A 57,671-nucleotide genomic window follows, 5' to 3' on the forward strand; every position below is an offset into this window, starting at 1 on the left:
GGTTTTTTGATAAAAATACACAAAAACCCCGAATCATGGGGCTTTTTTTAAGTGTCCATGATTCGGGGTACAGTTCAGTTTCAGCAAAATCACTCGTTTTAAATCAACTACAAGATTGGATTATTGAAGGTGTACTGAAGCCCAATGAAAAAATTAATGATGGGGAACTGGCTGAAGCACTAGGAGTAAGCAGAACACCTGTAAGAGAAGCACTTCAAATATTAGAGCTTTCTGGATTAGTGGAAATGGTACCTGGACAAAAAACAAAAATTGCTCCTATTCAGTTAGACGACATTCCGATCATTTATGAGACGATGGCTGGTCTTCACTCTATTATAGGAAAACAAGCACTTCAAAATATTACAGACGCTGATTTGAAACTACTTTCTGAAATAAATGATGATTTTCAGTGCTCTATAGAGAAACAAAACACAAAACAAGCTTTACAACTAGATATACAATTTCACAATACCATTTCTTCTATTGCTAAAAATCAATATATTGAACCCTTTCTAGAAAATATGCAACTTCACGTCTTACGCCTTGAATATTTGTTTTTCCAAAACTTTGTTCCAGCAAGTCAATCTATTGAAGAACATCACTCTATCATTCAAGCATTACAGAAGCAGGATGAAAAACAAATGGAACAAATGATGACTCAAAACTGGCTCCGTCCAATGAAAGAAATACAAAAAATAATTTCTACGAAATAAAGTGAAACTTTAATCAGTGGGGGTTTTGTTGATCCCTCACCTAACTTCTTTCCTTCCGCTGAATTTTGAGGTGGGGGTCTTACTGCCCGGCAAATAGCGGGATAAAAAGAGAGCTGGCTACACAAAATCGTAACCAGCTCTCTTTTTACTAATATATATAGCTATGCCTGAATATCTGCATAATCTTCCATATCTTCGTACTCTTTTTCCAATTCCTCTAAAGACAGCTCGTATAATTGTCGGTCACGAATTTTAAACACACCTGCTCCAATTAACTCATCAATTAAATGCCTCTTACGATTTTCAACAGCAAAACGGAGTTGACTACTCATCTTTTAAAAAACTCCTTTCTACGATCATTGAAAATGATAATCTTTATCAATTACCACTTTTGATTATAAAAGATGACTCTTTATAAGTAAAGTAATTTCATGAAATATTTACCTTACAAAGTATTTGTGGCCACATTATATATATGTATGCCGCGCGAAAAATGTTATGACACTTTTTCTTATCCTTTTTCTTTCATACTTTGCAAGTTGTCCCACTATGATTAAATTCACCATCTATTTCTACTTGAATGGTGACATGTTCTACATGAAATTTCTCTTTTAATACATCCGTAGCCTCTTTTAATACACTTTGTGTTTCATTTCCTTTAATAATTAAGTGGCAAGTTAATACTTGAAAATCCGATGTGACAGACCATATGTGCAAATCATGAACTTCTTTTACAACCAGAATATTTAATAATGTACTTTTTACCTCTTCCACATTTATGTGCTGTGGTGCACCTTCCATTAATATATGGACCGTATCACGTGTTACACGCCATCCACTAATAATGACTAAAATAGACACAAGAATACTAGCAATCGCATCTGCAGCAGTCCATCCAAAAAACTTAATAAGTAACGCAGCAATTATCGCTCCGACTGACCCTAATAGATCTCCTAATACGTGTAAGAAAGCACTTCTTAAATTTAAATTGCCCTTCACATCTCCGCCTCTCATTAATATCCAAGCTGACAAAATATTAATAAGCAGACCAAGTACAGCAATGATGAGCATCCCATTACTAGCAATCTCAACTGGCTCTTTAAAACGGCGAATTGCTTCAATAAAAATGTATATTGAAATGACAATAAGAACGACACCGTTACATAATGCCGCTAACATTTCGACTCGCTTATATCCATATGTTTTCGCAGTTGTTGCTGTTTTTTCTCCGAGCTTAAACGCAAGTAAACTTAAAGCTAAAGATACCGCATCACTTAGCATATGCCCCGCGTCAGATAGTAGTGCTAAACTATTTGTTACAAATCCCCCAATAACTTCAGCAATCATAAAACTTGTCGTTAATACGAAAGCAATTAGTAGTGCCTTTTTATTGTTAGAATGACCGTGATCATGTGAATGTCCCATACTTATACTCCTTTACGTACAATATCTATATGTTAGTATGAAACAAACTCCCCGTCTTTATCCCGCTTCCTCTGTATACACACTTCGCTACATTTCAAACAAGTCCTTTTTCTCAATAAAAAATAAGACTACTTCTTTTTCAGATTCATATTGTTTACTAATGAAAGAATTTTTAAGGAGGTTACGAAAATGAAACGTTTATTTCTCTGTATGGAACGTGAACTTGTTGTAGTGAAAGAACGATACGGTAACTATGAAGCAGCGTATCACTTACAAAATATGCAACCTACCTGTATCGCTGTTGATCCATTTCAAAAGAATCGTGTATATTGCGGCACTTTTGGACGAGGTCTCTGGTTAAGTGACGATAGCGGAGATTCATGGAGACCAATTGGAGATTCTTATCGTTACTTTGATTTCCCAAAAGAAGATGGTATTTTACATTCTTCGATCACTTCCATTACGATAAGCCCGAATGAACAAGTTAACGGCTATGGCGTCGTTTATGTCGGCACAGAACCGAGCGCTTTATTCCGTTCAGAAAATGGTGGTGAAACATGGACGGAACTGAAAAATATGAAATCATTATTATCTTCTTATACGTGGGCTTTCCCGCCTAGACCTTTTACTCATCACGTACGCTGGATTACAGTTGATCCAAACAATCCAAATACAATCCACGTTTCAATTGAAGCTGGTGCTGTTATTCAAAGTAACGATAAAGGCCATACATGGATTGATAAAAAATTCGGTGCTCCTATCGATGCTCATCAATTACTTATGCACCCTGAAGCCCCAAATCGTCTTTATGCATCATGTGGTGACGGATTTATGGGCGGACCTGATCGTGCATACCTTGAAAGTTATAACAGTGGAATCAGCTGGATTTCATGTAGTGACGGACTTGAGCATCATTACTTATATAGCATGGCTATCGATCCAGCTGATTGTAATACAATTCTCGTTTCTGCCGCACCGAGTGCAGATCTCGCTCATCACCGTATTCCTTATGAATCTTATATTTATCGTAAAACGAAAGACACTCCGTTCCAGCAAGTACAGCAAGGACTACCCTCTGCAATTGGTACAGTCATTTCGATGTTTGCGACAAACGAAGCCGAACCACACACATTTTACACTTTAAATAACAATGGCGTGTTTCAATCCAATGATAGCGGCGAATCGTGGGAACAACTAAATATTCCTTGGAAAGAGGAATATAAAACGCAGCATCCGCATGCACTACTTGTCACTAGTTCTTAACGAAAAAAAGACTGCCTAATAGTTTTAGGCAGTCTCTCTTCTATTTCTTTAAATCAATTACGATATCATCTAGAACAATATCTTTGCTCTTCGCTTCTTTTTTTGGTACTTCAATCTTCTTCTCGATTCCATTCACATACTCTACTCCACCATGATTTTCAGATGTATGCACTCGCAAGTGTACACGAGGTGTAACGATAAGCTTTGTTGCATTTTCGTTTAACTTTTGGAATGTGGAACTCCAATGGATATTGTAAGGATCGTTGCCACTTCCCCCATTTCCTTCACCCGAATAAATATTCCCTAAATCATCCTTAACCGTCAATTCAACATCTACACTATCCCATTCTTTCCTCGCGCCCTTAGAAACCTCTTGATTGTAATAAAGAATAAATGAAACTGGCGATATTGCGACCTTTTCCATATTTGCTTTTATACCTTCTTTTTCCGAACTCCCACCAATTGTTCTCTCTTTACTATCCACTGATTTTACAGTTAACGCGAAATTCCAATTACCTTGTATTGATTTTTTCCTATCTGGCATCTCTATTCCCTCTATATTCCATCTAAAGTTTACTTTGTCCTTTTGATTACTATCATGGTGCGTCGTTGTTACCATACCTACATACTTTTTTTCAGTAACTTTAGTCATTTTTCCACTTCCTGAACTACCATGAGCGTCCATTATATCCAATCCGCCTAATATGATAGGATCATCTCCTAAGTCTTGCTCACTTTCCAGTGAATACGTTATAGATAATGTTCTGCCATCAGAAATTACATCATTAATGGTAACCTTAACCCCATTACTCTCTCGCGTCATATTCAGCTCAGTCGAAAACTCTTTATAATTTTCATATACCCCTGTTCTACCATTATCTAAAAATCGGAATATGTCACCTACTATTGGTAATCCCCCGGCATATGTAGGAAAACCGATACCAAGAGTTGCAACTGATAACCCTACTAAAATTGATGCAGCAGCAACGCCTTTTTTCCAACTTTTCATCTTTTTCTTTGTTCGTATCGATTGTTTTACATTACGCTTCACTTTTTCTTTTTCAATTTCAGAAGCCTCAATTTCCTCAAGTTCTTTTTCATCTATATCAATATCATTTAATAGTTCATAAATGTCTTTCATATTACACTACCTCCAAAACTAATATTCGTAGCATTTTGTTGTAGTTTCTTTTTTCCACGATACACACGATTATCTATCGCTGCCCGAGTTAACCCTAACTTGTCTCCTATTTCTTCTGTCTTCATACCAAGAAGATATTTCATAATGAACACCTTTTGATCTAACGGTTCTAATTGATTAATAAGCTTCAATAACTCTTCCCTATCTTCCATAACGATTAATTCATCTTCTGCTGACTTTTCCGTACTAATATGAAACTCATCCGAAATAATCTCTACTTTTTTAGTTGCCTTCCGGTAATAATCAATCGCCTTAAATTTCGCAATTGCCGCAATCCATTTTTTAAAATCATTTGGTTCTCCATGAAATTTATTTGCGTTATTCCATATGGAAAGAAATATATCGTTTACACATTCCTCTATGAGTCCATCATTTTGAACCGGAAGAAGAACTTTGTGGGTTATTCCTTTTATGAGCGGTAAGTATGTATCGACAACAAATTCTAGCGCATCTTCTTTTTGTCGCTGTAATCTTTTTATATAATTTTTCTCATTTGATTTCATGTAGCGATTCCCCTTATTTTTTTGTAAAAGCTTTTACACCCTATATAACGTCTAAAAAAATATTTTCTCTCATCTTTTTATTATTTTTTATATGTAATGGAATACTTTCCCTTAGCCATTGTCTCACATAACTATGCATCCAAAGAAAATTTTCTCAAGTCTGTAATTTGATTCATGTAGTACACTATTTATATAGTCATTCTTTAACTTAGTGTACATTTTATTTCGTTAACCTACTATTTAAAATTAGGAGATGAGATGTGTATGTGTGGAATTACAGGTTGGGTAAATTGGAAAGAAGACCTTTCAAATCAACATGTTATTTTAAAAAAGATGGCAAATAGTATTCAGCATCGCGGTCCGGATGCTGAAGGGTTTTGGTTTTCACCTCGTGCGGCCTTTGCACACCGTCGGTTAATCGTAATTGATCCAGAAGGCGGAACGCAACCGAAGACATTTCGTACTGGTGATTATACGTATGCTCTTACGTATAATGGAGAAATTTATAATTTCCGTGAGCTGAGAGAACAACTAAGGAAATGTGGTCATACATTTGAAACGCATTCAGATACAGAAGTATTACTACATGCTTATTTAGAATGGAAAGAAGACTGCGTGCAACATTTAAACGGCATTTTCGCTTTCGCCTTATGGGATGATCAGAAGCAACAACTGTTTTTAGCACGTGATCATTTAGGCGTAAAACCGCTCTTTTATACAGAAAGAAATGACAGTATTATTTTTGGATCTGAAATAAAAGCATTATTAGCTCATCCATCTGTTCCTGCTGAAATTGATGCGAATGGCATAAATGAAATATTTGGATTAGGGTTGTTTCGAACTCCAGGATGTGGCGTCTTTAAACATATTCAAGAAGTACGTGCCGGACATTCTATAACATTTACACGTGATAAAAAAGTAGTTACGAAGTATTGGAATTTAGAAAGTAAGGTCCATACAGATTCTATAGAAGATACATCATCACATATTTTATCTATTTTACAAGATACAGTAAAAAGACAATTAATTGCCGATGTTCCTCTCGTTTGCATGTTATCAGGAGGATTAGATTCTAGCGGTATTACTGCACTAGCAGGAAAAGAATTTGCTGCTGAAAATAAAACACTTCATACGTATTCCGTTGACTTTGTAAATAGCGCAAAAGATTTCGAGCTGACATTTGCTCGCACTGGTTTAGACGCTCCTTGGGTAAAACGCGTTTCTGAACATGTAGGGACATCTCATCATGATATTATTGTGAATGCTGAAGAATTAGCTAATCACTTATTCGTTCCCCTCCGTGCAAAAGATTTACCGAGTGCTGGCGAAATGGAAACTTCACTATATTTACTATTTTGCGAAATGAAAAAAGATGCGACCGTAGCTTTATCCGGCGAATCTGCTGATGAAGTATTCGGTGGATACCCTTGGTTTCATCAAGAAGAATTACTATATGTCGATAAGTTTCCTTGGCTAACAAATTGGAAGAATACATCTCCTCTTCTACTACATGAAATAAGTAACCAATGTAATCTAGAAAACTATATTGATACACGATTCCAAGAAGCGATACTTGAAGTACCTACTCTTGAAGGTGAAAGTAAAAAATCCGCGAAACAACGTCAAATGTTTTATTTATTTTTAACGAGATTTCTTCCGTTCTTACTTGACCGTAAAGACCGTATGAGTATGGCTGTAGGATTTGAAGTTCGTGTACCGTTTTGCGATTATAGATTAGTTGAATATTTATGGAACGTTCCTTTCAACATAAAAAGCATTGATAATATTGAAAAAGGCATTTTACGTAGAGCACTGAAACCTGCTTTACCTGACGATGTACGTAATAGAAGAAAAAGTGCTTATCCAACTTCACAAGACCCACATTATTTACAAACAATCCGGAATTTAACACTTGAAATGTGTAGTAATAAAAACAACCCTATTTTCTCACTTATTAATCATTCCACATTACTTGCCATTGCCGATGGAAGTAATAAAGAAATTAACAATTTCGAAGCAAGAAGTGCTATGGAATACATGCTACAAGTTAACGAATGGTTAAAAACGTATCACATCCATATTGCTTAACAAAAAGGAGCTCAAGGATAAAAACCTTGAACTCCTTTTATATTAATTGGCACATCGTTTATTTTCAGTGTCAATGGACCATCCAATAATTGTGGCGCAATCTCTACCTTTCCACTGCAGTACATTTGTTAATACTGGTTCAATCTGTAAGCAACTTCCGTCGTGCAATATTTCTACTAAAGATTGATCATCATCAAACCTTCGTTTATCACACTCTAAAATACCGTCCGTTGCCATTACGATGTGATTCATTCCTTTTTCTAATCCTCTTACACCTGACGTAAAACAAGGTGTATTTGCTGCAAAAATATTTTTCCTACCAATATATTCGTAATTCTTCCGTTTATTTAATCGCCCTTTACCATTTTTCGTTTTCTCAGAATGGAATAAATATGCGAAACAATCACCGACTGATAACCAATATAAAAATTCACCTTTTCGCAAACAAATTAAGCATGCAAGTTCCTCATCATCTTGATCACATTTTTCAATAAACAACTCATCTGTAAATAATGCTAATAAGTACATATGTGTATGATGAAAAGCTAAATGTATCGGGTAGGAAAATAACTCCTTTAGTTTCTCTTTTCTTTCTGAAATGGCTTCTATTATATAATCAATATTTTTTGTTTTGTGGTGTGTATCAAAAATCATAACAAATTCAAATTGTAATTCCGGATCCCACCAAGCAAGCACCGCATCTCCTCGTTCATATGCATCACTCTCTTGATTTCCCCCATATACGCCGACTGAAAGAGGACCACATTTTTCAACATGTATTTCATCTACATACATCTGTTCATGACTCATCCATTTGAATGTATTCACAGCTATCATCCTCTCTCTTGCTAAATGTATACCTTTACACATAGATTACCTTATATTTCAATAAAAATAAACTTTTTCAACATTTTTTATCCAAATAAAAGGATTTTATTTCTACACTAACGAATATATCTTAATATACGATATAAAAACAGGAGGATTTATTATTATGAAAGACATCAATCAGCATTGGGAGAACATTTATTATCACTTACGATATGAATATGAAGACAATCTTTCTCACCAAGCTATTCGTATTTTACAAATCGTTTCTCGTGAGAAAGAAATAACAATTGGAAAAGTCGCTACTGAGCTTACTCTCTCTCATAACACAGCATCTGAACACGTAAAGCGCCTTATTCAAAAAGGATTTATCATGAAAGAAAGAAACAAACAAGATGAAAGAGTTGTGAACCTTACTTTAACGAAAGAAGGCATTGAAGTATTAGAAAAGCATACTTTACTAGATAAAGAAAAGATAAAAATATTAGAATCACAGTTATCAAAAGAAGAACAACAATTAATTGAAAAAGCTTTTTCATTATTAGCGAAGGAGGCAAAGTATGCATTTCCTCGTTAAAGTAATCGTTTCTGCACTTATTATCGGCGTTATTACCGAAGTCGCTAAACATTACAGTACAATTGGCGGCTTTATTGCTGCCCTTCCTCTCGTAAGTTTACTGAGCCTATTTTGGATTTCTTTCGAAGGCGGGAATAAACAAGAATTAAGTCAATTTGCTTTAGGTGTATTATATGGATTTCCTGCATCCGCACTACTATTATTTATCGTTTATATCGGTTTAAAAAACTCATTTGCACTTAGTACATCTGTCCTATTCGGTATAGGTGTCTGGTGTATTGTTTTCGCTTGTCAAAAATTACTTCAATCTTAGTTAGGAGGGTTTACTATTTATAAATTTGTAGAGGTATTGGGGCAAACTATAGAAGTATATATGAAAGGAAGTAGTAAACAAACTGTAGTCATTCAAACCGGAATGACTTGCTCATTTTATGATTGGCTTCCTATTATAGAAAAGCTTTCACAGCACTTTACAGTCGTTTCCTACCATCGCCCAGGTTACGGAAAAAGTGAACTAAGGAATCATTCACGTACTACATTACAAACAACAAAAGAACTTCATATGTTACTACAAAAACTAGATATTCACGAACCAATCATTCTAATCGGTCATTCCTATGGAGGTTTATGTGCACAACATTTTGCGATGTTATATGAAAATAAGCTACAATCACTTATTTTAGTTGATTCTACTTCTATGAACTTACACAGATTAGATGAACTTCATTTACCAATTTCTGATCAGACTGATTCGGATGATATGTGGCTTCAAAAATATAATACCTACTCCAAAATGGATGTAGACATGCTTTCTAATGAACTAAAGACTATGCTAGCCGATCAATCAAGACAGCAAATTGAATTTTCTACCTCTCCTACATTATATAAAGCGACAGCTTCTGAACTATCGGAGTGGAAAAATTGTGCTCGCTCAATAAAAGAACTCTATAAAACATTAGAAGTACCTTTAATCGTTATCGGTAGACACCCTCAATATTCTATTACTCAGTTGACTGAGGGCGGCATGCAAAAAGAGGAAGCGACACAACTTGAAGCAATGTGGCAAGAACTGATTCATGAACAATTACAACTCTCAATAAACAGCCAATATATACTTGCTGAACATGCTGGTCACGGAATAGAAAATGACCGACCAGATATTATCATTGAAGCTGTTCACTCCCTAAAAATAAAAAAAGGAAGCAACTAAAGCTGCTTCCTTACTTATCTATTCGTAATCTTCTTCATCATCGATTTCTTCGTAATACGAATTCCCATTACTTACATATATAGGACCATTCGCAACGTCAATACGTAATACCCATGCCCATGGCACAGCTAAACGCTTATGTATTGCTCGCCAAAAGCTCATTGATTTTCTTTCGTACTCCTGGAACTCCTGAAGTAACTCTTTGTAGGAGGAACCGTCTAACTGAATATTTGTTTCTAACAAACGAGAATGGGCATAGTACTGCAGCTCTAGCTCAGCAGCAATTTCCATTTCTTCTTCCGTTGCCATACCTATAATTGTTCCATCTGCTGGTGCAATTTCATATACGTTGTGAACTTCAATAAGCCCTTCTTTCTCTTTCTCAAACATGTAAACAGCCTCCTTTAACATATATTTTTTATGTTACAAAGTCATACTTCTACAATAACATCTCTCTTTCCTCTTTTTTTGATAAACTTTTACAAATTATTTATCTGATGACCCGTATTCTCTATCCTTTCGGAAGAAACTAAATCTTCATTATGAAAATTCAACTTAAATATATCAGGCATACGAATTGTTTTCCAAAATCGAAAATCATATTTTGAATCAAAATAATTCATGAGTAATACCATAATATTCCCATGAGTTCCTATTACAATATTCTTATCTTTATATTTTTTTAATATATTTTGCATACATATTACAGCACGCCTTTGCGCTACATCATTCGATTCTCCGCCTTCGTGTGCAAAATCCCAATCTTCCCACACCTTTTGGACTGCATCATTAAAATCTGTTACTGACTCTGAACTTAATAACCTTTCTCGTAAATCTTCTTCTATTTGTATCGATACATCATATGTATTCGCAATTCCTTGTACAGTTTGAATTGCTCTTTTGTACGGGCTAGAAATCACTACATCAATATGTCTATCTTTTAATAAGTGTGTTACATTCTCTGCATCCAATTGTCCTTTTTCAGATAAAGGTCGCTCCCGTTCTTCTTTTGTATAGGTAGAATGGGCATGGCGAACGAAATATATTGTTGTCATTTATTCATCTCCTTTTTCCGTTTCTACCCAAATTCAATACATTATTATCAAATCCCTTTACCTTTATAATAAGTGCTGTCAATTTTAAATGTTGATTTTCATATTAATAAAAGGGAAACACCCCATATGGTGTTTCCCTCATTTAAAATAGACTACATTCAATTAAATACTTTATCGATTTTATTTCGATCGTAATCTAATATCCAATCATTATATGTATGATACATATCCCTAATTGTATTAGGAGAGGTAGCTAATACATCACAACCTCTATCATCATAAATGTGAAATATAGTATTCTTGTTAACATTTATGAAATACACCATATGAAAAATACGCGGTTTGATTCCCATATCTTGATTACAAATTGCTTTTAGCATAGGAATGTATTTCAAGTCTGAAACTTTACATTTCAAAGTAAATCTATGTGTTTTATACAATCCATCTTCATCATCTTCTGGAAAAACATAAGGGATTGTATTTTTCTGTAACTTAAACAAATCAGACTTCTCTTTTACATACTTAGAAAAGATATTCAATTTGTGTTTGAAAGTTTCACCGTCTGCAAAATCATTTACATCCACTACAATATAAATATCGTCTGTTTTGGAATGTAAAGACTGAAATAAAGTAATGGCTCTATTATAAACGCCTTCTAAATATGGACAGTTTTCATAAATATTAGTGCAATCATAGTTCACACCTAATTTAAAGCGAATACCAATATCCCCATTATAAAATAGAGGTGGTCTAAGTTCTAAATTTGGAAACGTTTCAAGCATATACTCCCTCAACCTCATCTCAACACCTACCTTTAATAGCATCTTGTTTACATAATAAAATTATTCTATTATAATTTTTTTCTAAATTTCTCACTTGTTATAATGTCTCGAATAAAATAATCTATATTATTTCGCAGCTTTTGATATGCAACTTGATCTTCTATATCGTTAAACATAATGACAACTTCTACTTTATTCCCTTTCTTATCTGTAGTATACAAGCTTTTTGTCAATACGAATGCGGTAGAACCACCTTTTTGACCAGCATATTCGAACTTACTATTTTTAACTGTTCCTTGGAAAATGTTCTCGATTTCTTCTTGCATTGATTTTGGAAAATACTTTCTACTATTTATCTTTTCCATTATACTCATATAATCTTTAGCGTTTGCACCCACTAATCGATCTGACCAAATACGTTGGAATTCCATATCTACTTTTAATGGAATATCCCGTTTTTTCCATTCTTCTTCATCTTTCATCCATTCCTGTATTTGTAACACATGTTTATTATATTCATCTTTTGACATGTTACGTAACGTTTTTAATGACTGATTTTCTGGCACATGAAGTTCTTTTTCTACGTATCCTCTCATATATAGTGCAGCCGTATAAGAAGTAAACTTATCATGACTAGTAAGCTCTAACTCTTTTATGCTTTCATTTACACTTTCTATTCCAAGCTTTTCTAACAAATATGTCGTATTTGCATTAGAACTATAATGAATCATACCTTTAGCGACTTCTTCTAAAGCGATTTGTCCATTTTTCACTAACTTTCTAGCTTCAGCGTCTTCTAACCAGTCAGGATGCGCTCCACCATCAGTGTTTTTAACGTAATATTTTTCTAGCTCCTGTAATGAAATTTGTTCATCTCGGCTTATCTTTCCTTCTGACACTTGCTTAGCAAATTCAACTGCTATTACGATTTTTGCCATACTCGCTAATGGTAATTTTACATTTTCATTTATAGATGTTACTACTTCTCCATTTCTTTTAATAAATAATGAACATGTTTCATCTTCTTTATGTTCTTTTATGTACTGTAATACATAATCAGGATCTTCTTTTGACAAATAGTAATTCATAATAACAAAGAAAGCTATAACAGCTACTATAATGACTCCTGCAACAATTCCTATAATTTTTAATATGTTCACAATATACCCCCTCTCATATATTCCCTTCTATATTATAATTATAACGAATCTAATTACAAAATTATACAAAATAGAATAACTCTTCCTAAAAAGAAAGAGTTATTCTATTTCACATGAAGTTATTTGCCCATTTAACGTAACGACTATATTTGAGTCGCCACTTTCTTTAACACCTTTTATTCGATTTAAGTTAGGGGGACCAATTACAACTGACTCCTTAATTGGCGAAAGGTCTTTCCCTATTTTTCCGCACTTACACCGTATGCAGCTTGAAATGCTTCTGGCGGTGTTAATCTAAGTATGTCTGATCCTTCTGCTGTTTCAAACTGATCATTATTGAAGAACAAATGTAATTGTACTTCTTCTGTTACCGCTGTGATCCAATGCCACCATCCCATTGGAATAAAGACAGTTTGCCCCGCTTTCATATGATAATTTTGCAATTGATTCGTTTCCGGATTTAAAATGGATGTAACTGCTTCTCCTGATACTACAACATCTAACTCCCACGCATTCGGATGCCAATGTGGTTCCCGCATATGCCCTTTCGTCATAAATAAATCAACAAACGCTCCTCCTATCATGGCTGGTAACTGCGTTGACGTAACTTCATATGCAACGTTTTTCTCATCCCTTTTAAAAAAGATATTTTTTCTCGAATCAAAGAAAAGGTTTGGAGTTCCTGAGCTCTTCTTTAAATTTTTATTATCTGGAACATAACCTGAACTACTCATTTTATCCCTCTTTTCCACTCCGAACATTTCCATCTTCACACTGTATCGTATGGAAAAAATGTATGAATGTGCCTAATCATTCACATAACAAAAAAACATGCCTTCATAAGGAGAGCATGCTTTGTGATATTTTTCACATTATTTAGCTAAAAATAAACTTTTTACTTACCATGATGTAACATTAAATCACTAAGTTCTTCTTCAATGTGATTTAATTTCGCAACGCCTTCTTTCCATTTGTGAATGTAACGTGAAACCCCAACGAAAAATAAAACGATAATTGTGGAAAGAATAATACCATACACGATTGTTACAGTACTCATAGTTACACTTCCTTATAATTAGTAATGTGGTTATTAGTTATATTTTTATTATAAACCTTTTTCTTTTAAAATACTTCAATTTCAACTTTTTGTAACAAAATTGATTTTTCTAATAATAATATTACATAACATGATAATGCTAGAAGAAATCTCTTTCAGATTTCTTCTAGCGTTATAATTCAAAGAACTAAAACTCTCATTCATAATCCTTTTACTTTACACCGACTGAAACCGTTTCTGGCAATGTACTACCACCATCAATGACAATGTGTGTACCTGTTATGTAGCTTGATTCATCGGATGCTAAAAAACCTGCTAACTGACCTACTTCTTCAATTTTCCCTAAACGTCCTAAAGGAACACCTGAAGCAATTCCATCGATTACATTACTCGGCTCATTTGGATCAGATTCATTTGCTATTTGCTCTGCCATTGGTGTCATAATGTAACCTGGACAAATTGCATTTACGGTAATATGATGTTTTGCAACTTCTCGTGCTAACGCTTTTGTAAATCCCCAAATTGCTGCTTTCGTCGTTGCATATGCAGTTTCACCTTCATCAGCAACCAATGTTCCTGTTACAGAAGACATATTCACAATCTTTCCGTAATTTTTCTCAACCATATATGGCAATACCGCTTTAGAAAAATTCCATACCCCATTAATATTTACTTGAAATTGAAAATCACGCATTTCATCTGACATATCTAAAAAATTTGCAAGTCGAATAACACCGGCGTTATTTACTAACACATCAATCTTTCCGTACTTCTCATATGCATCTTTTGCTACTTCTTTAACAGCATCCATATCAGCTACATCGACTACATAACTTGCAGCATCTAACCCTTTACTTACAATATTTTTGGCTGTCTCATGAACTGTCTCTGAAATATCAACAAGTAATACTTTCGCCCCTAGCTCTGCAAATACATGAGCAATTCCAGCTCCGTTCCCCATCGCAGCTCCTGTAACAAAAGCAACCTTACCATCTAATTTCCCCATTTCATAACCCCCTTATAATATATAGAAAGCTTCTACACTTTTTATCATACCAAATATTCCCTCTCATTCTTTACAAAGCTCCATTTGTTAAAAAACGTTCAAAAACAGGAAAATTTTTCACAAATTATACAAAAGTTCACCATATGTACTATTACCATATGAGTTATATTATTTAATAGGAAAAAGGGGATGATATACTATGACGACTTGGTTTATTGTTATGTTAGTTGTATTTGGGGCATTTAAAATTATCGTTTCGAGCCTTCCTAACACTGTTATTGAATCCATTATTAGCAAGTACGAAACACATCCGCAACTGGAAGAAGAGAATGCGACTGTTACAATCAATGGAAATAACTTAGAAGGCGAACAAAAATCCAAAATTATTCATGATTTTAACGAAGGTTTATTTTTAGATCGCTATTATGCACCGCCACATAATGAGGGTACGCCTTTAATTATTCATGCAAAGCGCGGCAAAAAAGATTTTACATTTTATATTTATAGTCATGAAGAGCATGTTGATGTTGTCAAGCAACATAAAAAGAAAGTAGTTGCTTATAGTTTACGCTCTAAAAATCTTCAAAATAATGATATGTTCGTGTCAGCTGATTTAGCTTAATACTCATATAAAAAAATGAATCCATGGCATATGGATTCATTTTTACTATTTACTGAAAAATAAGCTCTGTCTTCAAACTATCTTTCGGTAACAACCAGCCTTTTTTCTCTAAATTCGCCATTAATAATTCCCTTTGCTTTGTCGCAATACTTTCTTCATTTGTTTTAAATGACATTTCTATTACGAAGTCATCTTCTAATTTTCCGGTATTACTTAATGGCCAAATTTCAATATTTGCTTTTATGTTTTCAAACTCTCCTGTATATCGTTTTATTAATACAGGACCGTAAATACGGGAATTCTTTAACATCTCTTCTCCCCAATTTGTATACAACCATTTGTTCATTTTCCCTGGTAATTTTTCTATTAACATGTTTTGAGCAGCTCGTTCGTTTGGTAAATCAAGTATTCCATATCCTTTAGCACTGTAACTTTTCTTATTTGAAATGCTTAATGTTTTCTTCTCAAATCCCCAATCTATTTCCGCCTCATAACTATCCGTATTACTATCGAATCCTTCTTTTTTAGCTACTTCTAATGCATCTTGAATTACACCATTTGGAATAGGATATCTTTTTTTATATGTTAGTTCAAAATTTTTACTAAATTCTTTCTTTCGAATTCTCGCAAACCAACCTTCACTACTTAAATTTTTATTCGCTGTATCTAAAAATTGCACTTGTATTCTTTCATAATTTGTACCAGCCTGGAAATATTCTAGTACCTCTTCGTTCATCTCTTTGCTATAACCTAATACTTGTTCTGGCTTTAATAATAATTTCACTTCAAAACTAGGTTTCATCGGACTGGCGGCAAAGCCTTCCTTAACGTTATAAAGGAAACAACAACAGAAAATACTTGCGAATACAAATACCTTTTTCATATACCAATCCCCTTTACATTTTAAATAACTTCTATACATTCCATTGCAAGTGAATACACATTTTCATACCCTGCCGTGCTAAGCTTTTCCTGCAATCGATCCGTATCCTCTTTCAAAGCGTGTACTAACACCGTATGTTCTGGTAATAATGTATTTAACATCTCTTTCACATCTCTTATACTTTGGTGAACTTTATATGGAACTCGCTTCACCCTACATTCTTTACCTACACGTTCCTTCAAAACTTTTTCTGCAAAACTCCCTTTCGCAATATGTCCAGTAAAGATAATAGAATTTCGTTCGTCATGCCGAAGTTGTTCATAATATAACTGCGCTCGCTTCGTTTGCATATTCGCATCACTCATTACAACTATTCCATAACTATGTTGCGTACCGCTATCATCATCCATAACTATTATGTTTCTTTTTAAACTCTCCATTAGCTCTTCAAGTTCTTCATTATTTTTGATCCAATCTTTATATGCGAACATCTGTTGAAATCCATCCAAAATTTCTTGATCTACTATAATAGGGAGTTCTTTATATTTTTTATATAAATACAATACGATATCTTGTGCCCTACCAAGGGGTGGCAATGGTAGTAATGTTATCCCTTTATTCCCGGCGGCGCGTTCAATTTCTGTACATAGTTCGTTTATTCGTTCATGTTGCGAAACATCATCAGTATGATAAGCGGCATCTACGATTGCGACTTTTATATCGCCGTGCAACTTCTCAGGTAAATTAGCTCGTAGTATGTTAGACTCTGCTGAGTAATCGCCAGAATAGAATACATATGTATGACTCATATCCAATAAAAACCAAACAGCTCCTAATACATGCCCACTATACCCCCATTGAAAACGCAATGTAGGGGTAATCTGTACCCATTCATTCGGATTGCTAATCTCATCAATATATACATAATTTAAATCTTTCACATGTTGATCGGTATAAGGTACATGCCATCCTTGCGCCAAATTGTAGTTTCTCCATTTTTCATAGTAAGCTGGGAGTTGCTCCTTCGTATAACGAGTTGTCCATATTTTTTTCTTATATCCATACTTCGCTAATAAAGGTAAGCCCATCGTATGATCTTCATGAATATGTGACAAAAATACTGCATCTAAAAACGGTACAACTTCCCGTTCTATTTTTGGATAACTGTCCTCATATGATCGATTAATACCACAATCAAATAATATTTTCGTCTCTTTATTTTTTACAAAGTAGCAGGAGCGACCGTATTCTCCCGCTCCTCCCCATACTTCTATCCTCATCATACTACCCCTTTTCGTTTTTGCTCCATATGTTGCAGAAGTAATAAACATAGTGTTGTAAGTCCAACTGAAACGACAGCCATCGCCATTCCAATAGATACTTCTCCTTGTTCAAATTGAGCAAAAATAAATGTTGCTGACGTTTCTACCGATGGGGGTAGTACGAGAAGCGATGCTACTAGCTCCCTTATTGAGATTGTAAATGTCATCGCCCATCCAGCAAGAATGCCCGGGATAATAAGAGGTAATATTATTTTTCTGAAAATATACATATAATTCCCAGAAAAAATACTTCCTGCCTCCACAAGAGAATCATCAATTTGCCCGAGCGATGCTTTTACATACTGCACGGTATAAGGTAAAAAAAGAACGACGTACGTTACGATTACCATGACTGGTGTATTGTAAATGGACAGAGGCATATAGGGTGAATTCCAAAATAAAATAAGCCCTACAACCATCACGATTCCTGGTACCATATTCGGTAACATACCGCACATATCCAGCCATTTTTCAGAGGGCTTTTTCCCCTTTCGAATCATAAGTGCTAAAAAAACGCCAATCATAACAGTAATAATCGCTGTTATAAGTGAAAAAAGAAAACTGTTCCATAAGGCCTCTAATCCCGGAGAGCCGATTGTAAATAATGCTTCATAATGGCTTGTTGTAAAGTTATTTATATGTAGGCCACCACCTCTTAGTTTTGATAATGAAGCAATCAGTATAGAAAAATACGGGATTCCAATTGACACGATTAATAAACCAATTACATAGAACCATGCTATAACGCGCACAAATATAGACAAAGTGTACCTTTTAGATTTCACACCTTTTCCACTAACCATTGCATATGAATACTTTCGATTTAATACGTTTTGCATATACCAAATGAGCATACATGCACTAAGTAATAAAGAAGATAATGCTGTTGCACTACTAAAATCAATTGGCCAACTCGAAATGAATTTATGAATCTCTGATGTTAACACATGAAATCCGATTCTTCGTCCAAATGTAGCCGGTGTTCCAAATTCAGCAATCGTCTTTACGAAAATGAGTAAAGCACCCATTACATAACTTGATACTAATAACGGTAATATTATTTTTCTTAAACGATAGAAAAAGCTTCCACCATGAACTGCTGCCGCTTCTTCTTTACTACTCCCAATTTGAAGTAATGTATTCTTCAACATGAAGTAAAGAAATGGGAATAAATGCAGACTCATAATTAAAACCATACCTCCTAAGCTAAAGAACGAAGATGAAACCGTCTTTAGCATCGGAAAAAACTGTTCAAAATAGCCGTTCGGTTGCATGAACAAAATCCAGCCCATCGATCCAATATACGGCGGTGTCATAAATGGAATCATAAAAACAATATCTAATTTGCTATGCTTTCCAACATCTGTTTTGCTCATAATGAAAGCCAATGGAAATGCAAAGATGGTTGCCCCTATTACTACGAGTACACCTAGAAGCATCGAATTTAGAAAAATTCCAGCTAATCCACCACTCTGCATCACTTCAAACGGCTTTAAAAAATTCCAACTACTATTTTCATATACACTAGAAAGTAAAATGAGAAAAAGCGGGATGACGATTAACATCGCCACAAGTAACAACGCTACCGTCATCCCAACTTGCCTTACTGATCCAAATCGATTTACCATGTAATCACCATCTTATTGAAATACTTTCTTAAATTGTTTTCCTATTTCATCTTGTTCTTTCTCAACTGTTTTCCAATCAATATTTAATACTGGAATCTCTTCCACATTTGGTCTATTTTCAGCTTTTATATCTGTTCTACCAGGTAATAAATATGCTTTAGAAATTTGTTTTTGTACATCATCTGATAATAAATAATCAATAAACTCTTTTGCACCTTCTACATTTTTACTATCCTTCATAATACCTGCTGCACGTGGGCTAATAACTGTTCCGCTTTTTGGATAAACAATATCAACTGGTTCACCCTTTGCTTTTGCACTGTACGTCATATAATCAACACCCGCAATGACCATATCTTTTGCTCCTGTTACAACTGGATCTAACGCTTCTTGATTTGCCCCTGCTACTGTAACTTCATTTTTCTTAAGCTGTTCAAATAAATTCCATCCATCTTTTCCATTCTTTTTCACATATCCTGTTACAAAGTCTAAAGCTGAACCTGAAAGTGCTGGATCTGGAAGATTCACTTTCCCTTTCCATTCTCCTTTTGTTATATCGTTCCAATCTTCAGGCGCTGTCTTCACATTTTTTGTGTTATACACAATTCCTAACGCTGAAGCACTATATCCAAAATAATGTCCTTTATCATCCGACCATTCAGAACGAAGCTTATCAGCTTGTTTCGCTTCTTTATAAGCTAACGTTTGTCCATCCTTTTTTAATCCTTCCATCGCTGGTAAAGATGCAAGTACGACTACGTCAACGACTGGATTTTTCTTTTCGGCTTCCATTCGCGCTAAAATCTTACCTGTTGTTCCTTGAAACATTTCCACTTTTATACCCGTTTTCTTTTCAAAGTCCTTTTGAATTTTTTCTGCTAATCCTTTTGGTCCTGCACTATATACAACAATCTTCTTTTCATTCGTAGTTTTACTTTTTGCATCTGCATTACCTGTCTTTGAACTACACCCTGTTACTACGGCAGAAAATAATAAAGTACATACAAATAACGACTTAAGCGAACTGAATTTCTTCATACGATTCTCCCCCTATATGATGAATACATTTTTTCGGTACATATAACGATACTGGCTTTCCGATGCTTAACTTATTATTGTGATAAGCTGTCCATATTCCGATTGCCCCCATATTTACTTTCACTTCATAGCGTTCTCCTACATATGTAACGTGCTGAACTTCACCTGTATACATTTCGCACACTTCATTTTTTGTCCAACTTATATGCTCTGGGCGAACCATTTTCTCCCCCTCTACAAGCCAATTTGCCTTACCAACAAATTTTGCAACAAATTCATGAGATGGCTTCACATAAATGTCTTCTGGTGTTCCTTTTTGTAATACTTCTCCTTGTTTCATGACAATAATTTGGTCTGACATTGACATCGCTTCTGTTTGATCGTGAGTAACATACAATGCAGTTAAACCAATAGAATGAACGATATCCATAAGCTCTAATCTCATTTCTTCTCGCAAAATTGCATCGAGTGCACTGAGCGGTTCATCAAACAAAATGAAATGTGGTTTCGTTACAATTGCTCTCGCAAATGCGACACGTTGCTGCTGTCCGCCAGAGAGTTCATGCGGATATCTTTTCTCCATTCCTTGCAAGCGAACTCGCTTTATTGCCTCTTCTACTTTTTCCCGTAATTGATTCGTTTGCTTTGTAGCTCTTAAACCAAATGCAACATTTTCAAATACAGTCATGTGTGGCCATAAAGCAAAATCTTGAAATACCATACCGATATTACGTTCATGAGGAGCTGTTTTTATTTTTTTAGAAGAAGAATACATGCACGTATCTCCAAAATATATTTCACCTTTATCTGGCTCTTCCAGTCCTGCAATCATTCTGAGTAATGTCGTTTTCCCGCATCCCGAAGGTCCTAAAAGTGTGGTGAATTCACCTTGTTTCATCACAATTTGTAACGGCTTTAACGCTTGTACTTTTCCAAATGATTTTTCTAATCCACTAATTTTAATATCCATCGTTTCACCTCTCTCCCCTCACTCTTAACCTGCTTTCATTCTATATGGAAGATTTATACTGAATGTTAATGTACTGTAAAGATTAAATTAAAAAACTTCTAATAAACTATTTATTTCTATAGATTTTTTCTATAGTTAGAAGAAAAAGGGGCAACTTGCCATGAATCTCTTAAAATTAGAAATTGTAGTGCTTATTAAGAAATACAAAAAGCTCACGATTGTTGCAGAACAGCTTGGTGTTAAACAACCTACTATTACATTCCATATAAAAAGCTTAGAAGAGGAACTCGGTGTACCTTTATTTGAATTACGTTCTGGAAGATATTTCTTAACAGAGGCTGGCGAGGCATTGCATCATTATGCTTGTAAAATAGATGCGCTTATGAAAGAAGCTAGGCGAGTCACGCAAGAGTTTAAAGATTTTCATAAAGGAGCTATAACAATTGGCGCTAGTTATGTACCAGCGACATATCTTTTACCAGAAATTGTTCATCAATTTCAATGTGAATTTCCAAATATAAAAATAACACTCATGGTAAAAACAGCTCCTGAAATTCGAACGATGCTACAAAATCATGAAATTGATCTCGGTGTAATTTCAGCAGCACCGTTTGATGAATCATCTTTAAAACAGACGAATGTAATGCCTGATACACTTGTTCTTGCTTTCTCCAAAGAACATCATTTTTCAAAAAAAGAAAATGTATCACTACAAGATATTGAAAAAGAACGTATAATATTGCATCGTAATCCATCTACAACGAGAGATTTACTTACAAAATGGATGTTAGCTCATAACATTACATTCCAATCCGAAATTGAATTAGATTCATTAGAAACGATGAAACAAATTTTAAAATACGGTAATGGGGTTGCCTTTATTTCTAAACTTGCTATTGAACAAGAAGTACAACGAAATGAACTATGCTATATACCCATCCCTGAATTTGAATTTCAACGTAATATTTATACGATTCATCATGAGGACAGATGGAATTCTAAAATTATTTCTTTTTTACTACATAACATCACTTCTTATGCAACAAAAAATTAAAAGACTGTCGTTTTACACGACAGCCTTTTAAGCTATAACTCTATTTATTTTTCTTCGCTTCAATTTTTGCTTGCGCCTCTTCAGCCTTATCTAATGCTTCTGAAACTTTTTTCTCTTTTTCTTTCACATCATCTATACTATCTACAGCTTTAATGAGTTTATCAATTCCTTCTTCTTCTACTTTTCTCCGTTTTGCTACTCTTTCATTTACTTTCTTTTCTACATCTTTTGCTTTTTGAAGCATATTCTCCGCATTTGATGTTACAGCTGTTTCAAGTGCATCGTCTTTTTTCATTTGTAACACTTCATTTGCAATGTCTTTCGCTTCTAAATACTTACCGTCTTTTAATGCTGTCGCTCCGTGATCCATTTTCTCGGCCATTTCTTTATATGATTTCGCTTCATTTCCCGATTTCTCTTTTTCTGCTTTTTCAAACCACATTGTTGCATCACTATATTTTTCATCTTTCAATGATTGCATACCTGTTTCAATATATGTGTCATAATTACTACATCCAGCCATTACGACTAACAGAAAAAGCATAACAAAACTTAATTTTTTCATGCTGTTGTCTCCTTTTCTTTGCCTGCTCACTTTACTTTAACATACATGAAAAAGAGTTTCAAAAACTAAAATACTGATTTGGTCATTTTTATAATAATAAGTTAAATTTTTATTATTTTATTATTTTTAAGCCGACACATCCACTTGCTTTTTCGCCATATGTTGCCTTACTCCAACTAATACAACTAACAATAAACCTCCGCCTATTGTCATCATAACAATGCTAGTTGGTAACATATCTAATAATAATCCATATACAATCATACCGAGCGGTGCGATTGCAGTCGCAATTGTTTCAAGTAGGCCAAATACACGCCCTAAGTAGTTCGGATCTGTCGTCTTTTGCATATGTACTTGCATCGGAATATTGACAACCATAATTGCTATACCCGTTAACATCATAAAAGCGATATAGTAAATAAAACTCGCTACTTTTGGAATAATAACTAACAACGGAAAGACTGTACATAAACTTAAACCCGCAAATAAAAACAATCCAATATAAATAGAACGAAACGGATTATTTACTTCTTTACGCACCGATAAAGCAATTGCACCCATTAGCATCCCGACTGCTAACATTCCCTCTACAGTACCGAGTTGCTTTGAAGATAAATGCAATGTATGGACGATAATGTATGGCAGTGCAACGGTTAGCCCACACGCAAAAAAGTTTACCCACAATGCTATTTTCATTAAACCATATATTTCATGTTGTCGTTTTACATATGAAAAACCTTCTTTTATACTCGTCAAGAAATGCTCTTTACTCTCAGCCACTTCTTTTTTATATAAATCAAATACGATAAATAATTGCAAAATAACTGCTAAAAAGAACGTAATACTATTTAACAAAAAGAACGACTGAATTGAAAAGAAACCAAATACGACTCCGCCGATAATCGGCCCTAAAATATTTGATAAAGAAGCCGCCGTTTGATTTAAAGCACTCGCTTTTTGAATACGTCCTTCGTCTACTAAACTCGGAATAGACGAAGTTAATGCTACAGAATAAAAACTTGCACAAATTGATAATAATGCTGCTGAAACATAAATAAAAAGAAGTGATGGTCCAAATATAGTAGCAAGAATAAACATAATAAGCATCGTTAAGCTACTCAATAAATCAGTACCAATGACAAGCCATCTTCGATTGATGCGGTCAGCTACAGCACCTGCAATTGGGCCACAGATCATCCTTGGAAGTGATCCGCAAACGAGCGTAGTTGCAAATCCCATTCCTGAACCAGTTGTCTTTAATACGTATAATCCCATTGCAAACGTATAAATACCTGCTCCTAATAAAGACGTCATTTTTCCAATCATCATTAAAATAATATTTCTCGTTGCAATCTTCATTCTTGAATCATGTTGTCCTATACTTACATCTTCCATTATGACACTCTCCCTTTGAAAGTTAAATTGTGTTAAACTTATTATATAATCACCTTTCCCATTATTACAACAAAAAGTTTAATTGTATTTAACTTTTTAATTATAAAGGAGCTACACTATGGCAACTCTCGGCGAAAAAATTAAAGCATTACGTAAAGAAAAAAAACTTACACAAACTGAACTAGCAGGTTCAGAACTGACAAAAAGTATGCTTAGTCAAATTGAAAATGGAAAAGCTACACCTTCTATGAAAACATTACAATATATTGCAGAAAAACTTGAATGTGAACCGAGCTTTTTATTAGAAGAAGATGAAGGAGAAGTTGTAGAACTTATTCAAAAAATGGAGCCACTAATAAAGGCAAATGGCGATGAAGTATACAAAACTTTACTACCTATCGTTCAAACAGATTTACCTCCAACTTTAAATACAGCACGTTTATATAAACAGTTCATAACTGGAGCGGCTATTATGAACGATTATAATATTGAATATTACGTCGAAACAGCTGTTTCTATATTTGAAAAATATACTTTGTATCGCGAAAGTACTGAAACGAAACTACTGTTTTACTATATGCTCTTCAAACGTAAAAAATATAAAGAATGTTTACAATTGATCGCCAGAATTCGCGATGAATATAAAACGAAGAATTTAGAAATGGATCTTATTACACATATACAATTATATTTAAAAGAAGCAATTATTTTACTCGCATATGGCAATTATGAAAAATGTGAAAAAGTCATTTTAGATGCACTTGCATTTTCAAAAAAACATCAAGTGTATTATAAAACAGATGAATTTTACCGTATTTTATCTTATCAAAAAATCATTGTAGCTGATAAAGAACGATATTTATATTACATAAAAAAATCTGAGCAATTTGCCATTTTTACAGAAGATACTTTATCCGCTGCAAATATAGATATATTAAAAGCTTATTACTACAATACAATTACTAATGAATATACAATCGCATTAGAACATCTAGAACAATTTCGAGAAAAACTAAAAAATGATCCAATTTTCCAAGACGATGGACTGTATTATCTTGAAAAAGGAAAATCTTTGTATGGTTTAAAACGTTATAAGGAAGCTTTGGAAACATTAAAACACGCTACCATACCAGATTATATGACTCATCCACTTGATCAATCGTGGTTATTAACAGCTGGATCTTATCGTGCCCTTTGCTATATAGAACTTCAAGATAAAAAATCTGCCTTAAAAGAGGCAAAAGAAGCCGTTCAAACAATAGATAGCTATCCTGATTCGATCTTCTCTTCATTTATTAAAGAAACATTACAAATAATACAAAAACTTTAAGAATGTCTCAAAATGGTATATTATTCCTCTTTTTTAGCAAAGATAATAATGATGGGAGGAATATAAATGAATATTCAACGTGCAAAAGAGCTTTCTGTGTCAGCAGAGCAAGCGAATGTTAGTTTTCAAGGCATGCCTGTTATGATTCAACACGTCGACGAGAGCAATGAAACCGCCCGCATATATGAAGTAAAAAACCCAGGACGCGAATTAACAGTTCCAGTTAATAGCTTAGAGGAAATATAAGAAATGCCACTTCATTTTTTGAAGTGGCATTTTTCTTTGTTCTATTTAAGTATCATCATTCTTATTTTCTCCTTAGTAATCCATACAAACCAATACAAATTACAATGAAACCTACTATTCCACAAGCTAGTTTTACAATTATGTCTCTTGTTTCATAACTTTTAACTTCGACTACACTCTTTTTCAGACGTTCCATTTCCTTTTGCTCACTTTCTACTCGCTCCCCATATACTAACAAACGATATTTACTTGATGTATATGGTTCACATGTAAGCAGTGTAACTTTGTCTTTTCCTTTTACTACATTTAATTTATCCACTTGATTTGGATTAATGATTTCACGTCCAATGATTTTATACACGTGCTGCTTTCCAAATACCTTTACATAGAATACATCTCCATCACTTAACTGATCAAGATGACGAAACATCGTTGCCCCGTGATATCCACGATGTCCTGCCAATACAGCATGTGTATCTTTCCCACCAATAGGTAAAGAAGTCCCTTCAATTTGCCCTACTCCTTTACTTAAGTTTTCTTGACTTGCTCCTAAGTAAATTGGCAACTCCTCATTTATTTTCGGAATAGAAATCGTGCCAAATATTTCATCTTTGTTTATAAAATGTAACAGGTCCGTACTTATTTCATCATCCTGTACAAATGGGTCACTCATTTTGAAAGTAGTTTTCCCTAACGATTTATTATATGTTTCCATCTTTCGAAACTTCTCATTTACATCTTCTATTTTTAAATCATCAACCATTTTTTCATAACGTATCACTTCTGTCTTATACACATAATTGTTTATATAATTAGCGATCATTGGATATATAAATAGTGATAATCCTGTAAGAAACAATGCTACGCTTATAACTCCCCTTCTCACACACTCACCACACAATACAATACATACTATTTTCGTTTTTTTAAATAGATTATTAGAAAGACGATGCAAATAATACCAATAGGAAAAACGATCATCCAATCTTCTAAAATGAAAGATTTTGTAATCTTTTCTTTTTCACCAGCATCATATGGAACACGGTGTCCTCTCACTAGTAACCTGTGCGTGTTCACTCCATACGGGGTACACGTAATTAATGTTGCGTAATCTTGTCCTTGTACAACTAATAAGTCTTCCGTTTCATTTGGTAATACAACTTTTATTTGATCTACCTTATAAGCAAGTATTTTATCTAATGAATGTATATAAAATATATCATTCTGTTCGACTTTATCTAAATGAGTAAACATTAGTGCTGAAGGCAAACCGCGATGCCCAGTTAAAACTGTATGCGTATTTTCTCCCCCTACTGGTAGTGAAGATTCATTCAGTTGTCCAACTCCACGACTTAGCACTTCTTCCGTCGTCCCTTGATAAATTGGAAGATTCACATTAATTTTAGGGATTTCTACATACCCCATAACATCCCCTATATTTAACATATCTACATATGAACTTTTTTCCTCATCACTCTTTTCATGAAACGGGTCCGAAAATGTTTGCGTCGTATTTTGGACCTTCTTATTATACTCTCGTGCTTCCGTTTCTTTACGATCAATCTCTTCTTTCTCCAACTTCTTTACTGCTTCGTCATAGGTACTTACTTCTGAATAATGTGTTCTTGTTGCAAACCAATTGCTCACAGTTGGATAGAGAAATATACTTAATCCTAGTAAAAAAATACTTCCAAAGATAATATTTCGTTTCATAACATCCTCTTTCACTTCGGATAAAATATGGAAAAGAGGAAAGCATTTTACCTTTCCTCTTTTCCAAACTCAATTATTATAAAATATGAATTAAGAATTCTTTACCGGTTTCTTTCTAAAGAAAATAAACGCTGCTGTCACCATTAATAACAGACCAACTACCGTAAAGATAATTGTTCCCATACCACCTGTTGCTGGAATAATCCAACCGCTCTTATTATTCTCAACTTGTAGCTCTATTTTTTGGTGTTTTTCATCAATTGTAATATCAATCGGATCTCTTAACTTTTGATAGTGTTCGACTGCACCGTCTTTATCTTTATACTTTGGTGCTTCCGTCTCAACAATTTGATATTCACCGTACGGGATTTCATTCCATGTAATAATACCATTTGCATCTGTTATATCATTCATTTCTTTCCCATTAACTTTTATAACATTACCTTTTTTATCTTGTAATTGGAACTTCGCACCTTCTAATTTAAGCGTCTTATCCTTACCATCAACTTTTTCAATTTTAATATTTCCAGCTGTCGGTGTGACCACCACTTCATTAGATGGCTTTCCATCTTTTTCTGATGAAACATCATCTTTATTTACAAAATCAAGTACTGCTTTGTTCGGAATTTTCACTCCAGATTCAACATCACTTTTAATTTTTGCAGTAATTTGTAAATGAAGATCTTTTCCATTTATTTTTGAAAAATCTTCAATTGTAGCGGTTACTTTTTGACCTTCTACAACTACTTTTACACTACCATCTTCAACTTTCTTTCCATCAACCATAACAATTGGTTGGCCTTTTATTTCCAAACGATCATCTAAAATATCTGTTACGACATATTTTTTATATAATTTAATATCTTCTGGAAGTAATGTTTTGATATCATACGTATAATCTGTCTCTTTATTGATTCCAGCTACTTTTGAACCGTTATTTATACTTTTAGTAATCGTAGGTTCTTTATAGTTCTTTATATCTTCTAGCTTAACTACTTCACCAGACTCCTTAATAGAGAAAGGATGCTCTTCTTTACTAGTTATATAACCGTTTGGAGCCTTATGCTCAATAAAATAATAATAATCCCCATATTCTAGAGAATCTACACGAACTTTACCATCTTCCCCTGTTACTAATGAACTTGGTGTCTTCACTTGTGTGCTTGTTCCATCTTTATTCTTTTTAAACAAATGGAACTCTGCATCTTTTAACACTTGACCAGCTTCACCTATTTTTACGAATTCTACTGAACCTCTTTTTGTTTCATTTTTAGGGTAAATATGAACATCGTAATTTAAATCTTTACCGTCTGTACTTGTCATTGGAATATCGACAATAAAAGTAGTCGTATCCAAAGCAATATGTCCTGGACCTTTAATAGCTTTTACTTCATAACGTCCTAGTGGAAGATCTGTAAAAATAGCTTCACCTTTTGCATTTGTTACCTTTGTAATTGTAGCATTTTTTACTGGCTTTGCTTCTTCTTTTATAACAGTTCCATCATTTGAAATTTTTTCAAATGACTCAATCCGTTTAATTTCAAAAGTTACACCTTCTAAAGGTTTTGCATCTTCTGGAACAGTTTGTCCTTCTTTTCCATTGCCTTCTGTAGTTGTTTTAGAACCTTTACTTTGCTCATACTTATGAATCGTTAACGTACCTGTACTTCTAGATTCCGCACTAACAGCCATGTTAGATAACGTTGAAAAAGCTAACATACAGATTAAAAATAAACTAAAAATCCTTTTCATTGTTGTCCACTCCCTATTGTTTGTATTACTTTTGTTTTTTCTATCTCTCATTATTTCTCTTTCTAACAAAGAGGAACAATGTAACAAACATCAATATTCCACCAATTACATAATAAATTATTGTCCCTATTCCACCAGTCTCTGGAATAACAAATTCACTCTTTTTATTTACTACTCTTATTCTTTGTGAATCCATTCCAGATTTCACTTCTATTTCTACTGGTTCTCTCATCAACATATATCCTTTTGGTGCTTGTACTTCTTTTAATGTATATTTGCCAACGATTAATGGAATAGAAGTTGCCAAACCATCTTTATCGGTTGTTAATTTACATACTATATTTCCATCTTTACTAATCACTTCAAATACTGCGCCTTCCAATTTGAGATTTTCATCATTCGCATCTACTTTTTCAATCTCAAATTTCCCTAATACTGGCGGTACTACAAACACTTCATTTGATACGAATTTCTTCTGGTCAAACAGTAACTCTGCTTTATTTGGAATACCATCATTCGCATTGTATTTCGTTAGTATATCTGCATTTACATTCGCGCTTAATTTTGACTTAATATGCATTGTATACGATTGATTCGCAAGGTAAGCATAATTTCCGTCCTGCTTCGGTAACTCAATACTTACTTTCTTTGATTGTTCATCAATTTGCGGTTTAACTTCTATTTCTTCTCCATTACTGTTTACAAGTTTTACATGCAAGGTAGTTAAAATATCTTCTAAGTCATCCTGCAATACTATTTTTTCAAGGTTCATAACATCATTACCAAAATGATAGTTTACATGCCATGTAAACTCTTCATCTATACTTTGTAATGTCGCTTTTTCCACTTCTTTTTCATCTGCATCCGAAACCATCTTTCTTACTTGTGGTTCCTTTGCTTCTACATTTGTTTTTACATTCGGTTTTTGTGGTGGTAAATCTTCATTATCCGGTGTTTTCCCCTCAACAACCGCTATGTTCTCAATTTCTTTCGTTTTTAATGCGTCTTGCGTAACTTTCACTTTAAAAGTTACAATTCTTTCTTCTGTATCAAGCACGTCCCCAAAGTTTACTTTAATCGTATTATCCTCATACGATCCTTCATCTTCGTCAACTGCATCTGTCAATACATTCCCATTCAATTTCATACTACCAGCTATATACTCAATACCTTCAGGAAGTTTATCTATTAGACGCATATCTTTAATAAGCCCATTTTCCACTTTATTTCGGGCTTTAATTTGATACTCAAATTCATCATTAACATGAAATTTTTCTTGCTTTATACCAATAATCTCTTTTTTCGACTCTAGTTGTCCAGACAACGGGTCAACCGGTGTTTCAACTTCTGGTTTCTCCTTATCTTTCGAACTATCGGTCTCAACTATTGCTATGTTTTTTATTTTCTTATTTGCCAGCTCCGGTTTTACAACAACTTCAAACGTGATTGCTTTCTCTTCCTCACCTTTAAGATCGCCGAAATGAGCATAAATCGTTCCATCTTTTATATGTGCATAATCTTCATCTTCAACATCCGTTTGTTCCTTTCCGTTTATCTTTAACGTGTTCGGAACATACTCTACTCCTTCAGGAAGGTTATCCGTAATTTTAACTGCCTTTAAGATAGAATCTGGCACACTATTTTTAGCATGAATTGTATATTCTAGTTTGTCGCCAACTTTCAGCGTACCACCGTTTATATCTTTAGCTAGTTTAGTAGCTACTAACTTCCCGGGTTTCTCTTCTCGTTCGGGTAATACTTTAACTACTACTTTATTAGAATCGTTAGCTTCAACCTGACTTCCTGTTAACTCATCAACCCCTTGAACAACAGCGATATTAGGGACTTCTGTTTCTACCTTTTCTCCCCCTAATTTTGCTTTAAATTCAATTGTTGTCTCAGGTGTTTTATCCGTATAGATTCCACCTTTTGTAGCATTTGCTCCTTCACCAATTCTTATTGTTAACTTTCTTGTCTTTGCATCATAGTCAACTTGTTCTGTTTCATTTCCAGCATTCGGACCAGAAATGATTTTCGCCGAATTTGGTACAAATTCTAGACGCGAATCTAAAACATCTTCAATTTTTGTATCAACAGAACTCGAATTCGGTTCAATGTTTTTCACCCTTAAACGATATGTAACTTCATCACCTGGCTCATACTTTTCTTTTGCATCTACTACTTCCTTATCTATGACAAGCTCTGGCGCTGTTGCATTTACTGCAAAAGCTAATGTGTTTAATACGTAGTCATCACCAGCTGTCGCAGCTTTTAAGCGTATTTCCTTTTGCTCTGGTTTAATATATCCTGCTGGTAACTTGATTAAATCTGCATCAACACCCAAATTATTTTTATAATCTGGGTTAAATGTACCCGGATACTTATCTCGCATATGTTCCTCATATTCAGAAATAGTGGAATTAAATATATTACCAGTTGGATTGAGCTTATCATTAATTTCTTTCCAAGTGTTATCTGTGTGAACAAACAGTCTATCACCTGTCCAATATCTATCACCTTGGACAGCGAAAACAGAAACTTTCGGATCTAAATCTCCAGTTTTTGAAGCAATAAAGTTTTTCACTGTGAATTCTTTTTCACCTGATCCAGTAGCTCTTTTCAATCCACCATCATAAACAGTAAATGCTTTTCTTGTTTTAGACTTATCTTTTGTAATAACTAACATGTACCAACCAGCAAAAGAATAATATCCATAATTATAGGCAAGTTTTGTATTTGGATAAGGAATATTTGCTAAAGTATAGCTTCCTCCTTTTGAATTAGAGGACTGTAAAAGCTTTGTAACATCTGCATAGTTAGAATAATAAGTACCATCAATACCGAAACCATAAAGCAAGCCACTTCCGTAATACGTATTACTTGGTTTTACTTGAAAGCTCTTCCCCGCCGGAGTCGTGAACTTAACTGGTGCTACATACTGTTGCTGCGTTAATTCATAACGTGTGGAACTCCAATATAATCCAGCCCATTCAATTTCAGCATCTTCTGGAACAGGAATATATGCCTTAGATGAATTTGTAGTTGTTGGGTCATCATCTACATCAATGAGTTCACGGGTATAGCCATTCGGTGCTGTATACGCAGTATTCGTTATATCAGAATACAACGCCGTTTTCTTTTGAGCTTCAGTAGCTTTAATACCTAAATTCACATTACCGGTCGAATACATCTCACCTTTATGAATAGATTGATAGGTTGGTTTATCAAAACCTTCTTCATCTGTAACTGCTGCCGTTGCCGTATCAATTGGACTTAAAAATTGTAATTGAGATAATAGCAAGAATAGACTCATAACAACTACAAATACATTTAATATTTTTTTATTTTCTTTCCTCCTACTGTGCAAAGAGGTCACCTCCTTCAGTATATTTTACTAACATTATATATATATATAATTCATATCTATTATTCTAATATAAATTATAGGATTTGTTAACAAAATATGTGATTTTATCCTTATTTATACATTTTTATATAAAGATTTTAGGATCAATAACAATATCTAATAATAATTTAACTTTGAATATAAATATAAAAGCTTTATTATTCCATACCCTATTAATAAAGAAGGCTTTTAATGAACTTTTCTATATACGAAGGTTTAGGCATTATTTTTCTCTTAATCATTATTACTTACGCTCTCGCCCATAAATATTATGGTCAAAGAAACTGCACACTATTCTATTTTTCGTTAATAATGCCATTTACCTGGTGAACTTTTTATTCGTTACCAACTATTAATCTCATAAGTATTATCGCGGGTATTCTATTGTTACTTACAGAGTGGATGGTTATTTACAATCTATCGTTTTTAGCATCATTTTATGGAAGCCGTATAAACGGAAAGAAGTACCCTTATCTGCTTTCGAAACATTACCTACTGTTGATATTTTTATCGCAACTTACAATGAGCCACTCGATTTATTAAAATGGACTGTCGCTAGTTGTACAATGATTACTTATCCGAAAGAGTTGCTAAACATTTATATTTGTGACGACGGATGCCGTGAAAGTGTTAAGCAGCTCGCGGCAGAATTTTCTGTCCCACATAACCCGTACAGAAAATATGCATGCAAAAGCGGTTAATTTAAATCATGCCATCCTTCATTCAAAAGATTATATTATCGTAAATATATGCTGGACTAAAATTTACAGCGTAAAAAAGAAAAGAAGCCTCATGCTTCTTTTCTTTTTATTTCGTGCTAAAATTCAAACTATGAAATAATTTTCAAGGGGGAATTGGAATGAAGAACACATCACAAAAAGCAAGTCATTATTATGCTGTTATATTCACTTCTAATTTATCAAATGATACAACAGACTATAATGCTGCCTCTGACAAAATGGAGGAACTGGCAAAGCAGCAACCCGGATTTCTAGGGGTAGAAAGTGCACGAGATCATTCAGGGCTCGGAATCACAATTTCTTATTGGGAATCACTTGAGGCGATTGAAAATTGGAAACAGAATGCCTTACATAAAGAAGCGAAAAAAAGGGGCCGTGAGCAATGGTATGAAAACTTCCACCTTCGTATCTGCCTTGTTGAGAAAGAATTTAAATTTCATAGAGGTACTTTATAACGATGAAGAAAAAATTAGCTCTCGTTGTTGTTCATGAGATATATGGTGTGAACGACCATATGCATCACGTTACCGACCACTTCACTTCATCTCATATAGATGTATTCTGTCCTAATCTGCTACAATCGCAACCTGCATTTCATTATAGTGATGAAGAAAAAGCATATCATTTTTTTATGAATCATATTGGATTTGAAGATGGAAAAAAGCAAATTGAAACATTCATTACTCATCTTTCTAGTCGTTACACACATATTGGACTTATCGGCTTTAGTGTTGGTGCTACCATCTCATGGCTATGTAGTAACAATCCGAAAATAGAGTTTATTATCGGATGCTACGGTTCCCGTATACGTGACTATATTCATATGAAACCAACATGTGCTACCTTACTTATATTCCCTGAAAAAGAAGCTAGTTTTTCAGTATCCTCTTTCATTCAATCGTTGCAGCAACAAAAGAACCCTTTATTAGAAATACAGCAACTACCCGGTGAACATGGTTTTCTAAATCCGTACACTGAAAAATATAACGGGCACTCTACAAAACAAGCATACAATATAATAGATTCATTTCTTTTAAAAAACACTCTTATAAAGGAGATGTAAATGACACTTACATTACTCTTACTGATTTTCATATTCATTGCCTTTTTCTCAGCGCTAACTATTATTTTAGTAACCGTAAAAAAGGGGGAGTTTTCCAAACGTCCCTACTTACAATCTATTATCGTTTACATTTTATTTTTTACAAATTGGATCTTATATTTATCAACCTTTTATGCGTTACTTCCCGAAAAAATTAGCGAGTTACTATTCCTGCCCATTTGATTTTTCCTTTGTATATTAGGTTTTATCACTTTCTGGCGCGAATGGAGAAACAATCGTGTGTTCTCCATATGTATCGGTTTTCTTTCTTTTATTAGTTTTTTATTTGGGCTGTTTTTTTACTTCTTTCGGGAATGTGACTGTTATAAAGAGGATAAAAATCCTCTTTATAACAGTCTTTTTCGTTCCATAACGAAAGGAATTATTAAATAAAGAGCGTAAGCAATCACCATCCAAATGGTAAATGACATGATTTGCTGTGAGGATAATTGTGAGAATATGTTAGAAGAGTTATACAAGATGTAAGAATCTAAAGTTAAACCAATTGCTGTACCACATATACCTAACTTAATAACTGCATATTTTGTAGTATCTAATCTTTGATATAACCACATTACAAAGTATAAAGCTATAGCTGTTGCTAATTCAAGAAACGTCAATTGTAGAAAAAATCTACTTGAAGTGTATTCCAATAAAACAGAAGAACCGAAAATAATGAAGAACGCTGAGGCAAAAAACCAAACGCCGATAGAAAATAAAATAGTGAGCCAAAGTTTATTATTCACTACCATTACCTCCCTTTTGTAGCTCTATGAACTTTTCCAATAACAGGTGCAAATCACCATATACTTTGTCGCTAGAAAAAGATGGATTGAATAAGGCTTGCAATGCCAATCCATCAATTAATGCATTACATAAAATGCTCCACGTTTCAGTTGAAATTTGAGATGTCATTGTACCTCCTATATTTTTATTTAACACTCTTGTTAATTCTTGGTTTTCATAATGTAACAATCCACCAATTTTATTTTTCATCGCATCATTTTGTAATCCACTAGCTACTAATTGAAAAAACAAATGATGATACATTGAATCTTTCACACATCTACTTTCGGCAGACTGCAAAGCCTTTTCTAACTGTACATCCTTTCCTAGTTGTTCCCACGACGCTTTACAAAACGATTCAGTTACTTCCAGTAATAATTGATCTTTCGTTTTAAAATGATAATATACGGTACCTTGTGTAACTTGAGCACTCTCTGCAACTGCTTTTAATGTCAACTTTTCCATCCCATGCTCTGCAATAATTTCTTTTGCTGCTTGTAGTAAATTCTCTTTATTAACAACATTTGGTTTTGCCACTTCTATGACCACCTTTTAAGTTAGTTGGATAACTAACTTAAATTATACAGAAAAATCAGATAAAACAGAAGAAAGAAAAGTCAACTTTCAACTTTTCTTCCTTCTATTTTTACCTTTAGATTTCACTGTCACTGATTCACAAGGTGTGTAATAAATTTGAGGTGTCGCCTTATCAACAAACATCATAAACGTAATGAAGCCGATAATAAAGAAAATAAACAACGTTAACAAAATTGCTCCTATCGTTAAAAGTATCATAACACCACCCCTATATTTTTCATGTTATTACACCTTTCGCTATTATATGAGCGTAATCCTTTTTAGAAAAAGAAACGTAACAAAATAATCACAATCACTCCCGTTAATACTGTACCTAATAAACTACGAGTATATATCGCTACAAGAAATGTTGGAATTGCTGCAATTAGGTAATCCCACTGCATCGTGTCATGCATAAATAATACTTGTGCTAAAAGTGCTGCTAATATTGCAATTGGTATGTAATTTAACCATTTTAAACCCCAGTCTGGAATTTGTAGTTTACTAAATACGAGTAGAGGTAAAATACGTGGCACGAGTGTAACAGCTCCTGCTGCTAATAAAAGTAATATTACATCTAATCTCATTTCCATTTTTCAATCACCACTCCAATCGTCGCAGCTAGTAGTGTTGCAATAATAACCGCTATACTATCTGGCATAAATAAGTGTGAAACATATGCGATGATAATTGCTACAATTGCAACAGTAAGATGAATTGCTAACTTCGGTTTACTACTTATGAGCTGAAGTACAAATAACCCGATAAACATTGCTGGTAATGCATAATCCATACCGTACGTATGCGGATCTGGTATCCATTCACCAAATAGCCCGCCGATAATAGTAGCAAGGATCCAATTTAAATAAGCCGTTACATTTAGCCCAATCATCCATCTTTCGCCTAAATATCCTTTTTGCGCTGCATGCTGTACTGCAACGCCGAACGTTTCATCTGTAATTTGAGAACCAATTAGTAAGTTTTTAAATAGAGGCAGTTTCGTAAAGTACGGTGCAAGCGCAGCACTCATTAGAAGGTGACGTAAATTAACAAAAAAGACGGTGAAAATGATCGCTGAAGCAGGTGCACCAGCTGCATACATACCAGCTAATATAAATTGGGCAGAACCTGCATAAATTAAAGTCGACATGAACGCAATTTCAACGATGGAGAAACCTGCTGTTTTTGCAATTACACCGGCTGCTATACCGATGCTTAAATAACCAAATACAGTTGGTAAACAATCTTTTACTCCTTGCTGAAATGTATCATCGCTTTGCAAAGCTACATGTGCCTGAGCTTTACTCATCCGTATCATCCTCCATTCCTTCTAAAGTTCGTTTTCCTGTTACGACATGAACTAAATCTATATTTTCACGCCATAACGTATCTAACTTATCAGCTCCAAATTCCTGTGTGATTTCTTCAACCATAATATCGTGCCGCACATACTCTGTAGCAACGAGAACTAGAGCTGGGTCATACGTTGTAACAGCCCATGAAGTGCTATCATTTGAGAAGTTCGCAATTAATACTTCTTCTCCGTCACGCGCAATTACAGTTAAATGACCACCCATTCTCTTTTCAACAACGTGAGGCGTCATATAATTATGGTGAAACGTCGCTCCTATTTTTGTTTCTGGAGCGCCAAATAAGATTGAAAATATATGTACTCCTTCCTCTTCCTTTTGATGAATGTATGGCTCAATTTCATGCACTTGATCTTCCCATACAGAAATCCATAACTCTTCCTTCGCTCTATTAATTATATTGCATATTTCCTTCAAAACACGATCATTTGAGCGAATATGCGAAATTACATCTATTTGTCGCTCTTGTTCTAAACCATTTAATTTCTCATCTAAAAATTCAAAGGACTTTTCAAAGTCTTTTCGCATTCGATTCATTAATTCCGTAGCTGGTACTGGTACATATTTAACTGGTTCAGAAGGTACAATATGTACTGCTCCTTTATCCATTAACTTACCTAGTACCTCGTAAATCATAGAACGAGGTACTCCTGTTTGTTTACTCACTTCATACCCAGTTACTGGGGAATGTTTTAGTAGTCCAATATACGCTTTACATTCGTACTGGGAAAAACCTAGCTTTTGTAATTCCTTTATAATTTCATCCATTAGTACTCCTCACAATCTAAATCGCTCTAACTTCAAAGCGACGATTTTGCTTACCTTTACTTTTTACTTTATCAATAACAAGTGTTCCTATTTCATTCGTATTTTTCACATGTGTGCCTCCACAAGCTTGTTCGTCTAAATTTTCAATTGTAACAATGCGGATTTCTTGTATAGTAGTTGGCAGGAGGTTTATGGCTGTTTTAATCATTCCTACAGCATTTTCTGCTTCTTCGCGGCTCATATAACGAGTGGAAATTTCTTTATTTTGTTTAATAAGTTTATTCACTTCCTTAACAATTTCTTCTACTTCCACGCTCGATAACTCTTGTAACTCATTAAAATCGATACGTGCTTTGTCAGGATAGATTTGATTTCCAGTGCATAGAGCTCCATACTTTTCATAAACGACAGCTCCGATAAGATGCAGTAAAGAATGATGACGCATTAAGTTATGACGTCTTTCCCAATTAATCTCTAATTTAACTGGACCTAAATTTACTTGAGCTCCATCTTTTATATAGTGAACTATTTCTCCCTGCTCCTTCTTTACTTTTTCAACTTCAAATACAGACCCATCTTGTACAATGACACCCGTATCACATTCCTGTCCTCCACCAGTTGGATAAAAAACTGTTTCTTTTACATATACTTTATTTCCTTCTACTTTTATCACTTCTGTTTCGCAACTCGTTTTGTATGCATCTTCTAAATATAATGCCGTTGTCATACTCTCACCTCTTTAGTAGTTATAGTTATACCTACTAATATAAAAAAGAAGCTCCACAAAGTCAATTGATAATTCTGAAATTTAAAACAGAAATAAAAAAGACTTCCGCTAACGGAAGTCCACTATCTCAATATTTCATTTGCTTCTTTTTCATAAATTTTATCAAATGAAGTCATAACGCGTTGTGATGCTGAAATCATTCTTTGATCTGTCATTAGATCTGCCATCTCTTTCGTCATATCTACATTTGAATTTTCTAGCATATGGTTTTTTACTAAGCCTGTTCCGTTCGGTAAATCAGCAATATTTCCTTCTGCTAGTGTAAAGCTTTTGTTCTCTCGTTGCACAAGACGATTATTCGCTTCTGCATCTACTGTTTTTGTTTGCAGGCGAGCAATATTATTTTGTGTTACTTCATCATATAATGTACCATCTGCTTGTACAGCTACCTTTGCTCCTTCAGGAATACGAATACGTTCATTATTCTCTCCCATAACAAAAGCACCAGATGATGTTTGCAAGTAACGATCACTATTTATTGTAAAACTACCATCTCTCGTTAAAAACGTTTCATCGTTTTTAGATGTAACGAAAAATGATGTTGTACCGTTTGCACCGTCATCTAAAAAGAAATCTGTAGCACTATTTGTCATTTGTATATTTCCTTGTACTAAGTTCACATGCGTTGCGGCTGGTACTACAGCGTAATCAACTGAGCCAATATTTGTTACAGCTCCGTCACCGCGGCGATATGTGTCTTGTACATCAAATACTTTAGAAGTCATATTTTCTGCTTTAAATCCTGTCGTTTGGGCATTTGCAACGTTATTCGAATGAACATTAATGCGCTGCATGTAATTCATCATACCCATTGAACCTATATAAAGACCGTTCATACTCGATTGAATAAGGCAATTGCCTTATTCTTCACCTCTTTTCTATGATGTTTGCAACATTTGTTTCGCTAAATGTTCCGCTGTAGCGATATGTATGTTTTTCTTTACGTCTTGTCCGTCTGTCATTAATACAATGGGAGCTGATGATACTGCTGGAATTTTCAACAGTTCCCCACTACTTGCCGTTTCATCAAATTTCGTAAAGACGATACCATCAATATGAATATCTTTAAAGTTCGTAATGATTTCAATCATATCTTTACTTTTCATCGAAGCTGATAACGTTAAACAAATATAATCTGGCTCTACTTGTCCCATCGTTTCAATCATTTCTTCCACAGTTTCTGACGCACGATAATTTTTTCCAGCTGTATCAATTAAAATATAATCGACGCGCGCTTCTTCTTTAAAATATGTAAGCGCTCTTGTCATTGCAGCTTCATCACGCACAGCGATTACTTCAAATCCAATTGTCTTTACGTAATCTTGCAGTTGCTGAACTGTCCCAATGCGAGAATGGTCGGTCGTAATAAAACCAACCGTTTTTTTCTTACCGTGAAACTGCCACGCCATTTTCGCAAGTGTCGTCGTTTTTCCAACACCAGTTGGACCGATTAATGCAATTGTTTGTACTTCTTTTTCAAATACATTTTCCGTATTGAAATGAGAGCTCATATCTTCCAATATATATTCGATTACTTCTTCTTCTGTAATCATCGTTGCATTCTCAAACTTCACTTTTAACTTTTCAGCATATGCATGAATAAAGTATTGTTCTACATCGTTTTGTTCTAGCATGCGAATTACTTTTTGAATAATAAATGGTACAGATTCTTGCTTTTCTTTTTTTACAACCACTTCTTCTTTTTTGACGGGAACGACTTTTTTCACAGCTTTTTGCTTTTTCGTTACTTTCGTTTCTTCCGTCTGTTTCACAACGACGATACCTTTTTCAAACAGCTTTAATAGTTTCTCTTTCTTTCTTGCCCATTCTTCACTATTTCCTGTTTGCATCGCCGCGTACGACATAGGAGTCGTCACGTTTTCTAAATTGTGCAGTACCGATTGAATTCCGTTCGCCTTCACAATTTGTTCTGAAGGATCATTTACAACATCCATTAATTGTTCATGAAATTGAGCTGTGCCTTCGTTTACTTCTTCCTGTTTATCCTCTGGAAAAGCAACTAACATTTCATAATTCTTTTTCCAAAAAAACGGGATATTGCGTTTTACACTTTCATCGACAACGTAATAATAATCTGTACCATATTGGTCAAATAACTTTCGATACAATTCATTTTTCGAAGCTGCTTTTATTCGCATTAACGCTTCTTTCTTTTCTGTACTTTCCATTACTTCACCCCCTACTATTCAATATAGGCAATTTGATCTACAACAATTTCTGGTGCTAATTCGCTAATACAAAGTACTTGCGATTCTACTTGATAACGCTCAAGAAGTCTTACAATCGCAAACCTGAAATCTTTTCTACGCGTTAATAATACTGGTTCCCTTCCCATTAACCTCGCTTGTTTCAATACGCGTTGTACTTGTTCAACGACTCGCGTTTCTAAATCTAAATCCCAGTTTAATAAATAACCTTGATAAGAATTGTTCACAACGTCTGCATCTAACTCGATTGAATCTGAGAAGAGCGCCGCATATATTTTCCCGTCAGGATTTTTCGCATTTTCACAAATCACTTTTGAAATACATTCACGGACGAATGACGTTACGCCATCAACATGGTTTTGATAAATTTCTTTTCCATCAATAATACCTTCAATAATGGTTGGTAAATCACGAATAGAAATACCTTCTTTTAGCAATTGCTTAATAACATTTTGAACAAGTGATAAGTCGATTTCTTTCTTCTTAATCTCTTCTAATAAAACGCCGTTATCATTTTCAAGGGAGTTAATTAAATCTTTTACATGTTGACGCTGAATTAACTCATGCAGGTTACGTCTAACGACAACATCTAAATGTGTAATTAATATGCTAAGTGGCTCTAATACTTGATAGCCTTTCATTTGTGCATCTTGTACCATATGTTCTAAAATCCAATATCCATCCTCGCCAAAAATCGGATCTTTCGCCGGTTCTGCATCTAAATCGGCCATTACATTTGGTGTTTTCAGCGCTAATAAGTAACCTGATTTCAAAACACCTTCAGCTGCCTTCGCACCTTTAATGCGAATAATGTAACGTCCGCGCGGCCTAAAACTCGTATTATCTTTAAAGTTAATTCCAGGAACATTAATACCAAGGTCGGTAATAATCGATTTCCTCATAAGAACAACTTTATCACGAGCTGTTTCCCCGTTAATTTTCTGCTTTACAAGTGCCGCTAAATCTAAACCTAGTTCTACAATAATTGGATATTTATCTGTAAATACGCCAAATGAATCTTCCACTTGTTGCAGTTGCTCATCTTCGCCTTGAATCATTTCTAATTCTTTTTGAAGCTCATCTTCTTTTTCTTTCTTCATTCGATTTTTATTTCGAATTCCTAAGAAGATAATTGTTCCACCAACGAGTGCGAACGGTAGAAATGGTAGCGGAGTAAAAATACCCATTGCGATAAATAAACCACCGAGCGCATATACAACGACTTCATGCGCTAATAACTCTTTAAAGATACCTTCTGTTACTGTATCCGGTGAACCGTCAAATACACGCGTTACAATAATACCTGTTGAAATCGCAAGCATTAAAGAACCGATTTGGTTTACAATTCCATCACCGACAGTTAACTGCGTGTAATGAAGAGCCGCTTCACCAAAGCTCATGCCCTGCTGCATCATTCCGACAATTAAACCGAAAATGATGTTTACGAATAAAATGACAATCCCGAAAATAACGTCCCCTTTAATGAACTTTCCGGCACCATCCATCGCCCCGTAAAACTCTGTTTCCATATTTAATTTTTTTCGTTTCGCCTGTGCATCTTTTTCTGAAATAATACGCTGGTTTAAATCAGCATCGATTGACATTTGTTTCCCTGGTAAAGAATCAAGTGTAAAACGAGCTGCAACTTCAGCTGTACGAGATGCACCGTTTGCAACGATAAACTGGAATATGATTAATACTGTAAAAATAACGATACCAATTAATAAGTTCCCGCCAATTACGAACTGACCGAACTCTTCAATAACATGACCGGCATTTCCGTTTGTCAAAATCGCTCGCGTCGTCGATACGTTAATCGATACGCGGAAAATCCCGATTAATAACAACATCGTCGGAAATGACTTTAATTCATCCCACTCGTTAATACTTGTCGCTCGCATATAAATAAGCACTGACATACTTAGTAGAAAAACGATAATGATATCAAGTATAAATGGTGGAAGTGGAATTAAGAGCGCCACTACGAATGACGCTGCTAAAAAGATAGAAAAATAGGTTCTTGCAGAATCTATCTTAAACAAAGAGATCTCCTCCAAACGCGCTATTATACTTCAAGTTCATTCGTTTGAATTAAATAGCGCATAACTTCAATTACAGCTACGTATAAATCTTCTGGAATCGCCATATCTTCCTCGACTTGATAATATAAAGAACGAGCAAGCGGACGGTTTTCCACCATTGGTATTTCTTGTTCACGGGCAAGCGTTCGTATATATAAAGCGAGCTCATCTTCCCCTTTTGCAACGACAATTGGTGCTGCATCAACGTGTTTATTGTACCTGAGTACGACTGAAATATGAGTCGGGTTGTTTACAATAAACGTTGCCCCATCCATCTTCTTCGCAATTGTCCCTTGCAATATAGCGTGCATAAAGTTTTTTCGTTTCCCCTTTACTTGCGGGTCCCCTTCATTATCTTTATGCTCTTGTTTTACTTCTTCTTTTTTCATCTTAATATCTTGTTCGTACTCCCATTTTTGATAAATAAAATCAATGATAGAAAGAACGATTAATATAATTAAAATAGCTAAGAAGATAAATTTAATTTGCCTAATAATTTCAGTAAGTGACGCAGTCCAGTTAAATCCAATCATACTCACGATTGTTTCTAAATTCTTTTTAAAGAGCACATAAGCGACGTAACCGATTAATCCCATATAAAACAGTGATTTCAAAATATCTACTAAACTTTTACGACTAAACAATCTCGTAAAATAGTTTTTCGGGTTAATACGCGACGCTTTCGGCTTAATCACTTTAGAAGAAAATAAGAAACCGACTTGAATCATATAATTGAATAAATGAAAAGCGTATACGAGTATTAATATAGGTGCTGATACTTTTAGTAGTAACATCCCCATCATATAAAAATACTCGGTTGAATCTGTATTTTTTCCAATTTGATCAAACAGCACCGATACAGAATTGGCAATCTCAAACCCGAGCCAATCTCCGAAAAAGTAAACGACAACTGCTAATACAAGAATGGAAAATAAATTATTTAAATCTTTACTCCGGGCAATATTCCCTTCTTCACGCGATTTCTTACGCTTCTGCGGGGTGGCCTTTTCTGTTTTATTATCCTTTGCCATGTGCGTCCCCCTACTTCGTTAAGAAAAAGTTAAATAGTTTCGTATATTCCTCAAGCAATACATCCGTCATATTTTTAAACACATAACCGAGCATCGGTACACTCATCGCAATAAACAAAATACCACACGTAATTTTAATCACGTACGCATTCATAAAAACGTTTAATTGCGGAGCGTTTTTTGCGATTAAAATTAAAACAAAGTTAATGATGAATAAACTTCCCATGAGCGGAAGAGCAATTTCAACCGCTGATGTGATCGCAAATAATAACGTTGCGAGTAGACTATCTAAAAAACTAGTCGTCAACAATTTTGAAATCGCCTCTGTATATTGAAACGACTTTAAAATCGTGGCAACGAAATAATTAATGCCGCCAAGTGAAATAAAAATAATGAGAAAAAATATATCAAAAATGGTTGATAGTAAAGTAGACTGTGAGCCTGCATTTACATCAAACAAACTTGCTTGTGATAAACCGATATCAAAGTCTAAAATATGCCCGGCCATTTTCGGAATGTTCCACAGCATTTCTACAATTTTTGAAAGTGATAATCCAATTACAATTTGCGTACCTGCATAAGCTGCTACGTCCCAAACTGTCTTAATGTGAGAGACATCAACTTGATCGGCAACTGTTATGGAAAGGGCAAGTCCAACTGTAACCTTCGCCATAGCTGGAATAGATCGACCAGAGAAAAACGGTAAAAAATATAAAAATGAAGTAATGCGGCAAAACGCAAAAAACGTCGCCGCCCATAATTCCATATTCATTTCAGTTCACCTATCTTAGTACGAACGCAATAGCGATGGAATTTTATCAAATAAATCTAAAATAAGTGTCGTTAACTCTTGAAACATCCAAGGACCTAAAATGATAATAACGAGTACAATACTCGCCATTTTCGGTAAAAACGTCAGCGTTTGCTCTTGAATTTGCATCATCGCCATAATGACTGCGATAATAATAACGACAATCATACTTACGCCGGCAACCGGCATTAAAATCATAACCCCTTTATAAAAAAAGGTTTGAAAAATATCTATAATTGGTGACGTATTCATTTATATGACTCCTATCACATAGCATCAAACGCTTCAGGCGACCGTTTTAAACATAATGTCGACGATTTTTGTATATCCACCTAAATATACGAAAACGAGTATTTTAAACGGTAAACTTAAAATCATCGGCGGTACCATCATCATCCCGAGGTACATTAAAAGTGTACTAATAATCAAATCTATAAATACAAACGCTAAATAAATGAACATCCCTGTTAATAATCCCTTTTGAATTTGCGTTAACGTAAAGGATGGTACGAGCGTAAATAAGGATAGATCTTTCAAATCTTTCGGTAATTCTTCTCCGCGCACTTTCAGCATCATTTTTAAATCATGCTTATACGTATGCTTTGACATATACTCTTTCATAATCGGTGCTGTCGTTTCCGCAGCTTGGCTTACCGTTATTTTCTCTTTCGTCATCGGATCCCACACATCGCTCTTTAGTTGCCCAAGAACAGGTTGCATCGTAAAGAGTGATAAAAATAAGGCGAGTCCAACGAGCACTTGGTTCGGTGGTAAATTCATTACCCCAAGTCCTTGACGTGTAATCCCAAGAACGATCATAAAATAAGTAAAATGTGTAAATAATAGAACGATAGATGAAGATAATGATAAAAGGGTAACGAGCGCAAATAATTGTACACTTGAATTACTCGTAAACTCTTTTCCATTTTCGAAATTAATAAAACCGTTTTGGGCTGCATACGCTGGATTTACAAAAATAATTGAAAAAACGATAGAAAATACGAAAATAACGGCTAATAATGATAACTGTTTCTTTATTCTCATGATGGATCCTCTACTTTTTTCGTTTCACTCTTCACCGCGTCTTCTAGCGCTTGTTGAAACTGATTTCCTGTTCCTGTTAATTGCACAGATTGTACACCGTTATTACTAATAACAGTGAACACTTGCTTGCCGTCTACTTCAAATAAAAAGGCGCTCGTTTGATGATTTAAATACACGCCGTCTTTCACTTGAATATGGCCATTTTCACCTTGTTTAAAAAACTGCTGTTTGCGCGTCTTTTTCGTCATAAAATAGGCACCGTAGCCGAGCGCACCAAACAGTAAAACGACTTGAAATAAGGTCGTCATATACGACATATGACTCCTCCTCTACTCTTTATCTTGCATTTGACTTTGCGCTTTCATAAGCGCAGCTTGCTTCTTGTCAGCTTCAATTTCAGAAATGATAATACCGAACTTCTCGTCCATTACGATCGCTTCTCCAATGCCGACTTTCATATTACTTAAATATACATCTACTTTATGTCCTAAGTTTTTCTCTACTTCCAGAACATCGCCCACTTTTAACTCTTTCACATCACCAAGCGTAATAGATGTTTTCCCAAGCTTTACACCAAGTTCAATCGAAATATCCGAAACAGTATCAATATGTGCTTTACTTGTTTCATTTCGCTTCCCTGCAAATTCTTCTAATCCCATTAATGACACAGGAGATACTTCATGCTTCATATGGATCCTCCTACTCTACAAAACTTTTAAATAAGAGCGCCTTACGCGTTCCATCTTTTCCAATAAAACAATTAAATTTATGTTTTCCATCTACAAACCCAAGCAATTCATCCGAAACTTTCGTATGAAGCGGGATAATATCGCCTTCTTCAATTTGTTCAATCTCACCCATTGTCATCTTCTGCTCACCAATCGCAACATGGACTGGTTTATACACTTGATTTACTTTCACTTCTACTTCAGATGTATACTTTTTACGCTTATCCGAAGAATGTTCGACTATATTTTCAGACGTTAACTTATCCATAATTTCTTCAACAGATAAGAACGGAATCCCAATACGAACTGTCGTATTCCAAAAATCCGTTTTCATATTTACGTTCAGTAATGAAATAATATCACTCGCTGTCGTAATCTTAAGTGCATTCGGATCTGTCTCCGTCGTTACAAATGTCGGTTTAATCGCTACAACACTTTCAAACGATTGCTCTAAATTTTTGCATAGAAGCGCAAAAATATTATCAAGCGTTAAAAACTCGAACGCAGTTAATGGTCTACGCATCGTAAAATTACGTTTACTATCTCCGCCAAGCCAGCACTCATGAATGTAAATAACAAATGCTAAATCAATCTCAATAACAATTTCTCCAAGCTCTGGAAGCCCGAGATCAATGACGCAATATAAATAATAATCTTTCGGCATTTTCTCCACGTACTCACTTGTAAATGGAACTTGCTCCACTGTCGAAGGCTCTAAGTCAATCGGAATACGCATACGCGCTGACAACGTCTGTGACGTCTGTTTACCAAACGTAGAAGCAATCGCTTGCAAACTACGTAAATGTTCAACACCGAACTTCTCTGGTCTATTAAAATCATACTCTTGAAATTTATCTTGCTTCCCTGCTTCTTGTGCGAAAGCTGGCATTTCCTCGCCTTCATTTACCGCCTTCAGCAGGGCATCAATTTGCTCTTGGCTTAATTTATCGCCACTCATGAAAATCCCCTTCCCTACCTTTTCAATTCAACGATTTCAACGTACATTTTTCCATTCTTCGTCAAAATCTTTCCGGTTCCAATTTCTTCATTCTCAAGCATAAGACGCACCGTATTTTTCGTTGAATTTTCAAGACGATACAATGTACCTTTCGTAATATGAAGCAGATCTTCAATTTTCTTTTTCGTATTTCCGATTTCAAAATAAATTGTTAACGGAATATCATCTTGTAATTTCAAATCTAGCCAACTCCCATATCATGTTCACGAAAATTTCATGTTCTCTCTATATAATGAAATCTCTTATTTTGAAACGTCGATATTTAATATTTTTTTAATATATCCTTGTGTTTCTTTAAATGGAGGTACGCCCCCATACTTTCTCACATTACCAGGACCAGCATTATAAGAAGCAAGCGCCAATACTAAGTCACCGTTATTTTTCTTTAAATAACCGCTTAACTCTTTCACGCCGCCTTCAATACTTTCAGCTGGTGAAAATGGATTTTTTATACCCATCTCTTTCACATTCGCTGGCATAAGCTGCATCAGTCCCATCGCCCCTGCATGCGACACCGTTTTCGGATTAAAATCAGACTCTACTTCAATCATTTTTTGAATTAACGTTTTCGGAATTCCGTATGTACGACTTACTCTATCTATAATATCCTCATACTTCCCTTCATTTGAAGAACGTATTTTTTGAATATTATACTTCTTCGTTAATCCCCACGTATCAACAGCCTCATTTTTCGTTTCCGGGAAACGTCGTTCAAACTCTTTTTGCGCGACTTGCACATCATCGGCTTTCTTCGTTTCAGGCTTTTCTTCCGGCTTACTTACTTCCTCTACTTTATGAATAGATGCTTCCGGTTTATTCACAACCGCTTCTATTTTCGTAGATTGTACCGGCTGACTCATATCCTCTACTTTTGCCGCCTGCGTAGTAGCCTTCGTCTCCTTCATAGGCTCGCTTTGCAACTTTTCTTGAAAACGACTACTAACGAAAGCCTGCGGACTACTTAACTTTTGCTGAAACTGTCCTTTTTTATATGCAAGTACTTCTTTTACTATATTTCCAACTACCATAATATCACCTTTTCGGTAAACAAAGATAATCTAATATTAGAGTTTTTTTGTAAAGTTTGCAATAATCCTTTGCAATTATATTGTAATAAAAAAACGACTAAATTGTTAAACTGTTATTTTTTTATATTTATTAATTCAAATTTTCAGTTGACACCCATTATAGCAAGGCTTACAATAAATTCGAAATTGTTTTTTTTGCATATTACCGTTTTTCAATTTGCAGAAAACTCAATATAAAAAAATGGGGGTTCTTAACATGAGAATTAATACAAACATTAATAGCATGCGTACACAAGAGTACATGCGCCAAAACCAAGCTAAAATGAGTAACGCTATGGACCGTTTATCAAGCGGTAAACGTATCAACAACGCTTCTGACGATGCAGCAGGTCTTGCAATCGCAACTCGTATGCGTGCACGTGAAAGCGGATTAGGTGTTGCTGCGAACAACACACAAGACGGTATGGCATTAATCCGTACAGCTGACTCAGCAATGAACTCAGTATCTAACATCTTACTTCGTATGCGTGACCTTGCTAACCAATCTGCAAATGGTACGAATACTGACAAGAACCAAGCTGCACTACAAAAAGAATTTAGTGAATTACAAAAACAAATTGATTATATTTCAAGCAATACACAATTTAACGATAAAAATCTATTAGATGGTTCTAACAAAACAATTAACATCCAAACTCTTGACTCTGAAGATGGCTCAAGACAAATCGGTATTGAATTAGGAAGCGCCTCTACAAAAGCATTAGGTATTGATACATTAAATATTGGCTCAAATAAAATAACTGAAGCAACAAAAGATTATGCCACTGAAACTATCGGAGCGTTAACAACTGGCTCGAATGAAAAAGAGGTTGCCCTTGCGAAAAAATCCTTTGATCAAATTAAAGGTGCAATAAGCAACGCTGATGCACAAGCTCTTGCACAAGCTTTCGAAAATTATGATAACGCTGCTTCTGGAGAGAAAGGCGCTAAAGCTGCAGAGATTAAAAACGTATACAACACTATTACAAACTTTAGTATGGCTAAGGTTTCCGAGGATGTATACAATGATGCTAAGACTGCTATCACAGGTTTAAAAGCCACTTCTACAGGTAAAGAGGTTGCAGCTGCTAGAGAACATTTCGATAAAATTAAAGATTATTTATCAAAATCTGATAGAACAAACTTAGAAAATGCATTTAAAGCGTTTGACGGAACAGACACAACAGCTGGATCTGCTGCTGGTAAACAAGGTAGTGATATTGCAGGTAAATTCCCAAAAACTGATTTGTCTGTAGCTAAGTCAAGTGATGATTCTGCAGCAAACCCACTACAAGCTATTAGAGCTATCGATGCAGCTCTAAAAACAATTGCTGACAATCGTGCAACTCTAGGTGCTACATTAAATCGTCTTGACTTTAACGTAAACAACCTTAAGAGCCAACAATCTAGTATGGCATCTGCTGCTTCTCAAGTAGAAGACGCTGACATGGCGAAAGAAATGTCTGAAATGACTAAGTTCAAAATCTTGAACGAGGCTGGAATCAGCATGCTTTCTCAAGCAAACCAAACTCCACAAATGGTTTCTAAATTATTACAATAAGCCATTTGAGTTAGTTTCATGAATAAACCTCTCTGCTTGCGGAGAGGTTTATTTTTTGTAAAACCTTCCTTTTTTTGATGGGAGAGAGCATCCGCGTGGCGTAGAAGTGGTCAGTGCCTATCTTTATCCCCTCTCATGTTAAAACACAACTAGAAGATAAGCATAAGTCTCTTTTTCTGTTCATAGCTGTTTATTAGATTAAGAGATACCGACTATATCAATCTATAAGGAGTGTCTATTATGCGTATTGGTACGAATGTTTTGAGTTTGAATGCTAGGCAGTCGTTGTATGAGAATGAGAAGCGTATGAATGTTGCGATGGAGCATTTGGCGACTGGTAAGAAGTTAAATAACGCTTCTGATAATCCAGCTAATATTGCGATTGTGACTCGTATGCATGCGAGAGCGAGTGGTATGCGCGTGGCGATTCGAAATAATGAGGATGCGATATCGATGCTTCGTACAGCGGAAGCTGCACTTCAAACTGTGACGAATATTTTACAGCGTATGCGTGATGTAGCTGTTCAATCTGCAAATGGTACAAATTCAAATGAAAATCGTGATTCACTAAATAAAGAGTTTCAATCTTTAACAGAACAAATTGGCTATATTGATGAGACGACTGCGTTTAATGATTTATCCTTATTTGATGGACAAAACCGTCCTGTTACGTTAGATGATATCGGTCATACAGTAAATGTAACGAAACATATTCCCCCTTCCCCTACACAACATGACATCAACATTTCAACAGAACAAGAAGCAAGAGCGGCGATTCGTAAAATTGAAGAAGCTTTACAAAATGTATCACTTCACCGTACCGATCTCGGGGCTATGATCAACCGACTGCAATTTAATATCGAAAATTTAAATAGCCAAAGTACAGCATTAACAGATGCTGCTTCTCGAATTGAAGATGCAGATATGGCGCAAGAGATGAGTGATTTTTTAAAGTTTAAATTGTTAACTGAAGTTGCACTTAGTATGGTTTCACAAGCTAATCAAGTTCCGCAAATGGTTTCTAAATTACTGCAATCATAATTATCATTCCACTCTTTGAAACGATTCCATACAAAAGCAAAAGGGAAATACATATAAACTATGTACTTCCCTTTCATTCTGTACCCAATACTTCTATGGCGCTACTGTCATAACTTGTCCCCTGCGATCGATCCTTATTTTCATTTTTCCGTCTTGTGCGTTATATAAACCTAGCTTATTTAATTCTATTTTGCATTCTTGTACGAAGGTTGGTAATTTACGAATTTGATTGACATCCGAACTTTTAATAAAACTAATTAAATGTTGCGTCATATCTTTCACATCTTGCACGAATTCTTCTTTTTCTCGTTTTAACCTTTCGTTTTCCAATTGTAGCGCACGCAATTCACTTTCTAGACTACTTCTATTAGACTCTTCTTTAAAATGCCCTGCAGCCATGTTAGAAAGCTTATAAATACCCTCCATAAACTGGCGTAATTCATCTTCTTTTCTTTCACTATGTTGACTAATTGTTTCAAAGTTATCAACGATACCAGATATAACTGTTACGAGGCTTTTTTCACTCTCTTTATGCTGGATTTCCTCTTTTAATACTTGATTGTTTTCTTTTTTCATTTCAACGATTGTTTCTTTTACAGGTGTATATTTTCGCTTTCGTCCAGGTTTTTGTTTTTCGATATTTTCAAACGGTATTTCACGTTTTTTTAATTTGTAATACGTATTTTGTAATTGACTTTCTGTTTTCGGGAAAAGATTTAGTTCATTTTTACTAACATATTTTGAAATATTAATAATGTTTAAACCGTGACGTTGGCAAAATTGATACACTTCATACAGTAACTCTAGTTCAGACTTGAGCCATGTAATCGTAGATTTTTCATATGCTCGCATCCCGCCATTTTTTTCTATATCTATTTGAAATAATACCATTCTATTATATAAATCAACTAGTTCTTCATATTTTACTTGGAATTGTTTTTCTATTTTTTTAAATTCCGCTTCTAGTTGCATATCGTTCATTTTATTATTTGACATGTTTTGTAAGAGACTTAATACATTGATTGCTGTGTGGTGATACATAATCTGCGCCACTCCCCCTCATCCTTTCACAATTCTCATCAGACTCCCATGTCTATTCAGAAAATAGAAAATTTTACATATCCATATTATAACATTTCGAAATTATCTGTCAAATAATAAACATACAAAAATGTATAGAAAGTATAGAAATAGAAAAAGATTTTTTTATTAATATGCACAATTGCATATTAATCACTTTTAATTATATTATATGGTATTTAGAATGTAATTTCACCGAAAAATTTTGCGTTATTACGAAAAATTACTAAAATAATCCAAAGATACGTTTTTATATTTTTAAATCAAAAATCTTCAAATGAAGATTTTTCATACATACAACCACAAACACTCCAAAAACATTCCATCTTTCCACCTATACAGCATATAGAACACCAAAAAGGAACTAACCAATACTACATATGGCTAGTTCCCTTCTCTCCACTATAATAATAGAGTCTACAAATCTTTACTTCTTCTATTTACCTAAAACCACTTCATATCCCTGGTCTCACATGGCATGGGGCTCTATTAAGCACTGACCGCTCCACATATGGCTAGTTCCTCTATTCCAGCTAAAAAGAAGCTTTTAAAGCACTAACTTATCTACTAAACCAATTAACTCTTGAATATCTGGCTTACTTACTTGAGCATTTGCTCCCACAGCTTCACCTTTATGGAATAATTCATTTGTAATTAAGGAAGAGAAAATAACGACTGGTAAACGATTCATGATTTCACTATCTTTAATTACTTTCGTTAAATGGTGTCCATCCATTTTCGGCATTTCAATATCCGTAATTAACAGGTGAATATGTTCAAACATTTTTTCTCCTTGCTCTTTCGCTAGCTTTTCAATTTGCGCTAACGCTTCTGCACCATTGCTAAAGAAGTTCATTTTCGTATATCCAGCTGATGATAATGTTTCTTCTAATATTTGACGAAGCATTGCTGAATCTTCCGCAATATAAATAATTTTTTCACCGCGATCTGTTTTTTGTTCTAATTTTGAAAGTGATTTATTATCATAACCAGTACCGCTAATCTCACATACAATTTTCTCGTAATCTAATAGTAAGATGATTTTTCCATCTAGTTTTACAATACCAGATGTCGTTTCTTCTAATCCCATAGATAATGAAGCTGGCTCATCAATTTGCTCCCATGAAATACGTTGAATACGATGCACTTCATCCACGCGGAAAATAACTTTCATTTGGTTTAATTCTGAAATGATAAATTTCGTTTGATCAAGTGGCTTTGTCGATTTTAAATTAAGAGCTGTCGCTAAGTTAATAACTGGTAAAATTTCACCGCGTACTTGAACAACACCTTCAACTGCATGATGAGATTCTGGCACAGTTGTAACAGGGAATGGATTAATGATTTCACGTACTTTCATTACGTTAATACTAAATAGGTTTTCACCAACAGTATATGTAACAATCTCTAATTCATTTGTTCCGCTTTCTAATAAAATACTTTGTGCTTGTGACATAAAGGTGTCGCTCCCCTTTCATTATTTCCGTATATCTAATTATTAAGCTTTATTAAAACGAAAAAGTCAACTACCTATATAAAAAATATAGATAGTCGAACGATTCATTTCTTTATTTAAACAGGCGATTAATCTTTTATAAACGAAGCAAGGGCCTCTAGTAACACTTCTTGTGCTCCTACAATTTCTGTCGGCATCGCTTCCCATTTTTTAGAAAGCTTTGCTTCGACTCTTATTCTTAACTCTGTATTCATTACTTCTAGCACATATTCTTTCGTTGCTATATCAACATCCAGTAGCGCAAGTGCATATAGTTCCGGATCATTTATGTTTTCAAATAATCGTTTTAATACTGCCGGCGCTATATGTTTTAATTTTTCAATATGAATCTCTTTATCCGAAAATAGCAACTCATATTGAATGAATGTAACATTTTCTTTCATCACTTTAAAATAGCAATTATTTTTTTTATCATTTACAAAATAACCATTCGGATCAGCAATAATACCCTCTACTTTACGAATTAAATCTGGCAAACTACTCGCCGTCATTACAGTCCGCTGCTCAACCTCACTCGGCGAAATGAATGTAACGCGATACTTATTTTGCGCCATCCTCCTCACCTCTCCTTTTATAAAAATCTATCATCATTAACGATCCAAAAGGTACTGGTCTACCATGAAATGATTATCTTTTCCCAAAACCACCCAGTACCTCTCATATCTCTGGTCTTACAACTACGTACAGATTATAGCTGTTATCTACACTTCGTTTATCTCTTCTTCGGCTACCCTAGTAACTCTCCATATCTCTGGTCTTACACACCGGTCGAGACACTATTAGGCACTGACCGCCACCACACATCGCCAGGTCCTCTCTCAAAACCTAAAAAAAGAGCTTTTAAAATCTTTTAAGATCTTTTCAGTAACTCGATGTTATTAAACCAAAACGCAATTTGCTGATCCGTTATCCCTGATAACGTCACAAAAAACTCACGGCACTTCATCTCATCTTTAAACAGTTGATACTTCCACTCGCCTTCACTACCAACACTTACAAAATAAAACTCGTGAATACGGCCAATGATTGCTTGTTTTTCACCAAATGAGTACGGAGGTACTTGCTTAATTTCAAATTGATCTGGTAAATATACATGCTCTTCTCGTTCCATTTTTAACACTTGCTCGGCAAGTTCACGTTTATTTTCGAAAAAAGGCAATTGTAAAATTCGCTCTTGTCTTGTCATACGAATAAAAAACCCTTTCTACTACATTACAATTTTTCTTGATTATATATTATCGAATTAAGTTTACAACTTCATTTAATACTTCATCTGAAATTTTAATTACTTTCGCATTCCCTTGGAAACCGCGTTGGTATAACATTAAGTCAACGAATTCTACAGATAAATCTACGTTTGCACCTTCTTGTGCACTACCACGTACTTTTCCTGCACCATTTTGACCAGATACACCCATTGCTAAAATACCAGTTGTATTCGTCGCTGTATAGTTACCATTACCAGTTTTCATTAAGCCGCCTTCGTTCGGGAACATTGCAACAGCTAATTGACCCGCAGCTTTCATACTTCCATCCGAGTATTTTACCATCACATATCCACCGTCAGCAATAAAGCAATCTTTTACAGTCGCTGCTGCTCTACCATCTACATCTGTTACTGCTAATGTCTTCTCTGTCGGGTGGTTTGTTAATTTACTAAAATCTATTTTTACTGTTCCACCATTAAAGGGAATATTCGCTTCAGGGTTTACCGGATCCGGCTTCCCTACCGCATCGAATTTCACCTCACCACCTGCGCCATTAACCTCGTTAAACGCTGTTTCTTTTTTCGATTCGTTACGCATATATACTTTATATTTATAATTATGTTCACCATCTTGTTTAAACTCCACGCGCATTGTCCATGTATTACCGGCATTATCGTATACAGGCAATTCTTGCGTAATCTGTTTTGCATCTGCTGGAATGTTCCCTCCAACGACTCCTTTTGACGTTCGAATACCACCGATTGCTGATCCCATTGGAACTTGCAATGGTCCTGGGATACCAGATAAATCAACATTACCAGTTGATGGATCTGCTGGATAAGCGAATACATATTGCCCTTCCGTATTCGTAATATAGTAATCTGAAGATATTGTAAATGTTCCTTTACGTGTAAATTCCATATTTCCAGCTTTTGAATCACCTACAACGAAGAAACCATTACCTTCCATTGCCGCTTGTGTTTTACCACCAGTTAACGTAATTGTACCATCGGTATAATCCGTCACCGTTCCGCTCATTTTCACACCGTTACCAATACTTTTCGGGTTCGTCCCTGCGTATCTATCGTCGCCTTTCGCACCAATTGAATTGTTGTACAGTAAATCATCGAACATAGCTTTTTGTTTTTTATAACCAACCGTTTGTGCATTGGCGATATTATTTGAAGTTACACTTAATGCATTTTGTGTTGCATTCATTCCTGTAATACTTGTATATAACGCTTTAATCATAATATATGGACACTCCTTATGAATTTGTAGTTTTTTCTTCTTCCGCTACTTTTTGATCGTCTTTCTTCGCATCTTCTGGATTCGTTTCTCCAATTGGTTTATCAGACACTCTCTCAACGAAACGAAGGGATACAATTTTATTATCAATAACGAGCTGTACATCGTTATTTTCTGCAAGGCGAACTGTCTCTACTTGACCAGTTACTTTTTTACCGTCACCGTCAATACCTCTTACGTACTTCCCTAAAAACTTCATTCCACCATCAAGCGCTGTCGAATACATTGTCGTTCTTAAAGAGTCAACTGCCTTTGTCATATTCTGCACTTGTTCCATAAGAGATAACTGCGCTGTTTGGTTCATCATTTGATTCATATCCATCGCATTAAATGGATCTTGGTGCTGGAAACTCGATAAAAACAATTTCAGAAAATCATCTTTTCCCATTACTCCAGGAGTTTTTTGTTCTCCTGCTGATACTCCATTCATTTGCCCTACTGCCGGTTGTGCACCGTTAACAGGTGCGTTCCTATTCTGCGCTCCTGCTTGCAACGGAATATGATTTGTACTCGTTGTATTTAATCCAACTGTTGGCACGCTTTATTCCTCCAATAATCCCGCAAATTCTTTTGATTCTTGTTTCTCATGTTTCGTACTTGCTAATTGCTGCTTTTGCCTTTGCTCTTGTTCTCGCTGTTCTTTACGATTTTCATCTTTATCTGAATAGCTAATTTGAATATTGATTTCTTTTTCTTTTAACTTCAGTCTCAATTCATCAAAAATGATTTCAACACGTTTCTTTGCATCGTGTTTTTCCATTTCCACATGAACATCAATTTGATCTCCATGTTTTTTCATAAACACTGTTAATGTACCAAGTTTTTCTGGATTTAACTGGAATAACACACGTTCTTGTTTCACTACAAACTTTTGCAAGGCTTCTACTTGTGCTTCCATTTTCTTTCCTAAGTCAGGCAATGAAACTTTCTCAGCGCCACTATTGGATTTTCCTATTTGATCAGTACTCGTCGCTTTATTTAATAACTCCGCACCGGCAGAATTCGAATCGTTGAATACATCACCTTCT

62 protein-coding genes and 3 pseudogenes (1 of these 65 running past the window's edge) are annotated in these 57,671 nt (G+C 34.8%); 16 read left to right on the forward strand and 49 right to left on the reverse strand.

The window, feature by feature from the left end:
* The first annotated feature begins 35 nt into the window (after positions 1-35).
* On the forward strand, positions 36-713 hold the full coding sequence (locus tag PDK19_RS09840; protein ID WP_270707107.1) for a GntR family transcriptional regulator: 678 nt from the start codon (positions 36-38) through the stop codon (positions 711-713).
* Between the two features lie 161 nt (positions 714-874).
* On the opposite strand, the gene fbpA is transcribed toward PDK19_RS09840, so the two are convergent.
* Positions 875-1,045 (reverse strand): Fur-regulated basic protein FbpA, encoded by a 171-nt coding sequence (fbpA, locus tag PDK19_RS09845; RefSeq protein WP_000098301.1) that lies wholly within the window; start codon positions 1,043-1,045, stop codon positions 875-877.
* A 193-nt stretch (positions 1,046-1,238) separates the two neighbouring features.
* Positions 1,239-2,138: a cation diffusion facilitator family transporter gene (locus PDK19_RS09850; protein WP_270707037.1), complete on the reverse strand. Its 900-nt coding sequence runs from the start codon at positions 2,136-2,138 to the stop codon at positions 1,239-1,241.
* A 189-nt stretch (positions 2,139-2,327) separates the two neighbouring features.
* Here PDK19_RS09850 and PDK19_RS09855 point away from each other — a divergent pair, with 189 nt between their 5' ends.
* Positions 2,328-3,401, forward strand: a complete 1,074-nt coding sequence (locus PDK19_RS09855) for a WD40/YVTN/BNR-like repeat-containing protein (RefSeq protein ID WP_074568174.1) — start codon at positions 2,328-2,330, stop codon at positions 3,399-3,401.
* A 40-nt stretch (positions 3,402-3,441) separates the two neighbouring features.
* On the opposite strand, the gene PDK19_RS09860 is transcribed toward PDK19_RS09855, so the two are convergent.
* Together PDK19_RS09860 and PDK19_RS09865 are read right to left on the reverse strand one after the other, a co-directional pair.
* Positions 3,442-4,542 carry a DUF4179 domain-containing protein gene (locus PDK19_RS09860; protein WP_049113222.1) on the reverse strand — a complete coding sequence of 367 codons (1,101 nt, stop codon included), beginning with the start codon at positions 4,540-4,542 and terminating at the stop codon, positions 3,442-3,444.
* Positions 4,539-5,105 (reverse strand): sigma-70 family RNA polymerase sigma factor, encoded by a 567-nt coding sequence (locus PDK19_RS09865; RefSeq protein ID WP_000840043.1) that lies wholly within the window; start codon positions 5,103-5,105, stop codon positions 4,539-4,541. Before PDK19_RS09865 ends, PDK19_RS09860 begins: the two co-directional genes overlap by 4 nt.
* A gap of 264 nt (positions 5,106-5,369) precedes the next feature.
* On the opposite strand from PDK19_RS09865, the gene asnB reads away from it, so the two are divergent.
* Positions 5,370-7,193, forward strand: a complete 1,824-nt coding sequence (gene asnB, locus PDK19_RS09870) for an asparagine synthase (glutamine-hydrolyzing) (protein ID WP_000334015.1) — start codon at positions 5,370-5,372, stop codon at positions 7,191-7,193.
* 42 nt (positions 7,194-7,235) lie between these two features.
* Here asnB and PDK19_RS09875 read toward each other — a convergent pair whose 3' ends face one another.
* Positions 7,236-8,063, reverse strand: coding sequence for a protein phosphatase 2C domain-containing protein (locus tag PDK19_RS09875; RefSeq protein ID WP_166702381.1), 828 nt, complete (start codon positions 8,061-8,063; stop codon positions 7,236-7,238).
* 124 nt (positions 8,064-8,187) lie between these two features.
* Between PDK19_RS09875 and PDK19_RS09880 the strand changes: the two genes are divergently transcribed.
* The 3 genes from PDK19_RS09880 to PDK19_RS09890 are packed head-to-tail and all read left to right on the forward strand — an operon-like array spanning position 8,188 to position 9,808.
* Positions 8,188-8,598 carry a MarR family winged helix-turn-helix transcriptional regulator gene (locus PDK19_RS09880; RefSeq protein WP_000651918.1) on the forward strand — a complete coding sequence of 137 codons (411 nt, stop codon included), beginning with the start codon at positions 8,188-8,190 and terminating at the stop codon, positions 8,596-8,598.
* A complete protein-coding gene (locus tag PDK19_RS09885; RefSeq protein WP_000545637.1) occupies positions 8,582-8,911 on the forward strand; it encodes a DUF3147 family protein in 330 nt (109 codons plus the stop codon). The genes PDK19_RS09880 and PDK19_RS09885 overlap by 17 nt, the downstream gene beginning before the upstream one ends.
* 60 nt (positions 8,912-8,971) lie before the next feature.
* Positions 8,972-9,808, forward strand: coding sequence for an alpha/beta hydrolase (locus PDK19_RS09890; protein WP_370530086.1), 837 nt, complete (start codon positions 8,972-8,974; stop codon positions 9,806-9,808).
* Between the two features lie 18 nt (positions 9,809-9,826).
* On the opposite strand, the gene PDK19_RS09895 is transcribed toward PDK19_RS09890, so the two are convergent.
* The 7 genes and pseudogenes from PDK19_RS09895 to ucpA form a co-directional block, all read right to left on the reverse strand.
* Positions 9,827-10,198 (reverse strand): hypothetical protein, encoded by a 372-nt coding sequence (locus PDK19_RS09895; RefSeq protein ID WP_000461771.1) that lies wholly within the window; start codon positions 10,196-10,198, stop codon positions 9,827-9,829.
* 89 nt (positions 10,199-10,287) lie between these two features.
* A complete protein-coding gene (locus PDK19_RS09900; RefSeq protein ID WP_000208296.1) occupies positions 10,288-10,863 on the reverse strand; it encodes a histidine phosphatase family protein in 576 nt (191 codons plus the stop codon).
* 158 nt (positions 10,864-11,021) lie between these two features.
* A complete protein-coding gene (locus PDK19_RS09905) occupies positions 11,022-11,663 on the reverse strand; it encodes a DUF3885 domain-containing protein (protein WP_001239358.1) in 642 nt (213 codons plus the stop codon).
* Positions 11,664-11,713: 50 nt separating this feature from the next.
* On the reverse strand, positions 11,714-12,805 hold the full coding sequence (locus tag PDK19_RS09910) for a serine hydrolase (RefSeq protein WP_270707041.1): 1,092 nt from the start codon (positions 12,803-12,805) through the stop codon (positions 11,714-11,716).
* 99 nt (positions 12,806-12,904) lie between these two features.
* A pseudogene (locus tag PDK19_RS09915) lies at positions 12,905-13,539 on the reverse strand (cupin domain-containing protein).
* Positions 13,540-13,700: 161 nt separating this feature from the next.
* On the reverse strand, positions 13,701-13,862 hold the full coding sequence (locus PDK19_RS09920) for a hypothetical protein (RefSeq protein WP_000109006.1): 162 nt from the start codon (positions 13,860-13,862) through the stop codon (positions 13,701-13,703).
* A gap of 211 nt (positions 13,863-14,073) precedes the next feature.
* Positions 14,074-14,868: an SDR family oxidoreductase UcpA gene (gene ucpA, locus PDK19_RS09925; RefSeq protein WP_000517016.1), complete on the reverse strand. Its 795-nt coding sequence runs from the start codon at positions 14,866-14,868 to the stop codon at positions 14,074-14,076.
* A gap of 199 nt (positions 14,869-15,067) precedes the next feature.
* On the opposite strand from ucpA, the gene PDK19_RS09930 reads away from it, so the two are divergent.
* On the forward strand, positions 15,068-15,490 hold the full coding sequence (locus PDK19_RS09930) for a YfmQ family protein (protein ID WP_000214594.1): 423 nt from the start codon (positions 15,068-15,070) through the stop codon (positions 15,488-15,490).
* A gap of 49 nt (positions 15,491-15,539) precedes the next feature.
* On the opposite strand, the gene PDK19_RS09935 is transcribed toward PDK19_RS09930, so the two are convergent.
* From PDK19_RS09935 to PDK19_RS09955, 5 genes are read right to left on the reverse strand one after another with little or no spacing between them, the layout of a single operon-like run.
* Positions 15,540-16,373: a hypothetical protein gene (locus tag PDK19_RS09935; RefSeq protein ID WP_270707042.1), complete on the reverse strand. Its 834-nt coding sequence runs from the start codon at positions 16,371-16,373 to the stop codon at positions 15,540-15,542.
* A 20-nt stretch (positions 16,374-16,393) separates the two neighbouring features.
* Entirely contained in the window at positions 16,394-17,656 is a 1,263-nt protein-coding gene (locus tag PDK19_RS09940) for an MBL fold metallo-hydrolase (protein ID WP_270707043.1), read from the reverse strand.
* Positions 17,653-19,323 carry an ABC transporter permease gene (locus PDK19_RS09945; RefSeq protein WP_049111755.1) on the reverse strand — a complete coding sequence of 557 codons (1,671 nt, stop codon included), beginning with the start codon at positions 19,321-19,323 and terminating at the stop codon, positions 17,653-17,655. Before PDK19_RS09945 ends, PDK19_RS09940 begins: the two co-directional genes overlap by 4 nt.
* A 12-nt stretch (positions 19,324-19,335) precedes the next feature.
* Positions 19,336-20,361, reverse strand: coding sequence for an ABC transporter substrate-binding protein (locus PDK19_RS09950; protein WP_016717092.1), 1,026 nt, complete (start codon positions 20,359-20,361; stop codon positions 19,336-19,338).
* Positions 20,339-21,331 (reverse strand): ABC transporter ATP-binding protein, encoded by a 993-nt coding sequence (locus PDK19_RS09955; protein WP_000351826.1) that lies wholly within the window; start codon positions 21,329-21,331, stop codon positions 20,339-20,341. The genes PDK19_RS09950 and PDK19_RS09955 overlap by 23 nt, the downstream gene beginning before the upstream one ends.
* Before the next feature lie 160 nt (positions 21,332-21,491).
* Between PDK19_RS09955 and PDK19_RS09960 the strand changes: the two genes are divergently transcribed.
* Complete coding sequence (locus tag PDK19_RS09960) at positions 21,492-22,385, forward strand: LysR family transcriptional regulator (protein WP_001050630.1); 894 nt, start codon at positions 21,492-21,494, stop codon at positions 22,383-22,385.
* Positions 22,386-22,425: 40 nt separating this feature from the next.
* On the opposite strand, the gene PDK19_RS09965 is transcribed toward PDK19_RS09960, so the two are convergent.
* Positions 22,426-22,950, reverse strand: a complete 525-nt coding sequence (locus PDK19_RS09965; protein WP_000736432.1) for a DUF4398 domain-containing protein — start codon at positions 22,948-22,950, stop codon at positions 22,426-22,428.
* 126 nt (positions 22,951-23,076) lie between these two features.
* Positions 23,077-24,345, reverse strand: coding sequence for an MFS transporter (locus PDK19_RS09970; protein ID WP_000390441.1), 1,269 nt, complete (start codon positions 24,343-24,345; stop codon positions 23,077-23,079).
* Between the two features lie 118 nt (positions 24,346-24,463).
* Here PDK19_RS09970 and PDK19_RS09975 point away from each other — a divergent pair, with 118 nt between their 5' ends.
* Both PDK19_RS09975 and PDK19_RS09980 read left to right on the forward strand, forming a co-directional pair.
* Positions 24,464-25,675 (forward strand): helix-turn-helix domain-containing protein, encoded by a 1,212-nt coding sequence (locus tag PDK19_RS09975; RefSeq protein WP_062822481.1) that lies wholly within the window; start codon positions 24,464-24,466, stop codon positions 25,673-25,675.
* Positions 25,676-25,741: 66 nt separating this feature from the next.
* Positions 25,742-25,921, forward strand: coding sequence for an H-type small acid-soluble spore protein (locus tag PDK19_RS09980; RefSeq protein WP_001025740.1), 180 nt, complete (start codon positions 25,742-25,744; stop codon positions 25,919-25,921).
* Positions 25,922-25,982: 61 nt separating this feature from the next.
* On the opposite strand, the gene PDK19_RS09985 is transcribed toward PDK19_RS09980, so the two are convergent.
* From PDK19_RS09985 to PDK19_RS10000, 4 genes are all read right to left on the reverse strand, one after another.
* Positions 25,983-26,807 carry a class C sortase gene (locus PDK19_RS09985; RefSeq protein WP_041184537.1) on the reverse strand — a complete coding sequence of 275 codons (825 nt, stop codon included), beginning with the start codon at positions 26,805-26,807 and terminating at the stop codon, positions 25,983-25,985.
* Between the two features lie 26 nt (positions 26,808-26,833).
* The gene (locus PDK19_RS09990) at positions 26,834-27,634 is read right to left on the reverse strand and encodes a class C sortase (RefSeq protein WP_000827796.1); all 801 of its coding nucleotides are present in this window, start codon (positions 27,632-27,634) and stop codon (positions 26,834-26,836) included.
* A 90-nt stretch (positions 27,635-27,724) separates the two neighbouring features.
* Positions 27,725-29,386, reverse strand: a complete 1,662-nt coding sequence (locus PDK19_RS09995) for a SpaH/EbpB family LPXTG-anchored major pilin (protein WP_270707045.1) — start codon at positions 29,384-29,386, stop codon at positions 27,725-27,727.
* Between the two features lie 40 nt (positions 29,387-29,426).
* Positions 29,427-32,762, reverse strand: a complete 3,336-nt coding sequence (locus tag PDK19_RS10000) for an isopeptide-forming domain-containing fimbrial protein (protein ID WP_396022977.1) — start codon at positions 32,760-32,762, stop codon at positions 29,427-29,429.
* A 222-nt stretch (positions 32,763-32,984) separates the two neighbouring features.
* Between PDK19_RS10000 and PDK19_RS27280 the strand changes: the two are divergent.
* The 4 genes and pseudogenes from PDK19_RS27280 to PDK19_RS10020 all read left to right on the forward strand — a co-directional run.
* Positions 32,985-33,542, forward strand: a pseudogene (locus PDK19_RS27280) (glycosyltransferase); the annotation flags it as partial.
* Between the two features lie 109 nt (positions 33,543-33,651).
* Entirely contained in the window at positions 33,652-33,987 is a 336-nt protein-coding gene (locus tag PDK19_RS10010; protein ID WP_000799453.1) for an antibiotic biosynthesis monooxygenase family protein, read from the forward strand.
* Between the two features lie 2 nt (positions 33,988-33,989).
* Positions 33,990-34,595, forward strand: coding sequence for a dienelactone hydrolase family protein (locus tag PDK19_RS10015; protein WP_074568186.1), 606 nt, complete (start codon positions 33,990-33,992; stop codon positions 34,593-34,595).
* Positions 34,596-34,954, forward strand: a pseudogene (locus PDK19_RS10020) (hypothetical protein).
* A gap of 27 nt (positions 34,955-34,981) precedes the next feature.
* Here PDK19_RS10020 and PDK19_RS10025 read toward each other — a convergent pair.
* From PDK19_RS10025 to PDK19_RS10115, 19 genes are all read right to left on the reverse strand, one after another.
* Entirely contained in the window at positions 34,982-35,380 is a 399-nt protein-coding gene (locus PDK19_RS10025) for a DUF5367 family protein (protein WP_049825644.1), read from the reverse strand.
* A complete protein-coding gene (locus tag PDK19_RS10030; RefSeq protein WP_001118328.1) occupies positions 35,373-35,957 on the reverse strand; it encodes a TetR/AcrR family transcriptional regulator in 585 nt (194 codons plus the stop codon). Before PDK19_RS10030 ends, PDK19_RS10025 begins: the two co-directional genes overlap by 8 nt.
* Positions 35,958-36,044: 87 nt before the next feature.
* The gene (locus PDK19_RS10035) at positions 36,045-36,215 is read right to left on the reverse strand and encodes a DUF3951 domain-containing protein (RefSeq protein WP_000602235.1); all 171 of its coding nucleotides are present in this window, start codon (positions 36,213-36,215) and stop codon (positions 36,045-36,047) included.
* A 62-nt stretch (positions 36,216-36,277) separates the two neighbouring features.
* Complete coding sequence (locus PDK19_RS10040; protein ID WP_000425933.1) at positions 36,278-36,589, reverse strand: AzlD domain-containing protein; 312 nt, start codon at positions 36,587-36,589, stop codon at positions 36,278-36,280.
* Positions 36,580-37,305 carry an AzlC family ABC transporter permease gene (locus tag PDK19_RS10045; RefSeq protein WP_049112004.1) on the reverse strand — a complete coding sequence of 242 codons (726 nt, stop codon included), beginning with the start codon at positions 37,303-37,305 and terminating at the stop codon, positions 36,580-36,582. The genes PDK19_RS10040 and PDK19_RS10045 overlap by 10 nt, the downstream gene beginning before the upstream one ends.
* Complete coding sequence (locus PDK19_RS10050) at positions 37,298-38,134, reverse strand: TrmB family transcriptional regulator (RefSeq protein WP_049112006.1); 837 nt, start codon at positions 38,132-38,134, stop codon at positions 37,298-37,300. Before PDK19_RS10050 ends, PDK19_RS10045 begins: the two co-directional genes overlap by 8 nt.
* 16 nt (positions 38,135-38,150) lie before the next feature.
* Complete coding sequence (locus PDK19_RS10055) at positions 38,151-38,861, reverse strand: alanyl-tRNA editing protein (protein WP_049112008.1); 711 nt, start codon at positions 38,859-38,861, stop codon at positions 38,151-38,153.
* Positions 38,862-38,983: 122 nt separating this feature from the next.
* A complete protein-coding gene (locus tag PDK19_RS10060) occupies positions 38,984-39,757 on the reverse strand; it encodes a flagellar basal-body rod protein FlgG (protein ID WP_001013941.1) in 774 nt (257 codons plus the stop codon).
* Between the two features lie 42 nt (positions 39,758-39,799).
* Complete coding sequence (gene flhF, locus PDK19_RS10065; RefSeq protein ID WP_000446193.1) at positions 39,800-41,110, reverse strand: flagellar biosynthesis protein FlhF; 1,311 nt, start codon at positions 41,108-41,110, stop codon at positions 39,800-39,802.
* A gap of 14 nt (positions 41,111-41,124) precedes the next feature.
* Positions 41,125-43,191, reverse strand: coding sequence for a flagellar biosynthesis protein FlhA (gene flhA, locus PDK19_RS10070; protein WP_000472545.1), 2,067 nt, complete (start codon positions 43,189-43,191; stop codon positions 41,125-41,127).
* Between the two features lie 23 nt (positions 43,192-43,214).
* A complete protein-coding gene (gene flhB / locus PDK19_RS10075; protein WP_049112010.1) occupies positions 43,215-44,261 on the reverse strand; it encodes a flagellar type III secretion system protein FlhB in 1,047 nt (348 codons plus the stop codon).
* A gap of 10 nt (positions 44,262-44,271) precedes the next feature.
* Positions 44,272-45,033, reverse strand: coding sequence for a flagellar biosynthetic protein FliR (locus PDK19_RS10080; protein ID WP_001055718.1), 762 nt, complete (start codon positions 45,031-45,033; stop codon positions 44,272-44,274).
* Positions 45,034-45,048: 15 nt separating this feature from the next.
* On the reverse strand, positions 45,049-45,324 hold the full coding sequence (locus PDK19_RS10085) for a flagellar biosynthetic protein FliQ (RefSeq protein WP_001098085.1): 276 nt from the start codon (positions 45,322-45,324) through the stop codon (positions 45,049-45,051).
* 33 nt (positions 45,325-45,357) lie between these two features.
* Entirely contained in the window at positions 45,358-46,116 is a 759-nt protein-coding gene (locus tag PDK19_RS10090; protein ID WP_001220586.1) for a flagellar type III secretion system pore protein FliP, read from the reverse strand.
* Positions 46,113-46,433, reverse strand: coding sequence for a hypothetical protein (locus tag PDK19_RS10095; RefSeq protein WP_000121170.1), 321 nt, complete (start codon positions 46,431-46,433; stop codon positions 46,113-46,115). Before PDK19_RS10095 ends, PDK19_RS10090 begins: the two co-directional genes overlap by 4 nt.
* 12 nt (positions 46,434-46,445) lie before the next feature.
* A complete protein-coding gene (gene fliN / locus PDK19_RS10100) occupies positions 46,446-46,805 on the reverse strand; it encodes a flagellar motor switch protein FliN (RefSeq protein ID WP_000680027.1) in 360 nt (119 codons plus the stop codon).
* A gap of 10 nt (positions 46,806-46,815) precedes the next feature.
* A complete protein-coding gene (gene fliM, locus PDK19_RS10105; protein WP_000012187.1) occupies positions 46,816-47,802 on the reverse strand; it encodes a flagellar motor switch protein FliM in 987 nt (328 codons plus the stop codon).
* A gap of 14 nt (positions 47,803-47,816) precedes the next feature.
* On the reverse strand, positions 47,817-48,041 hold the full coding sequence (locus tag PDK19_RS10110; protein WP_000775712.1) for a flagellar motor switch protein FliN: 225 nt from the start codon (positions 48,039-48,041) through the stop codon (positions 47,817-47,819).
* 63 nt (positions 48,042-48,104) lie between these two features.
* Positions 48,105-48,890 (reverse strand): lytic transglycosylase domain-containing protein, encoded by a 786-nt coding sequence (locus PDK19_RS10115; protein WP_074614852.1) that lies wholly within the window; start codon positions 48,888-48,890, stop codon positions 48,105-48,107.
* 256 nt (positions 48,891-49,146) lie between these two features.
* Here PDK19_RS10115 and PDK19_RS10120 point away from each other — a divergent pair, with 256 nt between their 5' ends.
* Positions 49,147-50,490 (forward strand): flagellin N-terminal helical domain-containing protein, encoded by a 1,344-nt coding sequence (locus tag PDK19_RS10120; RefSeq protein WP_074614851.1) that lies wholly within the window; start codon positions 49,147-49,149, stop codon positions 50,488-50,490.
* A gap of 240 nt (positions 50,491-50,730) precedes the next feature.
* A complete protein-coding gene (locus PDK19_RS10125) occupies positions 50,731-51,531 on the forward strand; it encodes a flagellin N-terminal helical domain-containing protein (protein WP_270707048.1) in 801 nt (266 codons plus the stop codon).
* A 93-nt stretch (positions 51,532-51,624) separates the two neighbouring features.
* Here the strand turns inward: PDK19_RS10125 and PDK19_RS10130 are convergent, their stop codons facing one another.
* From PDK19_RS10130 to PDK19_RS10160, 7 genes are all read right to left on the reverse strand, one after another.
* Positions 51,625-52,572, reverse strand: coding sequence for a DNA-binding domain-containing protein (locus tag PDK19_RS10130; protein ID WP_270707108.1), 948 nt, complete (start codon positions 52,570-52,572; stop codon positions 51,625-51,627).
* A 586-nt stretch (positions 52,573-53,158) separates the two neighbouring features.
* Positions 53,159-54,067, reverse strand: coding sequence for a chemotaxis protein (locus PDK19_RS10135; protein WP_000075951.1), 909 nt, complete (start codon positions 54,065-54,067; stop codon positions 53,159-53,161).
* A gap of 128 nt (positions 54,068-54,195) precedes the next feature.
* Positions 54,196-54,681: a LysR family transcriptional regulator gene (locus PDK19_RS10140; protein WP_270707049.1), complete on the reverse strand. Its 486-nt coding sequence runs from the start codon at positions 54,679-54,681 to the stop codon at positions 54,196-54,198.
* A gap of 296 nt (positions 54,682-54,977) precedes the next feature.
* A complete protein-coding gene (locus PDK19_RS10145; RefSeq protein WP_000198182.1) occupies positions 54,978-55,313 on the reverse strand; it encodes a DUF3964 family protein in 336 nt (111 codons plus the stop codon).
* A gap of 49 nt (positions 55,314-55,362) precedes the next feature.
* On the reverse strand, positions 55,363-56,586 hold the full coding sequence (locus PDK19_RS10150) for a flagellar hook protein FlgE (protein WP_000588316.1): 1,224 nt from the start codon (positions 56,584-56,586) through the stop codon (positions 55,363-55,365).
* Between the two features lie 16 nt (positions 56,587-56,602).
* Entirely contained in the window at positions 56,603-57,181 is a 579-nt protein-coding gene (locus tag PDK19_RS10155) for a flagellar hook assembly protein FlgD (protein ID WP_001143467.1), read from the reverse strand.
* Positions 57,182-57,184: 3 nt separating this feature from the next.
* Positions 57,185-57,671: the 3' portion of a flagellar hook-length control protein FliK gene (locus PDK19_RS10160; protein WP_053090660.1), read on the reverse strand. It continues 644 nt past the right edge of the window; the window shows 487 of its 1,131 coding nt (coding positions 645-1,131); the start codon falls outside the window, past its right edge; its stop codon occupies positions 57,185-57,187.

The organism is Bacillus cereus group sp. BcHK124 (genome assembly GCF_027712065.1).
Lineage (GTDB): Bacteria > Bacillota > Bacilli > Bacillales > Bacillaceae_G > Bacillus_A > Bacillus_A pacificus.

What these genes read in the sequence shown, in the direction of transcription:
- PDK19_RS09840 (WP_270707107.1), top strand. Translation starts at nt 36, where the DNA reads ATGGGGCTTTTTTTAAGTGTCCATGATTCGGGGTACAGTTCAGTTTCA.
- fbpA (WP_000098301.1), bottom strand. Translation starts at nt 1,045, where the DNA reads ATGAGTAGTCAACTCCGTTTTGCTGTTGAAAATCGTAAGAGGCATTTA.
- PDK19_RS09850 (WP_270707037.1), bottom strand. Translation starts at nt 2,138, where the DNA reads ATGGGACATTCACATGATCACGGTCATTCTAACAATAAAAAGGCACTA.
- PDK19_RS09855 (WP_074568174.1), top strand. Translation starts at nt 2,328, where the DNA reads ATGAAACGTTTATTTCTCTGTATGGAACGTGAACTTGTTGTAGTGAAA.
- PDK19_RS09860 (WP_049113222.1), bottom strand. Translation starts at nt 4,542, where the DNA reads ATGAAAGACATTTATGAACTATTAAATGATATTGATATAGATGAAAAA.
- PDK19_RS09865 (WP_000840043.1), bottom strand. Translation starts at nt 5,105, where the DNA reads ATGAAATCAAATGAGAAAAATTATATAAAAAGATTACAGCGACAAAAA.
- asnB (WP_000334015.1), top strand. Translation starts at nt 5,370, where the DNA reads ATGTGTGGAATTACAGGTTGGGTAAATTGGAAAGAAGACCTTTCAAAT.
- PDK19_RS09875 (WP_166702381.1), bottom strand. Translation starts at nt 8,063, where the DNA reads ATGTGTAAAGGTATACATTTAGCAAGAGAGAGGATGATAGCTGTGAAT.
- PDK19_RS09880 (WP_000651918.1), top strand. Translation starts at nt 8,188, where the DNA reads ATGAAAGACATCAATCAGCATTGGGAGAACATTTATTATCACTTACGA.
- PDK19_RS09885 (WP_000545637.1), top strand. Translation starts at nt 8,582, where the DNA reads ATGCATTTCCTCGTTAAAGTAATCGTTTCTGCACTTATTATCGGCGTT.
- PDK19_RS09890 (WP_370530086.1), top strand. Translation starts at nt 8,972, where the DNA reads ATGAAAGGAAGTAGTAAACAAACTGTAGTCATTCAAACCGGAATGACT.
- PDK19_RS09895 (WP_000461771.1), bottom strand. Translation starts at nt 10,198, where the DNA reads ATGTTTGAGAAAGAGAAAGAAGGGCTTATTGAAGTTCACAACGTATAT.
- PDK19_RS09900 (WP_000208296.1), bottom strand. Translation starts at nt 10,863, where the DNA reads ATGACAACAATATATTTCGTTCGCCATGCCCATTCTACCTATACAAAA.
- PDK19_RS09905 (WP_001239358.1), bottom strand. Translation starts at nt 11,663, where the DNA reads ATGAGGTTGAGGGAGTATATGCTTGAAACGTTTCCAAATTTAGAACTT.
- PDK19_RS09920 (WP_000109006.1), bottom strand. Translation starts at nt 13,862, where the DNA reads ATGAGTACTGTAACAATCGTGTATGGTATTATTCTTTCCACAATTATC.
- ucpA (WP_000517016.1), bottom strand. Translation starts at nt 14,868, where the DNA reads ATGGGGAAATTAGATGGTAAGGTTGCTTTTGTTACAGGAGCTGCGATG.
- PDK19_RS09930 (WP_000214594.1), top strand. Translation starts at nt 15,068, where the DNA reads ATGACGACTTGGTTTATTGTTATGTTAGTTGTATTTGGGGCATTTAAA.
- PDK19_RS09935 (WP_270707042.1), bottom strand. Translation starts at nt 16,373, where the DNA reads ATGAAAAAGGTATTTGTATTCGCAAGTATTTTCTGTTGTTGTTTCCTT.
- PDK19_RS09940 (WP_270707043.1), bottom strand. Translation starts at nt 17,656, where the DNA reads ATGATGAGGATAGAAGTATGGGGAGGAGCGGGAGAATACGGTCGCTCC.
- PDK19_RS09945 (WP_049111755.1), bottom strand. Translation starts at nt 19,323, where the DNA reads ATGGTAAATCGATTTGGATCAGTAAGGCAAGTTGGGATGACGGTAGCG.
- PDK19_RS09950 (WP_016717092.1), bottom strand. Translation starts at nt 20,361, where the DNA reads ATGAAGAAATTCAGTTCGCTTAAGTCGTTATTTGTATGTACTTTATTA.
- PDK19_RS09955 (WP_000351826.1), bottom strand. Translation starts at nt 21,331, where the DNA reads ATGGATATTAAAATTAGTGGATTAGAAAAATCATTTGGAAAAGTACAA.
- PDK19_RS09960 (WP_001050630.1), top strand. Translation starts at nt 21,492, where the DNA reads ATGAATCTCTTAAAATTAGAAATTGTAGTGCTTATTAAGAAATACAAA.
- PDK19_RS09965 (WP_000736432.1), bottom strand. Translation starts at nt 22,950, where the DNA reads ATGAAAAAATTAAGTTTTGTTATGCTTTTTCTGTTAGTCGTAATGGCT.
- PDK19_RS09970 (WP_000390441.1), bottom strand. Translation starts at nt 24,345, where the DNA reads ATGGAAGATGTAAGTATAGGACAACATGATTCAAGAATGAAGATTGCA.
- PDK19_RS09975 (WP_062822481.1), top strand. Translation starts at nt 24,464, where the DNA reads ATGGCAACTCTCGGCGAAAAAATTAAAGCATTACGTAAAGAAAAAAAA.
- PDK19_RS09980 (WP_001025740.1), top strand. Translation starts at nt 25,742, where the DNA reads ATGAATATTCAACGTGCAAAAGAGCTTTCTGTGTCAGCAGAGCAAGCG.
- PDK19_RS09990 (WP_000827796.1), bottom strand. Translation starts at nt 27,634, where the DNA reads ATGAAACGAAATATTATCTTTGGAAGTATTTTTTTACTAGGATTAAGT.
- PDK19_RS09995 (WP_270707045.1), bottom strand. Translation starts at nt 29,386, where the DNA reads ATGAAAAGGATTTTTAGTTTATTTTTAATCTGTATGTTAGCTTTTTCA.
- PDK19_RS10010 (WP_000799453.1), top strand. Translation starts at nt 33,652, where the DNA reads ATGAAGAACACATCACAAAAAGCAAGTCATTATTATGCTGTTATATTC.
- PDK19_RS10015 (WP_074568186.1), top strand. Translation starts at nt 33,990, where the DNA reads ATGAAGAAAAAATTAGCTCTCGTTGTTGTTCATGAGATATATGGTGTG.
- PDK19_RS10035 (WP_000602235.1), bottom strand. Translation starts at nt 36,215, where the DNA reads ATGATACTTTTAACGATAGGAGCAATTTTGTTAACGTTGTTTATTTTC.
- PDK19_RS10040 (WP_000425933.1), bottom strand. Translation starts at nt 36,589, where the DNA reads ATGGAAATGAGATTAGATGTAATATTACTTTTATTAGCAGCAGGAGCT.
- PDK19_RS10045 (WP_049112004.1), bottom strand. Translation starts at nt 37,305, where the DNA reads ATGAGTAAAGCTCAGGCACATGTAGCTTTGCAAAGCGATGATACATTT.
- PDK19_RS10050 (WP_049112006.1), bottom strand. Translation starts at nt 38,134, where the DNA reads ATGGATGAAATTATAAAGGAATTACAAAAGCTAGGTTTTTCCCAGTAC.
- PDK19_RS10055 (WP_049112008.1), bottom strand. Translation starts at nt 38,861, where the DNA reads ATGACAACGGCATTATATTTAGAAGATGCATACAAAACGAGTTGCGAA.
- PDK19_RS10060 (WP_001013941.1), bottom strand. Translation starts at nt 39,757, where the DNA reads ATGAACGGTCTTTATATAGGTTCAATGGGTATGATGAATTACATGCAG.
- flhF (WP_000446193.1), bottom strand. Translation starts at nt 41,110, where the DNA reads ATGGAAAGTACAGAAAAGAAAGAAGCGTTAATGCGAATAAAAGCAGCT.
- flhB (WP_049112010.1), bottom strand. Translation starts at nt 44,261, where the DNA reads ATGGCAAAGGATAATAAAACAGAAAAGGCCACCCCGCAGAAGCGTAAG.
- PDK19_RS10080 (WP_001055718.1), bottom strand. Translation starts at nt 45,033, where the DNA reads ATGAATATGGAATTATGGGCGGCGACGTTTTTTGCGTTTTGCCGCATT.
- PDK19_RS10085 (WP_001098085.1), bottom strand. Translation starts at nt 45,324, where the DNA reads ATGAATACGTCACCAATTATAGATATTTTTCAAACCTTTTTTTATAAA.
- PDK19_RS10090 (WP_001220586.1), bottom strand. Translation starts at nt 46,116, where the DNA reads ATGAGAATAAAGAAACAGTTATCATTATTAGCCGTTATTTTCGTATTT.
- PDK19_RS10095 (WP_000121170.1), bottom strand. Translation starts at nt 46,433, where the DNA reads ATGTCGTATATGACGACCTTATTTCAAGTCGTTTTACTGTTTGGTGCG.
- fliN (WP_000680027.1), bottom strand. Translation starts at nt 46,805, where the DNA reads ATGAAGCATGAAGTATCTCCTGTGTCATTAATGGGATTAGAAGAATTT.
- fliM (WP_000012187.1), bottom strand. Translation starts at nt 47,802, where the DNA reads ATGAGTGGCGATAAATTAAGCCAAGAGCAAATTGATGCCCTGCTGAAG.
- PDK19_RS10115 (WP_074614852.1), bottom strand. Translation starts at nt 48,890, where the DNA reads ATGGTAGTTGGAAATATAGTAAAAGAAGTACTTGCATATAAAAAAGGA.
- PDK19_RS10120 (WP_074614851.1), top strand. Translation starts at nt 49,147, where the DNA reads ATGAGAATTAATACAAACATTAATAGCATGCGTACACAAGAGTACATG.
- PDK19_RS10125 (WP_270707048.1), top strand. Translation starts at nt 50,731, where the DNA reads ATGCGTATTGGTACGAATGTTTTGAGTTTGAATGCTAGGCAGTCGTTG.
- PDK19_RS10130 (WP_270707108.1), bottom strand. Translation starts at nt 52,572, where the DNA reads ATGTATCACCACACAGCAATCAATGTATTAAGTCTCTTACAAAACATG.
- PDK19_RS10135 (WP_000075951.1), bottom strand. Translation starts at nt 54,067, where the DNA reads ATGTCACAAGCACAAAGTATTTTATTAGAAAGCGGAACAAATGAATTA.
- PDK19_RS10140 (WP_270707049.1), bottom strand. Translation starts at nt 54,681, where the DNA reads ATGGCGCAAAATAAGTATCGCGTTACATTCATTTCGCCGAGTGAGGTT.
- PDK19_RS10145 (WP_000198182.1), bottom strand. Translation starts at nt 55,313, where the DNA reads ATGACAAGACAAGAGCGAATTTTACAATTGCCTTTTTTCGAAAATAAA.
- PDK19_RS10150 (WP_000588316.1), bottom strand. Translation starts at nt 56,586, where the DNA reads ATGATTAAAGCGTTATATACAAGTATTACAGGAATGAATGCAACACAA.